Genomic DNA, 49,274 nt, shown 5'->3' on the forward strand with positions numbered 1-49,274 from the left:
GGCAGGCTTAGTCGGCTTGCTCGGCTTTTCGGACTCAGACTTAGACGGAGTTGTCGTCTCAGACGGCTCTTCCGGCTGTGTCGTCTCCGGCTGCTCGGACGGCTCATCCTCGCTCGGAGTTACCGGAACGGTGGACGTGGTCGGCTCAGTCGAGCTGGTCTCCGGTGCGGTCGTCTCCTCGGACGGAGTTTCGCTTTCCTCAGTCGGGGTGTCTTCCGGCTTCTCCGGAACCTCGCCAGTCACGGTCTGGTTTGCGTCGTTGATATCTGCGTGGTCAGCGATCTCATTGACCTGACCAGCGCTTTCTTTACCAGTCGAGTCAACCTCATCAGAGGTCAGGTGCTCGAATACGACAGCCTCAGCAACAGGAGTCTTAACAGAGTCAGACACCTCGAGAGTGACAGTCACCGTACCGCTTGCGGAAGTCGGCTTGAACGTCGCCTCGCCATGACCAATCACAGAGCCATCAGCCTTGTTAACCAGTTCACCGGACAGGGTGTAATTCTTACCAGGCACCAGACCCTCGAAATGTACGGTGTCGATGACCTTGGCATTGGCCTCAATGCGGTTGCCCTGAAGCTCGGCTACCGTGCGCAGCTCCGGCTCCAGCGGCGTATCAGCGGGCTCGCTCGGCTTAGACGGTTCGGTGGTCTCAGTCGGCTCGGTCGGCTCCGTGGTCTGCGACTCAGTGCTGTCAGTCGGCTCGGTCGGCTCCGTCGGGGCAGCCGGCTTCGTGGACTCGGAGGCGTTAGGAGTAGTCGTCGAAGAGCTCGGCTGCTCTTCGCTTTCCGACGTCGTCGGAGCCTCAGATTCGCTGGTCTCAGAGGTAGCGGTCTCGCTGGACGACGGCTCCGTTGTCTCCTCGGTTGTCTCCTCGCTCGTCGGAGTCTCTTCGGAGGTCGACGGCTGCTCTGGCTTTTCGCCGTGAACGGTCTGAGCTGCGTCGTTAATGTCCTCGTGGGAGGCGATTTCTACCGGCTGACCATCGGCGTTGTCCTGGCCATCGGCGGTGACCTCTGTCGAGGTCAGCTTTTCAAATGCAACAGCAGCGGAAACCGGCTCATCCACATCATCGGAGACGGTAATCATGACAGCCTGCTCACCCGAAGAAGTCTCTGGAGTGAATTCGACGCTGCCGGTACCCAAAATGCGATCAGCACTGGTCTTGTCCACCAGGGTGGCATCCAGACGGTAGTTCTTACCCGGAACCAGGTCAGTAAACCTCACAATGTCCTTAACCACAGCGCCCGCAACAATCTTGTTGCCGTTCAGACGAGCCTGAGTAGAGATCGACGGCTTAAGCGTGGTCGGCTTCTCCGGCTCGGACGGCTTGGTCGACTCGGACGGGGTCGTGGTCTCCGCAGGAGTGGTCGGAGTAGTTGGCTTCTCCGGTTCTGTTGGCTTTTCTGGCTCGGACGGCTTCTCCGGTTCAGACGGCTTCGTCGGCTCTGCCGGAACTTCACCTGAAGACGGCGTGACATTGTCAATCACAATGATGTCTTGTTTCTTACCATTGTTGAAAATGTAGCCAGTGCGGTTCGTACCGTCGACGGTGCCCTGACCGATGTTAGCCGGACCAGTGAGGTAGTCGTAGACAGCCTTCGTCGATGGGTTGTGAATGCCCTTGGAGAAGTCAATGTCATCGGAGAAGTGCCACAGAGCGAACTGAGTTGCGTTATTGGCATCCAGCACATTCAGACGTCCTTTAACTCCAGCTGCCTTCCCCAGTTCATCCAAACCAACAGCTGGCGAACCGTGGTGCGCAATCCAGTTGAGCTTCCGGTATCGGTCAAAGTCGTTCCGCAGCTTGTTATTGGTATCTGTACTGCGCGAGAACTGACTGAAGTTCTGCACACGACCGGTGTCATAAAGATCACCGCCGACGCTGGCCTCAATGCAGTAACCCATTTTGTGGCTACCATATGGAGTTGCAGCCTCGTCAAAGGCCGCAATAAGTGGCCCAAAATCACGGACATTTCCATTGGCTTCAACACCCTTAACTGTTCCAGGAACACTCAAAATCTTCTGGATCGTCAGGGTTTCGCCAGTGTCTTCTGCCTCCTGCGCATGCGCAATTATTGGAGATTTAGCGAAGAAAAGAGCGAGCACAGCCACGAAGCTAAAAAGCGCCAACCAGCGCTTCTCGTTTGTAAAACGACCGAACATGAGCCCTCCCCCTTCCTTCGATTTCAGTGCGTTATACACCTTTCGCTACCTTTCCAGCCTTCAATTAACAATCAATGACCACGCATAAGCGTCTCCAGCCCCCATCACAGGTAGCCCAGTTGACATCGCCTTCTAATTCTCATTTATAGCGTTGGCCGTCCCCGAATATAACAAATACATTTTATGTTTGTTGAGTCATTTAATTGGCACCCCTATTGTCTTTTATTTCAATGCCAATAATTGTTGTTTGCACATTTTTTCAGGGGTAGACGTTTGGATACTACACGCATGCCGAAGTTCCACTTTCCTCCATGACACCTAGCCATTCAACCCATAAAATCACCATTAACCTGCACATATGAAGATTTTTCAATAATTCCCCACGCATTAATTCGGGTTAGAATGTCTCTCATGTCACGATTTTCATAATTGTGAGTTACGGCACAGCCAACACCTCACCCCCACCTAATGAAAATGCGACCCAATAAATCTCTAAGAGCAAAAATGACGTCTCAAGACTATTCACAATAAGCCCTCCGGTCGCCATTTAATAAGTCACATAATTATGTGCTAATTGCGGCTGCATAAATAATCGCCTCTCCGCCCCAACCTCTCCATCCGCGGTCAATAGACCAAAGTGGGTCTGATTCACGGCACTCCAACAGATCACGTTATGTAAAACGCGACTGAATAGGGGACTGCAAATGTGAAACTGTGCGAGTTTATGACACTTTCAGGCCATTTTTCGGGCCATTTTTGACATAAACGCAGTCAGTAACTCGCATTGGCCCTCGGTCGCCGAACATAAACACAAAAAAGCGCCTCCCCACTCCACAAGGAGTGAGAAGGCGCTCGTACGCTTGCGTATTAACAACCGCAATAACCACAAACCGCAAACCGCAGTAGTCGCGCTAACCGCGCAAGGCAGTTATCGAGCCAGCTTAGATGGCTTTAGTTAGACGGCCTTAGACGGTTTTAGATAGCCTTTGCGCCAGTCAGGTCCAGGTCAACTGGCAGGTTGTCACCCGCACCGTCCTCGGCCAGCAGACCACCCTGGTTGTTGCCGCCGGTCTGGGCACCCTGCTCCTGGCCACCAGTCTGGAGGCCGCCCTGGTTCTTACCACCGGTCTGGAGGCCCTGCTCCTGACCACCAGTCTGGAGACCGTTCTGGTTCTTACCACCAGTCTGCAGACCCTGCTCCTGACCACCGTTCTGGAGGCCCTGGTCGCCACCGACGTTCTGCAGGCTCTGGTCCTGGCCGCCGGTCTGGAAACCGGACTGACGCTCACCAATCTGGCCCTTGTCGTTAACCTGGTCGCCGCCGACCTTGTCGCCCTTGTCCAGCTTGTCGCCACCAATCTGGTCGCCACCGTTCAGCTGGTCGCCGCCAGCGTTCTGGAGACCCTGGTTGCCGCCGACATTCTGCAGAGCGTTGTCCTGATCGCCGCCGACATTCTGCAGACCCAGGTTGCCGCCCTCAGTCAGAGAGTGGAAATTCGGGAACAGAGAGTCGACCTGAACCAGCGGGCCCTCCGGGAAGTTCACGTTGAACTCAGGAGCCGGCAGCGGAGCCGGTGCTGGCAAGGAGGAAATCAGTTCGCAGATATTGCACAGGTTATCCATGATGATCCTTTAGAAAAACGAAGTGTAGATAGATATGTGGCGCGATGCCCAGAGCTGAAGGTAAAGGGCTTCTCGCCTTCTCCTTTGCGGCCACTGCCGTGCTCACACGAAAACCGTACCGGTGTTAAAAAATGGTCACAATATAAAAATTCGATACACTTCAGCCAACAAATTAAAAACAGAAAACCGGCAAATTTTAACCTGCACTTATGCCCAAACGGTGCATGTCACACACCACATTGTTAGCCTTTTGGTCACCCCAGACCAGGCTCGCCTTTTCCAGCAGAAAAGCCCCGGCACCTAAGTGCCGAGGCTTAACTTTTTGCGCTCTCAAATACCGCGGTTAACTACTGGTCAGCGACCAACAACTCCGCAATCTGGATGGTATTCAGAGCAGCGCCCTTACGCAGATTATCGCCAGAGACAACCAGCACCAGGCCACGCCCCTCCGGAACCGACTGATCGACACGGATACGACCCACCAGAGACTCATCTACACCGGCGGCAGCGAGCGGATTCGGAACGTCGACGACCTTCACACCAGGCGCAGACTCCAGCAACTCAGTTGCCTTCTCCACCGACAGAGCATTCTCAAACTCAGCGTGGATTACCAGCGTGTGGCCAGTGAAAACCGGAACACGCACACAAGTACCAGCAACAGCCAGCTCAGGGATAGACAAAATCTTGCGGGACTCATTACGGAGCTTCTGCTCCTCATCGGTCTCCAGCGAACCGTCATCAACAAAGTTGCCGGCCATCGGCAACGCGTTGAAAGCAATCGGTGCGACGTACGGACCAAAGTCCTCCGCAACCAGAGCCGAACCATCAGTGGTCAGCTTCTCCAGATTGTCGATGTTCTCGCGCACTTGACCAGCCAAAGTATTCACACCAGCAAGGCCCGAACCCGAGACCGCCTGATAGGAGGACACACGCAGACGCTGCAACCCGGCCTCGTCGTGAAGCGGCTTGAGAACCGGCATCGCAGCCATCGTGGTGCAGTTCGGATTCGCGACAATGCCCTTCGGAATGTCCTGCAAAGCATCCGGGTTGACCTCGGAGACCACCAGCGGGACCTCCGGATCCTTACGCCACGCCGACGAGTTATCAACAACAACAGCGCCAGCAGCCGCAAAACGCGGAGCCTGCTCCTTCGACAGCGTACCGCCAGCGGAGAACACCGCGACATCAATGCCCTTCAGATCCTCATCCGAAGTAGCCGCGACATCCTCGACAACAATCTTCTCGCCGCGGAACTCCAACTCCTTGCCCGCACTACGAGCAGAAGCGAAGAAACGAACCTTATCTGCCGGGAAGTTACGCTCCGCCAGCAGAGTGCGCATCACACGGCCAACCTGGCCAGTGGCACCAACAACAGCAATCGTGGTCATAAGAACTCCTTAACGTCCCGTACCAGCGTAAACAACAGCCTCAGTGTCGCCACCGAGATTGAAAGCGTCGTGCAGAGCCTTCACAGACTTATCGACATCCTGGTCATTAACCAGCACCGAGATACGAATCTCAGAAGTGGAAATCAGGTCGATATTCACACCCTCATCAGCGAGCGCCTCACAGAACGTCGCAGTCACACCCGGGTGGGACTTCATGCCAGCACCGACCAAGGAGACCTTGCCCACGTGATCGTCGTAAAGCACGTCATTCCAGTCATTGTCAGCCTGCAGCTTCTTCAGCAACGCCATCGCCTTCGGAGCGTCCTCGCGCGGGCAGGTGAAAGTAATGTCAGTGCGGTTATCCGCGATGGTAGAGACGTTCTGCAGCACCATATCGATGTTGATCTCCGCATCCGCAACAGCACGGAACATCTTCGCCGCCTGGCCCGGATCATCCGGAATGCCCAGCACGGTCACCTTCGCCTCGGAGCGGTCATGCGCCACACCGGTCAACACTGCTTCTTCCATAGGGATATCCTCCATCGATCCATCAACAAGGGTGCCAAGTTCATTGCTATACGACGAACGCACACGCAACGGGACGTTAAACGCGCGGGCGTATTCGACACTTCGCAGCTGCAAAATCTTCGCGCCGACCGCGGCCATCTCCAGCATCTCCTCGAAGGAAATGTTGTCCAAACGCTGTGCATTCGGCACAATGCGCGGATCCGCTGTGTACACGCCATCCACATCGGAGTAAATCTCGCAGACGTCTGCCTCCAAAGCTGCCGCGAGAGCGACCGCAGTGGTATCCGAGCCACCACGACCCAGCGTAGTGACGTCCTTAGTCTCGCGGTTCACGCCCTGGAAACCGGCCACCAGACAAATATGGCCCTCATCGAGAGCCTCACGGACACGCCCCGGAGTGACCTCGACAATGCGGGCGTTACCGTGGCGTTCCGTAGTGATCACGCCGGCCTGCGAACCGGTAAAAGACCGAGCCGAGGCGCCGAAGCTCGCGATCGCCATAGCGACCAGCGCATTGGAAATACGCTCACCGGCTGTCAGGAGCATATCCATCTCGCGTCCCGGCGGGACCGGATTGACCTGCTCAGCGAGGTCCAGAAGCTCATCGGTGGTGTCGCCCATTGCCGAGCAGACAACCACGACGTCATTGCCCTGCTTTTTGGTTTCCACAATTCGTTCTGCAACACGACGAATGCGTTCGGCGCTCTCCAGGGATGAACCACCGTACTTCTGCACAACCAGTGCCATGGTCGGCAACCTCCAAAAACTAGGCAACTATATGCACGTAACTATTATTGACTCAATTTACTTGAGTTGCATTCGTAAATACATAGTGGGTTACCAAAACGTAGCTTGTGGGGGTTGCGTGGGGGTTTTGGGGCGGGTTGCGCGGGGTTTGTGGGGTGTTTGGGCGCGGGGTCGTGGTTGGGCGTGGGGTGAGCGCGGCTGCGCGTTGAGAGTGTGACGGCTGGGGTGTTTGGGGTGCTTGGGCTGTGGGTTGGGTGTGAATCGGGCGCGGCTGCGGACTGCCAGCGGGCTGCAAATGTGAAACTGATTGAGTTTATGACAAAAATAGGCCCTGAAACTTGTCAAAACTGACATAAACTAGGTCAGTAACTCTCGGTACTGTGCCAGGAACTCCGGGCTCAGTCAGTGTCACTCCCGAACTCCCGGTATCCGCCAGCATCTTGGCCGGGCCAGCTAATCCGCCAGCGACTCCCCACGGCGCTGCGGGCACCAAACACTGCCCCGCCCAACCCCTGCGAAGTGGACATGACAAGTGTTGCATGCCTAGCATTCCCTACGTGAACAATGACCTTCTCGCTGCGATACTGGCACTGCTGTCCGCGCTCAGCATCGCGTGGGGAACCGTCATCCGCCACAACCTCTCCGGAACACTGGAAGAGGGCACCAGCACACTTCGCGGAGTGGCGAAGACCCTGAAACTGCCGCGCTGGTGGTTGGGCTCGGGCCTGGCGATTGCCGGGTATGTATTTCAGGTCGCGGCGTTGGCATTTGGCACGTTGCTCCTGGTGCAGCCGTTGTTGGTCATGAAGCTGATGCTCACGCTCCCGCTGGCGGCGAAGGTCAATGGTCGGCGGATTTCGCGGTCAGAGATGATTTGGTCCGTGGCGCTTACTTTTGCGGTGGCGACGCTGGTGTTGCTCGGCAAGCCGACTGCGGGCTCCACCGATGTCCCCACCTACCTGTGGGGATGGGCTCTTGCCGCCGGTGGCGTGGTCACCTGCGGACTGTACGCCGCTGCAGTTCAGTGGCCCAATACCAACACAGGTAGCGGCTCCAACGCAGGTAGCGGCTCCAACACGAGTGACAGCCCAGCCATCGCAGACCGCTCCAGCACCGACACCGGCACGGGTAGCGCCTCAGACACGAAACAGCGCGGAGTGCTACGCCAGAACCCGAAGGCCCTGCTGCTCGGCACGGCAACCGGCTGGCTGTACGGCTTCGTCGCGCTGCTGTCTAAGTCGGTGGTCGATACCTATGTCAACGACGGACTCGTCCAGCTCCTGCTCTCCTGGGAACTCTGGCTGCTGGTGGCACTGGCAGTTATTGGCGTCGGCCTGCAGCAGGCGGCTTTTAACGCGGGACCGTTGCAGGCTTCGCTGCCAGCTATGACCGTCGTGGAGCCGATTGTTGCCTTCAGCTTGGGATACATCGTTCTTGGTGAACGCTTCCAGGCAGTTGGTGTGCAGTGGGTGGCGCTGTTTATCGCACTGGCGACCATGATTTCTGCCACTATTGCCCTGGCGGCTCGGCCGGCAGAAGCCACCGCCACAGCCTCCACAAGCGCCCCAAGCACCACAAAAGCCGATGCAAACACCGCAAACACCGACACCACAAGCACCGCAAACACCACCACAGATTCCACCGATGCCGCAGCGCAGTAAGTAGAGTTCAACTCTCCCGGGCCGCATCACCTACATTGGTATTTGCACTTATTAAGTCGTTAGCGATTTGTCGGCCTGGCTATCCCCTGCCCGGGAACTGTCCCTGGTGAGAAAGATCCCGTGGCCGCTATGCACAAGGTCACCAAAGGTAGGACTCGATGGGGCGTCATTCCCATTCCAAGCGGGCATCTAAACCGACTTCTAAGCGGAAGTCCGAACGCGCAAACGATACTAACGCCAGCGCCGCATCCAAAACCCGAGCAAAGCCCCAAAAGGGCAAGAAGCTCAACTCGAACACCATCATCGCCCTACTGCTAATCATTGGTGGTTTGGGAGTGCTGCTGTACCCGGTTGTCGCAACGCAGTGGAACAATTTCCTGCAAGCCCGCGCCGCAGATGAGTACTCCAAGTTGGAGAAATCCGCTCCTCCTGAGGTCTTGGACACCGCCTGGAACGAGGCCCACGAGTACAACGCCAGCCTCGGCGAGGTCAATCCGGGCGATGCCTGGACCACCTCCGATGACGAGTCTTCCCCGGAGTACCAGCACTATCGTCACTACCTCGACGTGCTTGGCGAGACCGACGCGCTCGGCCGCATCGTCATCCCGTCCATCAACTCTGACCTGCCCATTTTCCACGGCACTTCGGAAAAATCGCTTTCGCGCGGGGTCGGTCACCTCTACGGCACCGACTTCCCGGTCGGCGGCGTGGGCGAGGGTGAAGGTCGTCACGCGTCGCTGTCGGCGCATACGGGTCTACAAAATGCGACGCTGTGGGACAACCTCGACAAGGTCAAAAAGGGCGACGCGTTCTACATCGCAGTCGCGGGTCACAAGTTGAAGTATGAGGTCCACGACGTAGCCGTCGTAAAGCCGGATGAAACCGATGCTTTACGACGCGTCCCCGGAGAAGACCTGATCACCCTGATTACGTGCACGCCTTACGGCATTAATACGCACCGCCTGCTGGTGACGGGGCACCAGGTGCCGATGGATCCTGACGAGGAGTCTGTGTTCGACGGCAGCGGTTCGCAGTGGCAGTGGTGGATGTGGGCCATCCTGGCGGCAGCGGCGGTGATTATTGCGCTGCTGATTTGGTGGCTGCGGAAACTCTCGCGCGACGGCAAGAGCGAACCGGAGGCCGAGCGCGAGAACGACGAGGCGGAGGATTAGGCCCCCTTACGAGGTGGCCATCACCTTCGTCTCCCCGATTGCGTTCTTGATGTCGTTGATTCCCTTTTCAAAGATGCGCTGGAGGCCCAGCGCCAGAATCAGCGACGGGATGATGAACAACGCCAACATGAACATCAGCTTCCAGTAGTCGGCCTCGTAGATACCGGCGATGGAGCTGCGGAACATGTCAATCGCGTAGGTACCCGGCAGCCACGGGCTAATGTTCTGGACCCACTGTGGCACCAGAGGCAGCGGATACGCGCCACCTGCGGCCGAGACCTGCATCACCAGCAACAGCACGCAGATGGCCTTGCCGGCGTTGTCGAAGGTGAAGACGAACGAGAAGACGATCATCATGAACACCAGCGAGATCATCCAGCCGGCCAGCAGCATCAGGAATCGGTGTGCGGGATCGACGTCCACGTACACCTGGAGTCCCAACACCATCAGCGTGGCCTGAACCAAGCCAACGGTGGCGAAGGTGGCGAACCGGCCGAAGTACTTCTCGACGCGGGTGTAGTCATCGGTCTGGGCAGCGTTAATTTGCTGGTCGCTGGGCTCGACGGCCTCGGCGTCAGCATCATCGCCGACCTCAGCGGCTGCATCGCTCTGCGCCTCATCGACCGCGGCCTCGACCTCATCAGCACCGACCTCATCGCCGACCTTCTGAGCGCCGCGGCTACGCACCGTGGTGCGAATCAGCACCGACGACAGCAGCGCACCGATCCACAGTGCGAGCGTCGCATAGAACGGCGCCATGCCCGCACCGAAGCTCTTGACTGGGAAGACGGGGTCTTCCTCGACCTGCACCGGCGCGGCCAACTGCGCTGCCAGGGCACTGGGGTCGTCACCGATGGCCGCGGCAATGCGCGAGAGATCACCGGTGTCCTTCGCCTCTTCCAGCGCGTTGTGGATCTCGTCGAAACGAGCGGCCAGATCATCAAAGCGGTTGCTCAAGCCCATCGTGGCAGCGCTGGTCTTACGCAGCGTATCCACCGGCGAGCCAGAAAGCGTACCGCGGATGCCACGAATGTCCTCGCCAATGACCTCGATGTCATTGCTCAGTCGCGACACCGGCTCCGACAGCGCGTCGATTTGCGGACGCAGGTTCTGCTCGTAGGAGTTCTTGGCATTTTCCACAGCGGCAATCGCAGCCGTGAAAGCGTCCTTCGCCTGGCTTATCGACGATCCCGTATCCCGACCACCACGCAAATCCGCTGCCACGGCAGAGAAACTCTCCTGCAGCCCACGGGTGCGAGCGATCGAGGTGTTCAAGTCGGAGATTGCATGGTCATAGCCCGGCTTCGCGATACCCGGAACCACTGCCCCAACAGTGTCTTCCAGGTGGTCGCGCATCGCAGTCAGACCATCGGCCTGCTGGCCGAACTTGGCCGCCATCGCATCAAAGGTATCTGCGGTCGCGCCGCTGGTGGCCTGGGTGCCGTCGACAAGCTCTTTGACCCGGTCGCGCACGCCTTCATAGCTCGCCTGCGTTGCGTCGAGCGCCGTGCTAACCGAGCCGCGAACATTGCCGACCGCGGCCTCCAGATCGCCGGCGACGTTGCCGTCACCCGAACCGTTGCGCAGAATATCCATCCGCGCACCAGCGTTTTCCAAGATGGAATCCGCAGTCTCCACCAGTGGCACGGTGGTCTCCACCAGCGTGGACAGCGAACGAGCAGTCTGCGCGCCAGAACGCAGTCGCGCGGCGGTGTCATCAACGCGGTTTTGCACGCGCGTCAGCGCCTGCTTGGAGTCGGAGGTGTCCAGGTACTCATCCAGCGAGGTGATTGCGCCCAAACCAACGCTGGCGACGACCTGCGTGAAGTTCTTATCGATCTCCTGAATAACGCCACTCGCGCCCTTGCCCGTAATGATCGACGACAGCGCGTTCTTCTTCTCATTCGTATAGAGCGTCAGCTTCGGCGCCTTGGTACCGCGGACGTAGAAGGTCATCAGTTCGGTACTGAAGTTCTCCGGAAGCACGATTGCCGCGTAGTAGTCACCGGACTTGGTGCCATCGATGGCGTCATTGGAATCCGTAATCCGCCAGTCAATGTCGTGATTACGGCTCAGCTTCGACAGCACCTCATTGCCCAAGTTGAGGTCAATCGCACCGATATCCGTGCGATGACCACGGTCATTACTGGCGACCGCAATCTTCAGCTTTTCGGTGTTCTCAAACGGCTCCCAGCTGGCCAGCACGTTAAAGCAGGTGAACAGCAGCGGAATCAGCACCAGACCGAAAACCATGATGCCGGTCATCGTGTTCTGGCGGATCACCCGAAAGTCGTTCCGCACAATTTCAAGAACGTTTCTCATTAGGCTTCACCTTCTGGGGAAGTCTTCACGCTTGCCGACGACACCTTCGTCTGTGGCTCAAACGTATCGCCAGCATTTTCCAACGAGTACGCATGCGGATGGGAAGTCTGGTGCTCCATGTAGGCGCGCAGCTCTTCCTCCGACAGCTCGCTGAGCTCCTGGGCGTGAATCACAGACTGCTTGACGTACTCGCGCACCGCGATGTAAGCGAGGCAGAGCAGTACGAACAGGCAGGCTAGACCGAAGAACAGGGCCTTCTGATCCGGGTAGTTGCGGGCCAGAATACCCAGTATCACCAGGGCGACCACTGCGACACCAATGGCAATGCGCATGAACAGCGTGTAGCTGCCACGCAGGTTCTCCATCCGCTCATCGACTCGCGTCTGGTACTCCTCGCGGTTGCGCAGCGCGAAGACCAGGTCACTGAGCTTGTACCCACTACCGACCAGATGGACTTCTTCGTTGTTGACCAGACCGCCCTCTTCAAGCTGGTGGTTAACCAAGACGTTGACCGAGGACAAGCTGCGGCGCAGCCAGTAGCCGACCACGTAGGCGATCACTGCCATGACCATTAGGGTGAGCATGTTCTTCAGGTAGTAATTGGAGTAGAAACCACCAATTGTCTCGCGGAGAGCATCAATACCGTAGGTCAACGGCAAGAACGGATTCAGTGCCTGGAAGAAGTCCGGTGTCATCTCAATTGGATAGAGACCGGCGGCACCAGGGATTTGAATAAACGCGAGCACCACGGCGATACCGCGTCCCACGTGCCCAAATGCCGCCACCATACTGTAAATAATGGCGAGATAACACAACTCCACCACGACACAGGTGAGGACGAACGCAACCGCGCTGACATTCTGCACACCAATGACAATGTCACCGATGGAGACAATCAGCGCCTGGAAAATAGCGATGATGCCCAGCAGCAAGGTACGGCCCATGTACGCCTGGCCGACCGTGATTTCCTTGAAACCTTCCGCATCAACTTCCACGCGGAAAATCACAATCAGGATGAACGCGCCAATCCACAACGACAGGTTGGTAAACAGCGCCGCCATACCCGAGCCGTAGTGATCCACCGGGAACACGGCCTCAGTCTGGATCTCGGCCGGATCGCTCAGGAACTGCGAAATTCCCTCGGGGTCGAGGTCATTGACCATTTCCATAGCTTCGCGCTCTTCGGTGGTGCCCAGGGTAAGAACATCGAGACGCGCGGTTTCCAGGCCATCGCGTACGCCATCAAGGTCAGCCTTGAAACTCTCGAGGACCTGATTCGCGGCGGAAAGCTGCCCACTCGTAGCGTCGAGAAGCGCGGACGTTTCCCGGACGGTGTCCTTTTGCGCGCCGAGCGCCGCCGCGTACGAGCCCACGCGCGCGTTGAGCTGATTAAGCGCCCTGCTCAACTGCGGGAGCGCGTCCTGGGACGCCTCGCGGATCTGATCCGAGGCGGCCTTGCCGTCCTTGGTGGCCTGCGCCAATGCCTCGCTGGTGGCGTTGAGGGAGTCGAGAGTTCCCTGCGCCGAGCCGGAGACGTTCTTCAGGCCCTCCACCAGCTCTTTATTGGTGGCGTTGCTCTCGTCGAGCGCATCGATTGTGCGCTGGATTGCCTGTTTATCCGGGCCGTTGAGCGGGCTGGCATCCAACAGGGAATTCAGCCCACCAATGACCTGATCCGCCTGCTTGACGATGTCCTCCGCCGCAGCCGTCGCGGAATCCGAACGGGAAATTGCGCCCTGCAGATTGCCAGTCATCGCGCCGATCGCGGCGTTGGCATTGCCGGTGCCCTCTACCAGGGCGGTACTGCCCTGCAGGTAGGCATCGTTGAGATCCGCGGAGAAATTCAGGACCTCGTTGTTGAGCTCACCAGTAATCGCCTGCACCTGCGTCAACGCATCCTGGGCATCGTCGAGGGCCGTATCTACGCTGCCAAGAGTCTTCTTAATCTGCGCAATCGTCGGCTGCAGATCGCCAATCTGCTCCTGGATAGCGCCGACTTCATCGCGGCTATTGGCAACCGCATCAGCGACATCCTGGAAAGCATCAGCGGAATTAAGACGGGCCGCATCGAACCGACCTTGCAGCAGACCGCCAGCTTCCTTGACCTGCTCGGTGACCGCCTTCGCGATCTCCTTATTAAAGGAAGCGGAGATCTGACCATCAATGCCGGACGCGCCCTGCGCCGTGATGTGCGGCGAGATTGCGTTGATCTTCTGGTTAGCGCGGTAGGTCAGTTTTGCTGGATGCCCCTGCCCTTGGATTAGATCGACCATTTCCTGCGAGAAATTCGGCGGAATGGTGATTTCGGCATAGACCTTGCCGCGCTTTAGATCTCGGTCTGCCTTCTCGGCATCGGGGAACTGCCAGCCCAGTTCATGATTTTCTTTTAGTTGTTTGACCACCTGGTTACCGATATTGAGACTTCCGGTAACCGAGGAACTCGCGCCCTTGTCCTCATTCACAATTGCCACGCCGATGTTCTCGGTGTGCTCGTACGGATCCCAGAAGCCCGGGATGTTGAACCAGGAATACAAGGCAGGGGTAATCATCACGCCGATGATGATCACCCACACTCTTGGGCTATTGCGGAGACGGCGCAAGTCTCGCTTCAGAATAGACCAGCTAGTTTGCACCTTTAGGACGCTATCATCTTTACCCCGCTAAATACATTGGTACTAGTTTTAGAACTATCGCTGGGCGGGATGAGTTGAGTGGATGACTGAGCTGGGCGGGGTGAGTGGGCGCACTGGGTGGAGTGAGCAGGCGGACTGGGCGGGGTGGTTGACTGGGAGCCGTCGACAACGCCGTTCACCCCTTATGGCACGTAACTCTTACGGCACAGAAACCCGCGCATATTTCCCCCACTAAAACCCCCGAATGATGAAATTCATATAACCAACGGGGTAAGGTACATCACATGCAACGCGGACTACTGCTTCTATGCCGCGGCGGGGCTTGGGTTTAAGGCCGGCTCCCCGTCGCGGGGTTAGTTGTGCCGGCCTACAAGAAAAGTCCGAATTAGAAAGGCCCACAACATGTCTCCTTCCGACGCTTTTATTTCCGCTCCTTCTGTAATCTCCACTCCTGCTGGCAAGATTCCGGAAGGACAGCCTGCTTGGAATAAGCAGCGCAACTCCCAGATGGCAACCAACCGCTACCTGCCTTACGACCAGGAAGTTCAGGACTTCCAGCTGAAGGACCGCACCTGGCCGGACAAGCGCATTACTAAGGCACCGGTTTGGTGTGCCGTCGACCTGCGCGATGGTAACCAGGCGCTGATTGACCCAATGAGCCCGGAGCGCAAGCGCCGCATGTTCGAGCTGCTGGTCCAGATGGGCTACAAGGAAATTGAGGTCGGATTCCCGTCCGCTTCCCAGACCGACTACAACTTCGTGCGCGAGATCATTGAGAAGAACATGATCCCGGACGACGTCACCATCCAGGTTCTGGTTCAGGCTCGCGAGCACCTGATTCGCCGCACCTTCGAGGCATGTGCCGGCGCTAAGAACGTCATCGTTCACTTCTACAACTCCACCTCGATCCTGCAGCGCGATGTTGTGTTCCGTAAGGACAAAGACGCAATCAAGAAGATTGCCACCGACGCCGCAGAGCTGATTAAGACCATCGCGAAGGACTACCCGGACACCAACTGGCGTTGGGAGTACTCGCCGGAGTCCTACACCGGCACCGAGGTTGAGTACGCCAAGGAAGTTGTCGACGCCGTGGTTGATGTCATCGACCCGACACCGGAGAACCCAATCATCATCAACCTGCCGTCGACCGTGGAGATGATCACTCCGAACGTCTACGCAGACTCCATCGAGTGGATGCACCGCAACCTCAACCGCCGCGACTCCATCATTCTGTCGCTGCACCCGCACAACGACCGCGGTACCGGCATCGCCACCGCCGAGCTGGGCTACATGGCCGGCGCCGACCGCATCGAGGGCTGCCTCTTCGGCAACGGCGAGCGCACCGGTAACGTCTGCCTGGTCACCCTGGGCCTGAACATGCTGACCCAGGGGGTCGACCCGCAGATTGATTTCTCCGACATCGACCTGATCCGCCGCACCGTCGAGTACTGCAACCAGCTGCGCGTTCCGGAACGCCATCCGTACGGCGGCGACCTGGTCTTCACCGCTTTCTCCGGTTCCCACCAGGACGCCGTGAACAAGGGCCTCGACGCAATGGCAGACAAGGTCCGCCCGGGCGCTGCCGTCAAGGAGCTTTCCGACGAGGACCTGCGCGCGGTGACCTGGGAGGTTCCCTACCTGCCCATCGACCCGAAGGACGTTGGTCGTTCTTACGAGGCCGTTATTCGCGTGAACTCCCAGTCCGGTAAGGGCGGCGTGGCCTACATCATGAAGACGGACCACGGCATGAACCTGCCGCGCTCCATGCAGGTTGAGTTCTCCTCCGTCGTGCAGGCAGTCACCGACGCCGAGGGCGGCGAGGTCAACTCCAAGGCGATTTGGGACATCTTCGCAGGTGAGTACCTGGACCGCGAGGCTCCGCTCGAGCAGATCGCCCTGACTGTCGATGCCCCTCAGAACGAGTCGGATGCCACCAAGATCAAGGCTCACATCGTCTACGAGGGTAAAGAGCAGACCGTCGAGGGGGTCGGCAACGGCCCGCTGGCCGCTTACGCCAACGCCCTGGAGAAGCTCGGCATCAACGTCGACGTTCAGGAGTATGTCCAGCACGCTCGCACCGCAGGTGACGATGCCGAGGCTGCGGCCTACGTCCTCGCAGATGTCAACGGCACCAAGGTCTGGGGCTCCGGCATCGCTGGTTCCATCACCTACGCATCGCTGAAGGCAGTCACCAGCGCGGTCAACCGCGCACTGGCTTAAACTCCACATAGTTACTGACTAGGTTTATGACACTTTCGTGGCAAAATTTGTGCTCAAAGTGTCATAAACCTAGTCAGTTTCTTTTTGGGGCAAACTATCCAGCGGCCCCTCGGCCCCGCTACCCAATCAACGGGCCGGCATTGCGCACATCCGCACGAAAAGTCACCCCACCTGCGGCTACCACGCGTTCGCGCTCGATGAGGATTGAACGGAGCGTCGATAAGCGAACTGCGTGCAATTCCACCTCTTTCCACACCACCCGCGCGACATCCAGCCCCGTCGCGCGCAGCGAACGCTCGCGGTAAGTCTCCCGCGTGAGCAGCTCGGACTGAGCCTCGGGCGTCGGCGCGACCTCGCTCGCCGAATACTTGATGTGGCCATCGAACTCCACGACAAGCAGCAGGTCAGGGATATAAAAATCCACGCGGGCGAGAAAGTGCGGCGGATCGTGGCTGGTGCCGCAAGTCCAGATTTCGGCTTGCTCGTGGAATTTCAGGCCGAGTTCGAGAAGAGCGGCTTTAGTCAGCGCCTCACCGGGCGTTTCGCAACGACCATGACAGACCGCGAGCGCACGGTGAAACAGCTCTTGGCCCCGCACGCTGGGATAATGCACCGGGAGCTCCTCAAGCTGATCGCGCGTGGCGCCATGCCGCAGCGCCCCTTCGACAGCCAACACCGCCGCCCGCCACGACACGGACTCCGGCCCCTTCTGCCTGAACCGGACGCGACACTCATCGAAGGCCGCACGCGCGAGCACCGCGACCCGCCGGTCCGCGAGCCCCTGCGTGTGATCCAGATGGATCTCCGAGCGCAAGCGCATGCAATAGTCGATGCCGTGGAACTCCTGACTCCCGCCCACGACCACAATCTTCGCATCGCGCACCAGCACCCACGAACCGTGCAAGGCCAGCGCTGCAGCTCCCGAAATGACGCCTGACGACGTCTCGGAGACCACCGCCAAAGCAGTAATAGCCAGGCGTTTCTCGCGGTGGAGCCCCTCCCAGGCGTGCGCGACTACATAGTGACCTCGGCAAAGCCGCTCCAGATAACCAGCTCGCGCTTGCCTTGCGACCTCGCGGTATCCATTCCCCGGCTGGTCATCCGGCCTAATGATTCCAAACTGGTCCGCCACCAGTTGCTTGCGTTTCTTGTTGACCATTTCTCCCCCGCCCCGTGGTTGTTGTCCTGTGGCTGTTGCCCCGGGGTAGTTATTTCGTCCCTATTTTTGTGGCGCTGTTTTGTGGCTCTATTTCGTGGCCTTGGTTTGCGGCCCCTATTTAATAAGGCGCAGAAATCGCCCTCACGGTTCCATTACTTTTCGACTGAGCACCCCTCGGGGGAGAAGCTTTGGGACTTGTGTGTCTTGCGTAATCTATGAGACCCGTGTGACCGGCCCCGGTCCTTCTAAGCTTGATGCCGAGCTAGTGCCCAAGTTACTGACTAGGTTTATGACACTTTCGTGGCAAAACTTTTGCTCAAAGTGTCATAAGCCTAGTCACTTTCTCCGCGGGTGAGCGCACCCGCTAGTCTTGAGGCATGACTGAATCGGCGCGCGAGGAGCGCAGAGCGACTGGGGCCTCTTCTCAGACGAAGAGGCGGCGACGGAATCGTCGCCGTTCTCAACGCGCGTCGGAAGCGGGCGCCAAAACACCACCAACTGCACCGGCTTCCACCACAACGGACGCAGCCACGCCGGCCGCAGCCACCACCGACACGGCCACGACCAGCGCAACCGCAACCACACCGGCCACAGCCGAGACCGCCGCAACAAAGGCCGCTGACGAGCACAAACAGTTCTCGTCGGCGGAGGACGCTCCCTACGCAATCGTGTCCATCCAGGCCACGGGCATCCATCCCAAGACGTCTCGGCTGGTCAGCCTGGGAGTGTCCACCGCCGACAGCAGCGGCAACATCGTGGACACCTGGCATGTCGTCATCAATCCCACCGAAGATCCCGGCCCGACACACCTCCACGGCCTCGAGCCCGCGGACTTCGAGGGGGCGCCGAAGTTCGGGGTGATCCAGGCCAAGCTCGCGCACGCGCTCGATGGGCGCACGTTGGTTGCTCATAATGCACCGCTGGTCTGGGGTTTTATAGTCGCCGAGGCCAAGAGGGCCCGTCGTCAAGCGAATCGTGAGCGGTCCGCACGGAACAAGCGGGGGCGTCGTCGTACGCGTACTCGCGTCGCGCGGATTCCGGCGCCCGCGCGGATTGCCGATACGTTGGAAACGGCGCGTCGCCAGGGCAAACGGCTTGACGACGCTCGCCTGCGCGCCGTCGCGCGCGCCTACGGCCTCGATGTGCCTTCACCCGAGGCATCGATTGCCGGCATCTCGGTGCCAGAGCGGGTGCGGACGTTGGATGATGTCACCACTACGCTTGCGCTGTTCCGCGCACAGGGTGGATTGGACGAGGGCGCAACCCTGAACATGTACACGCCCGACCAGCTGCGCGAGGACATTGTGGGCCTGCAGCGCTCGGCAGTGCGTGTCGACGCGATGGAGGCGCCGCGCCCCGTGGAGAACCCCGGCCGCTATACACCAGGGCGGAAGCTCGCTGCGGGCATGGAGTTCGTCGTGGCACCAGAGGTGTCGCTGGACCCGGATGATTTGATTGCGGCGGGCGTGCGGGCTGGGCTGGCGTACTCGGAGAAGGTCACGCGAGAGTCGTCGGTGCTGGTGTGTAACCGGCCTGCGGATGTGACGCCGGATCAACTGACTGGCAAGGCCATGCATGCCCACCGGAAGGACATTCCGATTGTTTCCGATGAGGCATTTTTGCGGCTGGTCGGAGAGATGGAGAAGTAGGGCTAGGGCTTGTCGCCAGCGCATTCGTTCTACGAATTATTCACAGTAAAATACACAGTTATGAAAGAAGGCACTTCACATAACGGCGTAAGTGACCACCGTCGCGATCGCGCAAGCTCCCCGAGCCTGCGTGCTCGGTTTGCGACTGCCGCCGCCCACGCCGCCACCTGGGCCTCCCGGAAGTCCGGCCGCGGCGCGGGTGGGATGATTGGTGGCCTGATTGCGCAGAAGATTGACCCGCGCATTCTGGCTTCCCTCGGCAAGGGACGCCCGGCCGCGATCATCACTGGCACCAACGGCAAGTCCACCACCACCCGCATGTTCGCGGCCGCCATGCGCGCCGCTGGCCACAACGTGGCCACCAACGAAGGCGGCGACAACATGGACGCGGGCATCATCTCCGCGCTGCTCGCCACTCCCGATGCGGACAGCCTGGTCCTGGAAGTCGATGAGCTGCACGTCCCACACATCGCAGAGGATCTGAAACCGCAGATTCTGGTGCTGCTGAACCTTTCTCGCGACCAGCTCGACCGCGTCGGCGAGATCAACAAGATTGAGGCCACACTCCGCGCTGCGGTGGACGCTAACCCGCAGGCGACGGTCATCGCCAACTGCGACGACCCACTCATCGCATCGGCTGCGTGGGATGCCAAGAAGGTTATTTGGGTCTCCGCGGGCGGCGGCTGGACCAACGATGCCACCTCCTCCCCGCGCACCGGCGGCCCTATCATCCAGGACGGCCACGACTGGTATGCCGTGAAGCCACTCCCGGACGGCTCGGAGTTCAAGCGCCCTGAGCCGGACTACCGCATCACTGCGGAGGGAGTCATCACGCCTGCTGGCGACACCCTGCCGATGAACCTCACACTGCCGGGCAACGCCAACCGCGGCAACGCCACCTTGGCAATCGCGGGCGCTGTCGATATGGGCGCGGACCTGGAGAAATCCCTCCGGGCCACCGAGACCGTCGACAACGTTGCAGGCCGCTACTCCACCATGGTTGTGCGGGATGACAAGGGCGCCGAGAAGCACGTGCGCATGCTGCTGGCTAAGAACCCGGCCGGCTGGCAAGAGGCGCTGTCCATGGTCGACCGCACTGCGGATGCAGTGGTCATCGCGGTCAACGGTCACGTCGCTGACGGCGAGGACCTGTCCTGGCTGTGGGATGTCCGCTTCGAGGACTTCGACGGCATGGATGTGTTATCCGCGGGCGAACGCGGAACTGACCTCGCGGTGCGGTTGCTGTATGCGGGCATTGATGCGAGGTTGGTCGCAAATCCGCTGCAGGCGATCCGGTCGTGTGAGGCGCGGGGGTCGTCGTCAAGCGTCACCCGAGTTGAGGTGCTGGCGAACTACACCGCCTTCCGCGATCTGAAGCGCGACATCGAACGAGCACAGGAGGAAAAGTAAATGAGCGAGCTATCTATCGGTCTGATCCTCCCGGACGTGCTGGGCACCTACGGCGATGATGGAAATGCGCTGGTGCTGCGGCAACGCGCGCGGATGCGTGGGATTGACGCCGAGATAGTCCCGATTAAGCTGGGCGATTCCGTACCCACCAACCTGGACATTTACACCGTCGGTGGCGGCGAGGACGTCGCGCAGACCATCGCGGTGGAGCACCTGATTAACGACGGCGGCATCAAGAAGGCGGCCGATGCCGGCAAGCAAATCCTCGCGATTTGCGCGGGCTTCCAAATCTTCGGCAATTCCTTCCGCGCGGGCGGACGCGACGTCGCAGGTCTCGGCCTTGTCGACTGCACCACCGATTCGCTGCCCACGCGCGCAATCGGCGAAATCTGCACGCTCGTCGATCCCACGAACGGTTTGCTTGACGACGTCGATGCCAGCCCCCTGACCGGCTTCGAAAACCACATGGGTCGCACGGCCCTGGGAGCCGATGCGGAGCCGCTTGGTCGGGTTGTCCGTGGCGTGGGCAACTCCGGCCCGGAAGTGGAGCAGGCGGACTCCGGAATTGCTCCGGGAGTGGACGTTTCTGCACTTAACCCCGCCGGTGGCGCCGAGGGCGCGGTTCAGGGCTCGATTATCTGCACCTACCTGCACGGACCTGTGTTGGCCCGCAATCCGCAGCTGGCTGATCTGCTGCTGGCCCGCGCGACCGACCAGGACCTGTCGAGTTTGGCTCCGCTGGACATCGAGGTTGTGGATAAGCTGCGCGAAGAGCGCATCCTGTCCAAGCCGCGTCCGAAGAGCGAGCGCTAGTTTTTGTGGTTTCGCGCGACCGGCCGAGCTGACTGGTCAGCGGCCGGTTGGCGGGCCTAGACCTTCAGCCGGCCCGTCAGCGCGCGGGACAAGGTGAGTTCATCGACGAACTCCAAGTCACCGCCGAGCGGCATGCCGGAGGCCAACCGAGTGACCTCGAGATCCGGGAAGTCCCGGAGCAGCCGGGCCAAATAGGTCGCGGTTGCTTCGCCCTCGGTGTTGGGGTCAGTCGCGATGATGACCTCGTGGATTTCGGGGGGCTCGGTCTCGTCGACGTCGTCAAGCACGCCGGCGATACGTTGCAGCAGCGTGCGGATATTGAGCTCGTTCGGACCGATGCCGCCGAGCGGATCGAGCGCCCCGCCGAGCACGTGGTAGCGACCGTTGTACTCCCCCGTGCGCTCGATGGCCTGGATATCGCGCGCCTCTTCAACGACGCACACCAGACCACGGTCGCGGCGTGTGTCCGAGCAGTACTGGCACACGTCGCTTTCCGAGATGTTGCCGCAGACCCGGCAGAATTGCACACCCTCGCGCACCCGCCCCAGCGCGGATTGGAGTCGCCCGATGTCCTCCGGCTCCGCCTTCATCAAGTAGAAAGCGATACGCTGAGCTGACTTCGGGCCGATGCCCGGCAGGCGCGAGAACTCATCAATGAGATCTTGGAGTGGTCCCTCGAACAATGATAATTACCTACAATTACTGGTCTGAAAAGCTAATTTAGAAACCGAGGCCACCGAGACCGTCGAAGCCCTGGGACAGCGGGCCCATCTTCTGCTCTGCCAGCGACTGCACCTTAGCGGTAGCGTCCTGGAAAGCTGCGAGGACCAGGTCCTGCAGCCCGTCGACATCCTCCGGGTCTACGACCTTCGGATCAATGGCGATGTCCGTGACCTCGCCCGAGCCCTGCATAGTCACCTTGACCAGACCGCCACCGGCCTCACCGACGATGGTGGAGGCGACGATCTCCTGCTGTGCTGCCTGCAGCTGCGCCTGCATCTGCTGTGCCTGCTGCAGAATTGCGTTCATATCTGGCTGAGTCATAACTAACTTTCCTAACTATTGTGCTTTTTACGTGCTGATTTATAGTTACGCGCACGCTTAAAGGCTCATCGCCCTTGCTTTACGACGCGCATCGCCGCCCCATTCTAACGGCTCTAACGGTCATTGAGCGGTTTGGCTCCCAGCTCCTTTTCCAGCATCTCCATGACCACGTCCTTTAACGAACGGTGATCGAGCGACCCGACCTCGTTCGCGGCCTCGAAATACTCGGAGGTGTCCTCTTCGTAGTTGTTGTCCTGCGGGTTTTGGGAAACCGGGTTGTAGGTGGTGTTGGCGTTGGACGGGGTGTGCAAGCCGTAGCCCCCTGCGCCCTCTGCGCCCTCTGGTGGAGCGAACTCCTCCATCGGTTCTGGCGGCAGCGGGACGCCGCCGAAGCCCGAATCCTGATTGGCCTGAGCTTGGGCATTTGCCTGGGCGTTGGCCTGCGCCGCGCGCAGGAACGACTGCGGCTGCGGCTGGTTTGGCTGCTGTTGCGGCTGTTGATGGACCGAGTTCGGGTTCGGCTGAGTCGGTTGGCTTGGCTGAGCTGGTTGATTTGGCTGGCTTTGCTGATGTGGCTGCGCTGGCTGGTCGTGACCTGCCTGGTGCCCCATCGCAGCACGCTTGGCAGCCTCGATTTTTGCGCGGCGCTCAGCAACAGACGCGTAGGCCGACGATCGCTGCGGGCGCGGTGCTGGCTCTGACTGCGTCTGCTGTTCCCGCTGCTCAGATGTCTCTGGTTGCGCTGGCGCTGCTGGTGTCGGTGCAGGGGCGGTGTCGTTCGGCGAGGACGAACCTCTTGACGACGAATCATCCTCCCCAGCAACACCACTCGTAGCTGTTGACCGCGGTGCGCGCGGGCGCGTACCGACGACACAGTGCACCTGACCATTGAAGCCCGTCACCTGCTTCACGGCAGCGGACAGTGCCTGTGCGTAATCCGGTGTGTTTAGCCTGGTAGCGAGCGCTCCTGTGCTGTGCCCGATGATGAGCCTGTCATTTTCGACATCGAGTGGCACTGCCTGTTCAGCTAGCACGCGAATGGGGAACGCGTGCGGGCCGTCAACAGCTGCAAGGATGTCCTGCCAGCGCTCGCGGATTTGCTCGATACGAGCGGGTGCAGGTTCGGGCTCCGGCTGCGATTCTGGTTCCGGCTTGTGAACTGGCTGTTCAGGCTGCTCGGGCTGGGCGGCCTGAGTTGGCCGTGCCGACTCGGCTGATTGCTCGGGCTGGGTTGGCTGTTCAGACTGTGCGGCCTGAGTCGGCTGGGTTGGCTGTTCAGAGTGCGTTGGCGAGGAAGAGACAACTGGCTCCTCCTCGACAATCGACATCGAGCCGCCTTCACCCTCACGCTCACGAGTCTGCTGCTCACGCTCCTGTGCAAGCTGCGCCCGAGTCTGCTGCTCGCTAATCCGGGCATGCTCCGCCATCTTCCGACGGAACTCACGAATCTTCTCTGCCTGAGCCTCTTCCTCGGACAACGGCTGCTCAGCCGATTCCGGCTGCTGCAGTTGTTCGGTCTGCTGTGACTGCTCAACTGATTCGGCCGGCGTAGCCTGCGTAGGCTGCTCAGGCTGCTCAGCGGGCGCAGTAGGTGCTTCTGGTGCAGGCTTCGGCTCAGTTACCGACTCCTGCGACACCGCTGCCGCTGGCGCCGATTGCTGCTCAACGGGTTCCGACTGAACCTTAGGCTGCGGTTCCGGCTGGGGTTCTGGCTGTGCCTGGGACGGCACATGCGCTGCTTGCTCAGTACGTCCGCGCTGAGTGACCGAAACCGACTGCGCACCCTTCTTCCGCTGGGCATTCCGCTGACGCCATGCCTCCCGAGCCGACTGGCCAGACTGCATCGGCGACGCTTCAGCCGCACCCGCATCGGAAGACACCGGTGCCGCTGCGAGCGTTGCAGCCCCCGAACCGTCGGCAAGCGCGGGCCTGCCGTGCTCCAATGCTTCTACGCGCTGCAGCAGCGACTCCACGGAGTCTTCGGTGGCGGGCAGGAGCATGCGCGCACAGAGAACCTCGAGCAGCAAACGCGGCGACGTCACGCCGCGGAAGTGCCGCAGACCATCAGAGAGCACCTGCGTGAAGCGCGTCAGGGTAGCCGGAGGAATCTTTCCGGCCTGCTCCAGCACACCGTCGATTTGGCTCTCCGGAATCTCCACAAGACCCTGCTCCAGCGCATTCGGCACCGCCGAGAGCACCAGCAAATCACGCACCCGTCCAAGGAGATCCGAGGCAAACCGCGCCGGATCCTGACCCGACATAATCACACGCCCGACCACACTAAACATGGCCGCGCGATCACCAGCTGCCAGCGCCTCGATCGCATCCGTGATAATCACGCTGTCAGTGACACCGAGAATGGCCGCAGAAGTTTCATAATCCACGCCATCGGTGCCAGAGCCAGCGATCAACTGATCCATAATCGACAGCGAATCACGCGGCGAACCACCACCGGCCTGGATGACCAGCGGATACACGTCCGGGTCCACCTGCACGCCCTCGGCCGTCACCACACGTTCAAGCAACCCGCGCATATCCGGCGGAGTCAGCAACCGGAACGGGTAGTGATGCGTACGGGAGCGAATCGTCGGCAGCACACGCTCCGGCTCCGTGGTCGCAAAAATGAAGATGAGGTGCTCCGGCGGCTCCTCCACAATCTTCAACAGCGCATTGAAACCCGAGGCGGTAATCATATGCGCCTCATCAATAATGAAGATGCGGTAGCGCGACTCCGCCGGCTGGAAGATAGCCTTTTCCCGCAGCTCACGCATATCTTCCACACCATTGTGCGAAGCCGCGTCCAGCTCAATAACGTCCAAATTGCCCGGGCCACCCGGCGCCAACGCACGACACGACGCACACTGACCACACGGTGTGGCCGTCGGCCCCTCCGCACAGTTCAAACTGCGCGCCATAATGCGCGCCGACGAGGTCTTGCCACAGCCACGCGGCCCGGAAAACAAATACGCATGGTTAATGCGGTTGGGACGCCCCTGCGCATCCCGAGATTCCAACGCCGCCGACAGCGGGTCAGTTACGTGCCGCTGCCCCACCACTTCGGCGAACGATGCCGGACGATACTTCCTATACAGAGCCACGTGCTCAGCCTACCTTCCACCCCGGATCGGCTAGTTCGAACCCTCCTGGGAAACAACCGACTCACGGCACCAATCCCGCAGGTCAGCATCCACTTCGGCCAACTTCTGCATCAGCGCCTGCGGACCCTGCTGCTCATAAAACTCCAGCTCCGCATCCGTGATCGGCACCAGCTGCGTCATCGTGGTCATGCGCCCCTGCGGGGACTCCACATCGCCCTCATGCAGGCTGATTTTGCCCGGCATCTCGGACACATTCGGCACCCCGTCGCTCCACACGTACGGTACCGTGCACAGCACGTGCACCACGGTAAAGGCAGTGCTTGACGACGACTCCCCTACCTCGGCAACCCGATCGGACACCAGCCGCACCGCATTCGGGATGACACGGCCCGGAATTGGCGAGAGAAACTCCGGCTCTTCCTCCACCAGCGCTCCCGCGGCCGCGACCATGGTGGCCACGGGAAAGTCCGCGTAGGCGACGGCGAAAAGTTCCACACGGATATCGGTCTCCGCTGCGCCGGTCAGGCCACAGTAGTTGCGACCCAACTCCACCGTGGCGGCTGCCGTTTCCGGACGACGCTCGTTCGCTTGGCACTCCGGCTCGTCGTAAAGCGAGAACTCAGCGACCCGAAGCGGTGCCGAATCGTGTTCCTGCCCGTGCCGACCACTGGCCGGCAGCTCCGTCACATACTCGCCGACCTGAGGGTCTCCGGGGAAAAGCCCGGAGATCCAAAACTTCGTCTCTTCGAAGTTCATACAGTCCTATCCCGACCTACCTGGCTTGCTTGGCCTAGGCAGTCGCCTTCTCGGCGGCGGCGAGCAGCACACAGGTAGCGACGCCGTTCATAGCGACCTCGAGCTCCTCCATCGGAGGCAGCGACGGTGCCAGACGGATGTTGCGGTCATTCGGATCCTGCTTCAGCGGGAAGGAAGAACCAGAACCGGTTAGCGCAATACCGGCCTCCTTAGCCAGCTCCACCACGCGACGAGCGGTGCCATCAACCACGTCGAGGTTGATGAAGTAACCGCCGGTCGGCTTCGACCACTCTGCCACGCCGTACTCCGTCAGGCGCTCATCCAGAATCTGCAGAACCTTCTCAAACTTCGGAGCCAGCGACCCGGCATGACGGCGCATCTGCTCGCGCACACCCTCCGCGTCACCGAAGAACTTGGCGTGAGCCAGCTGGTTGACCTTGTTCGGGCCAATGCCGCGGATACCAGCGTGCTTGAGGTAATCCTCCAAGTTGGCATCCGAAGAAGCGTAGAAAGCAACGCCGGCACCAGCGAAGGTGATCTTCGAGGTCGAGCCGAATGCCCACACGCGGTTCGGATTGCCCGCCTCTTCCGCCCACTTAATGACGTTGTGAATCTCCGGGAACTCATCCGTCAGCGTGTGAACCATGTAGGCGTTATCCCACATCAGACGGAAATCCGGAGCAGCGGTTTCCATTTCAACCAGACGACGGCAGACCTCAGCGCTGTAGGTCACGCCCGTCGGGTTCGAGAACATCGGGACATTCCACATGCCCTTAATCTGCGGGTCAGAGGCAACCAGCTTCTCCACGACATCCATATCCGGACCGTCTTCGTTCAGCGGCACCTGGATCATCTCAATGCCGAAGTGCTGCGTAATGGAAAAGTGACGGTCATACCCCGGAACCGGGCACAGCCACTTAAGCACCGGCTCCTCGTTCCACGGGCGTTCCGAGTCGACGTTGCCGAACTGCATGGCCCACGAAATCAGGTCAAACTCGATGTTCAGGCTGGAAGCATCCTGTGCCAGGACGTTTTCCACCGGCAGATCCATCAGTTCCGCCCAGATAGCGCGGATATCAGTAATACCCTTGGCGTTGCCGTAATTGCGGACGTCCTCCCCAGAAACCGAAATGTAATCCGGCGCCGGGAGACCCAGCAGGGCATTCGCGAAATCAAGCTGCTCCGACGACGGCTTACCGCGAGTCAAATTCAGTGCGAGGTTACGGGACTTCAGTTCCTCATATGCCTTCGCAAACTCATCCTTGTGTGCCGCCAACTGCTGAACATCAAAGGAATCCACGGCCATGGTGTACGCACCCTCCCAGGTATCGGACATAAGTTAAAACCTGACAAACCTGGCACGGAAAACCTTTTCCCCGCGCCGCATCTGGCTTTGCAACTAAGTGTAAGGCATACTCCGGATTGGGATTTCTACAACTTCCCCGACAGAGCATCCAGACGCTGCTTACTCGGCCCCTCCAAGCCGATAATTTCCACCTCTTTGCCCCGGTCAGCAAACTTGACCCGCACCGAATCCAATGCCGCCACCGTGGAAGCATCCCAAATTTCGGCCTCCGACATGTCGATCACAATGCGCTGCGCAGGGTCGGTGTAGTCGAACTGGTACACCAGGTCGTTACTGGAGGCGAAGAACAGCTGACCCCGCACCTTGTACGTCCGGGAGTGGGCGCTGGGGTCGTCGTCAAGCACTTCGATCCTGACCAGGTGAGCGACACGGCGCGCGAACATCAGCGACGCCACGACCACACCCGAAACTACACCGATGGCGAGGTTATCCGTCGCCAGCGTGGCGATGACCGTCACCAGCATCACCACCGTCTCCGAACGCGGCATCAGGCGCAATGTCCGCGGGGAGATCGAGCGCCAATCGACCGTGTCCACCGACACCACAACCATCACCGCAACCAGCGCCGCCATCGGAATCTCACCGACTGCAGAACCGAGCAAAAGGACCAGAATGAGCAGGAAGACACCGGAAAATAGCGTCGTCAAGCGAGTGCGCCCCGACGATTCCTTCACGCCCACCATCGTCTGCCCAATCATCGCGCAGCCAGCGATACCGCCGAAGAAACCGCCCGCGATATTCGCGACGCCGAGCCCCCACGTCTCGCGGGTCTTGTCCGAATGCGTGTCGGTGATGTCGTCCACGAGCTTCGCCGTCATCAGCGATTCCATGATGCCGACAATCGCCACACCCACCGAATACGGCGCAATCAGCCGCAGAGTCTCCCAGGTCAGGGGCACATTCGGAATCAACAGCTGCGGGAGGGATTCCGGGAGCTCACCCATATCGCTCACGTTCGGCACGCGCCAATCCGCCAACACCGCAACAAGCGTGACGACGAGCACAGTTACCAGCGGAGCCGGAATCGCGGTGAACACGCGGGGCAGGAACACCATAATTGCAATACCCAGAGCGACCAGCGGATACACCAGCCACGGCACATCGATGAGATGCTCCAGCTGCGCGGTGAAAATGAGGATGCCCAGCGCGTTGACAAAGCCAATCATGACCGCACGCGGAATGAAACGCTGCAGCTTAGCGATCCCCAACGCCGCAAAAGCAATCTGCAACACGCCCGCGAGCAACACCGTCGGGATGAGGTAATCCATCCCGTACGTCCGCGACAACGGCGCGACGACGAGCGCAACCGAACCAGCGGCAGCGGTAATCATGGCCGGGCGACCACCCGTGAAGGCAATCACGATGGCCATAATCACCGAGCTAAACAGCCCCACCGCCGGGTCCACGCCCGCCAAGATGGAAAACGAAATGACCTCGGGGATCAGCGCGAACGACACCGCTGCGCCAGCCAGCAGCTCGGTGCGCAGGCGCTTCGGTGAAGAAACTGCGAACCGGAAGGAATCCCACACGCCCATTGGCGCTGGGACTTCTCGGGCCTGTGGCTGTTGTGGTTCTGGAGTTTCTAGCGGTTCTCGTGTTGCCTGCGGTGGCACTCGCATGTCGTTGGCATCGCTCATACACAGTATTCTTCCAGACCAGCGAACGCGAAACGCGACCACTTGTGGCCAAGGTATTCACCTATCGATGCGCTGCAGCGTGGCCATAAGTGAATAGCTCATCGATAGGTGAAATGGCCTGGCCAATATCGCGGGGATAAGTGCCGAAAAACATCGATAGGTCACAGGAAACCGTCGACAAGTGCCCGAAACCTTGCCACAAGTGCCAGAAGAACGCCGGGGATAAAAAAAAAGGGGACCCCACGCACCCGTCAGAGCTCGCTGACCCTTGCTGCATTCCTGCCCTGGGGGAGTTCACGAGATGGACGCCACATGGGATCCGTGAAGACAGCCTACTACAGCTACGTACAAAAAGTCACACCACTGCCAGGCCAACAGTTTTAGTCTTGGTTCTTAGCCTTCAACGCCAAGTTCTCACCTGACTCAGAATCAAAGACATTCAACTTGTCCGTGTTGATGGCCAACGTAATCTTCTGACCTCGACGCACATTCGACTCCGCATCGACTCGAGCCACCAACATGGCATGCGGGTTATCCGCCAGGCCAGCCTCCTCAGCTGCGGCATGACCCTTCAAATCAATTTCCGGGAGTGGGAAGTGGATGAACTGCTCGGAGCCCATCGCCTCCAGGACGGACACCTCGACCTCGACCGTTGGTGCATCGCAATTGTCGTCGGTCAGGGCGGCGTCTTCGAAAGCCTCTGGTCGTAAGCCGACGATAGCCTTCCGGCCCGGGGCAAATTTTTCCGGGAGTGGCAGGTGGCCCAGGGCGGTGTCGACGCTGTGGCCGTCGTCAAGCACAGTGGCAGGCAGGAAGTTCATGGCGGGCGAGCCGATGAAGCCGGCGACGAAGACGTTGACCGGTCGGTGGTAGAGCTCTTGCGGAGCGCCAATTTGCTGGATAACGCCCTTTTTCAGCACGACGACGCGGTCGCCCAACGTCATGGCCTCAGTTTGATCGTGGGTGACGTAGACAGTGGTGGTGCTGAGGCGTTCCTGCAGCTGGGCAATTTCGGTGCGCATCTGGACGCGGAGCTTGGCGTCCAGGTTTGAGAGCGGCTCGTCCATGAGGAAGACCTTCGGTCGGCGGACGATGGCGCGGCCCATCGCCACGCGCTGACGCTGACCACCCGAGAGATGCGCGGGCTTGCGGTCGAGGAACTCCGTCAGATCGAGAATTTCGGCGGCCTCGTTGACCTTCTTCTCGATCTCCTTCTTCGGCAGTTTTGCCAGCTTGAGCGGGAAAGCGATGTTCTCGCGGACGTTCATGTGCGGGTACAGCGCGTAGGACTGAAACACCATGGCGATATCACGGTCCTTCGGAGCGACATCGTTCATGCGCTCGCCGTCGATGAGCAGGTCACCTTCGGAGATGTCCTCCAGCCCTGCAATCATGTTCAGCATCGTCGACTTACCGCAACCGGAGGGGCCGACGAGGATGATGAACTCGCCGTCGTCGATTTTGAGATTCGCGTCTTCCACACCGATGTGACCATCAGGAAAGCGCTTGTACACGTGCTTTAGTTCAATTTCAGCCATTTTTAGCCCTAACCTTCTTTAGCCCTTCACTGCGCCGGAGGTAAGACCAGCGACAATTCGACGTTGGAAAATAACCACAAAGATGACAATCGGAATGGTGATGACAATCGCGGCCGCCGCGATGGAACCGGTCGGCTCCTCGAACTGCGACGAGCCGGTGAAGTTCGCCATCGCCGCCGGTGCCGTACGTGCCGCCTCCGTCGAGGTCAACGACACCGCCAACAGGAAGTCATTCCACGCGAAGATGAACACCAGAATTGCAGCGGTGACAATTCCCGGAATCGCCAGCGGCGCCACCACCAGGCGGAATGCCTGGAAAGGGGTCGCGCCGTCCATTTGCGCCGCCTTCTCCAGCTCCCAGGGAATCTCCCGGAAGAAGGAGGACAGAATAAAGATCGCCATCGGAAGTGCGAAAGTGATGTACGGCAGAATCAGGCCCGGCCAGGTGTCGAACAGACCGAGCTTGCGCTCGATGTCGAACAGTGGGCTGACCAGGGAGACCTGCGGGAACATGGCGATTAGCAGCGAGACTCCCAAAATCACCGACTTGCCTGGAAACTCCAGGCGAGCGATTGCGTAGGCCGCCATCGTGCCGACAATTACCGCCAGCAGCGTTGTGATCAGCCCAATACCAATCGAGTTGATCAGCGCGCGGGTAAATTCACTGGTCTGGAAGATGCCGCGGTAGTTATCCAACGTCCAATTGCGCGGGATGAAGTGGCCATCGTGCAGATCGGTTGTCGGCTTGAACGACAAGCTGGCGATCCACAGCACCGGCACCAGCGCGTAAATGACCACCAAGGCGATGCCGATTGTCCATGCGACGCGTTGCTTCGGTGTCTTATCCGTGTTGTGCACAGCAATCGCCTCCTAATTATCCTTGCCCGTGGCCGCGCCTGGCGACGAGGCCCCGAAGCCCTTGACGAACACAATTGCAATCAGCGCCACGCACACGAAGATCAACACCGAAATTGCTGAACCAATACCCAGGTTGAACGCCTTAAACAGGTTGTTGTAACCCAGAATCGACACCGAACCAGTGCCATTATTGCCCTTGGTCAGAATGTAGATGTTGTCGAACACTCGGAAAGCATCCAGAGTGCGGAACAGCAGAGCCACCACAATCGACGGTTTCATCAGCGGCAAGGTGATCTTGAAAAAGCGCTGCCAGAAACCCGCACCATCCAACTCGGCCGCCTTCAGCGCGTCATCAGGCACCAGCGCCAGACCCGCAAGAAGCAGCAGCGCCATGAATGGAGTCGTCTTCCAAATTTCAGCGCCGATGATGATAAATATCGACGGCCATTGCTCCGTCAGCGGCGCGGTGCCGTCGGGAAGCAAATTAGCGAGATACCCCGTCCCCGGCGTCCACGCGTAATTCCACGAGTACGCCGCCGCCACCGTGACGATGCCGTACGGAATCAACACCACCGTGCGAATCAGGCCGCGGCCGAAAATCGCGCGGTACATCACCATCGCGATAGCCATGCCAAGCACCAGTTCAACCGCTACCGAAACCAGCGTGATAAAGGCCGTCACACCCAGCGCTTCCCACCAATAACTGCTGGTCAACACGGATGCGTAGTTCTGCAGGCCGATAAACTCGCGGTCATCGGGGAAACGCAGGTCATAGCGCTGCAGCGACAGCCAAATCGCGTACCCAATGGGGTACGCCGTCACCGCCAGCATCAAAATCAGCGCAGGAGCCACCAACAGCAGACCGAGGCGACGCTCGGCGCGGCGCCCGTCGGAAAGCGCAGACTTAGTTTTCGTAGATTTATCAGACATTTACGGCACCAGGCCTTCCGAGTTCACGGCCGCCTGAAGTTCCTCATCAAGCGTGCCGACCAGCGACTTCGCATCAACATCCTCCGGTGGACTAATGCGCGACGCCATCAAAATCGACAACGACTGGTACGCAGGGGACTTCGGGCGCGTCACCACACCGGCCGTGCGTGGCGACGGTAACAGCGCCCGCTCCTCCTGCGACAGCTCAGCCGAATCGGCTTCCTCCAACGTGTTCAACTGCTCGTAGATCTCGCGGTAGAACGGGTATTCCTCCTTGAATTCATCCGTGGCCTGCGTGTAAAGCTTCGCCAACGTCGGCGGCAGACCACCCTTCAACGCGTTGTTGAGCTGGTTTTGCTCATTGCGCAGGCAGTCGATGGCCTCGAAAGCGAGCTCCGGGTGCTTCGACGTCGACGGCACCGCAAGGTTAAGGCCACCAATCGTGACCTGCGCCGGTGTGCCCTCATCCATCGCCGGGTAGGTGGTCCAGGCCATGTCTTCGAAGACCTCCTTGGCCACCTGATTTCCCGACTCCGCCTTCTCCTTCGCACCGGCATAAACAAATGGGTAATTCACCTGCGCAAATGCATCGCCGCGGTCGAATGCCAGACGAGCCTGGTTCTCATCCGACTGCGAAATCGACGGGTCATGCCCCTTCGCCGTGGCCACGCGATGCATGGTGCTCAAGGCGCGCTCCGCGGCATCGTTATCCGCAATTGTGACCGACTGCCCATCCGGCGCGACTAGCTGACCGCCCGCCGACGCTGTCATCGAATTGAGCCACACCACCGAGCCCTCAAACTGGGCAGCCTGGACGCCAATCATCGACGGCTTGCCCTCATCGGCGAGCCTCTCCCCCGTCGCGATTAAGTCATCCCACGTCTTCGGCGGGCCATCTACCAGCGACTTTCGATACCACAGGAGCTGCGTATTCGTATTCAACGGAGCACCATAGAGCTGATCCTGCCACGTCGCCGTATCCAACGGACCCGACAGGGTACCCTCCGTAACGCGCTCGGCCATATCTTCCGGGAGTGGGAGCGCCCAGCCCGCCTCCGCAAACTCCGGAGTCCACGTCACATCAAGGCCCATTATGTCGAACGAGGAATCTCCGCCCACAATGCGACGAGCCAACTGAAGACGCTGATCATCCGTCTGCTTCGCCGAAATGTCATACTCCAGGCGATACTTCCCGCCCGACGCATCCGAGCACTTCTGCGCCGCCTGCGCATACTGATCCGAACCATCCGCCGGACCCATAATCCGCAGTACCGGCGCCGAATCCTGCTGAGCCTCCGAACCACAACCCGCCGCCAGCGTGGCGAGCGATACAGCCGACACCGCCGCGATGGCAGCTCGTAATTTCCGGCCAGAACCTAAAGAGCCGAAAGGAGCACCTGTACGGTCTCGACCGGCTCTTCGGATTCTCGGGCGCTTATTAAACATAATGACCACTCCGTGCTTCGACGTACAAAACTAACTGTACTCCGGAGTGGCGTATATGGCTGAAAACATAAGAAAACCCCCGGCGATAACCGGGGGTTTTCAATCTGCGGAGGATGTGGGATTTGAACCCACGAGGGATGTGACTCCCGCACGCGTTCCAGGCGTGTGACATAGGCCGCTAGTCGAATCCTCCAACGTCGTTAAAGACTACCCAACAAATCCGATTTTCCCAAAACACGCCGACGAACAGGGGAAACGTAGAATTCAAGTGGCACTATCGACACCACCAGTGCAACCAACAACCGAAAGCAAAAGACGGCACCCGACCACCGACCGCTGACCGCCGTTTCGCTTCACGACGGCCACCCCACTCCCGGAATTTTTCCGGGAGTTACTTAGCCAGCCGAGCGATTGCCGCCGAGGCCTCCTCCAGCTTGGCATCCAACTCCTCCGGGCCGCCCTCAGCCGCATGCACCACGCAGTGATGAAGGTGAGCATCCAGAAGAGTCAACGCCAACGACTTCAACGCCGAATTCACCGCCGAAATCTGGGTCAAAACATCGATACAGTACTCTTCGTTCTCAATCATCCGACCAATGCCACGAACCTGCCCCTCAATGCGACGAATACGGGACTCATAACGCCGCTTCTCCGAGAGATAACCGGGATCAGTGGTGTCATGACAGCAAGAACCGTCGTCAAGCGAATGCAATTGCGACGAACAACAAGACTCACTCATGAGTTACTCCTTTTGATTATCTAGTTGACTCGGAGAAAAACCGCGCAGACGCAGACTGTTGCCGACCACAAAAACCGACGAAAACGCCATTGCAGCGCCAGCCAACATCGGATTCAACAACCCCAGTGCGGCGACAGGAATTGCCAAAACGTTGTAGAAAAACGCCCAAAAAAGATTTGACCGAATCGTGCGGAGCGTCCGGCGAGACAACCGCAGCGCATCCGCAGCCGCCAACAAATCACCACGCACCAGCGTGATATCCGCGGCCTCCATCGCCACATCGGTGCCCGTGCCCATCGCCATGCCCAAATCCGCCTGCGCAAGAGCCGCAGCATCATTAATGCCATCGCCGACCATCGCCACGGACGCGCCGCTGGCCTGCAACTTCTCAATCGTCGCGACCTTATCCTCCGGCATCACTCCCGAAATCACGTCCTCGCGAGCAATACCGACCTTATCCGCAACGCGAAACGCAGGGCCGGCGGCGTCGCCGGTCAGCAGAATCGGCCGCACCCCCCACTCCCGGAATTTCGCGACCGCAGCCGCCGACGTCGGCTTCACCGAATCCGACACCTCCAACGTGCCCAGGAGCTCGCCGTCGCGGCGCACCGCAACCACCGTCCCCCCACTCCCGGAATTTTCCCCGGAGCGGCCGACCTCGATGCGGTGGCCGTCTACGGTGCCCTCAACCCCCACTCCCGGAATATCCCGGAAATCAGAAACCGGGAGTAGGGAATCCGGATCCGCCGCACGCACAATTGCCTGCGCAATCGGGTGGTGCGACGCCGCTTCCACCGAAGCGGCAAGCGGCACCAGATTTTCGGGAGTGGGAGGAACCTCCGTCAACTCCATCACACCCGTAGTCACCGTGCCGGTCTTATCCAGCACAACCGTGTCGACCTTCCGCGCCGACTCCAGCACCTCTGGGCCGCGCAGCAACACACCCGCCTTGGCACCTTCACTCGTGCCGACCAGGAGCGCTGTGGGCGTCGCTAAGCCAAGCGCACACGGGCACGCGATAATAAGTACGGCGACCGCAGCCGTGACCGCCTCACTCGCGCCGTACCCCGTGAGCAACCACGCACCGAGCGTGACCACGGCGATCGCGATGACGGCGGGCACGAACACTCCCGAAACCCGGTCCGCTAGCCGCTGCACCGGTGCCTTGCCCGTCTGCGCCGCCTCGACCATCGCTGCCATCTGCGCCAACTGCGTCTCCGAGCCCACGCGCGTCGCCCGCACGAGCAACCGCCCAGACGTATTAATCGTCGCCCCTGTCACCTCATCGCCAGGGCCAACCTCGACAGGCATCGGCTCTCCGGTCAGCATCGACGCATCCACCGCCGACGCACCCTCCACGACAACGCCATCCGTCGCGATCTTCTCACCAGGCCTAACGACGAACACCACTCCCGGACGGAGCTGTTCCACGGGCAGCCGCTTCTCCACTCCCGAACTTTCGAGAACGGAGACATCCTTGGCGCCAAGCTTCATCAACTCCCGGAGTGCCTGACCGGCGTTGCGCTTGGAGCGCTTCTCGAAGTAACGACCAATCAGCACAAACATGATGATGCCGGCCATCGCCTCGAGGTAGATGTTCATATCGGCATCACCAGGAGTGACCGTGAAGTGGAACTCGTGCTTGAGCCCCGGCAGCCCGGCACGCCCGAAGAACAACGCCCACACACTCCAGAGGAACGAAGCGGTCGTCCCCATAGTGATCAGCGTGTCCATGGTGACCTCGCCATGACGCAGATTCTTCAGTGTCGCGCGGTGGAACGGCCAGCCGGCCCACACAAAGACCGGCGCCGAGAGCGTGAGACACAGCCACTGCCAATTAGTGAACTGGAGGGCAGGGATCATCGACATTGCGATGACGGGAGCGGTGAGGATGACAGCGCCGATGACTCGGTTGCGCAGGTCTTCCAGCTCCCGGTCTTTCCCTTCGGGAGCAGCACCCGGTTCCTGTTCGGGCTCCTCCTGCGGAAGCTCAGCGGTGTACCCCGCTGCCACGATTGTGTCGATCAGTTGCTGCGGGTTGATGTCCGCCGGCGCCTCCACATGCGCCTTCTCGGTCGCATAGTTCACGCTCGCGTTAACGCCATCAAGTTTGTTCAGCTTGCGTTGGATACGGTTTGCGCACGACGCACACGTCATCCCGCCGACGGGGATATCAAGGGTGAGAAGTTGCTGCTCAGACATCCGCTTTCCTCTTTGGGGGTTTAGTTTGCGACCGCCTTGTAGCCAGCTTCATCCACTGCTGCGATTACGGCAGCGGTGTCAATGTCTGCATTCGAGGTCACGGAAAGGAAATTCCGGGAGCGGTCAACCTGGACATCAGTGATTCCCGGGAGTTCAGAGACTTCCCCCCGCACCGATGCCTCGCAGTGTCCGCATGTCATGCCAGTAACAGTAAAAGTTTGATTAGCCATACCCCAATATATACCCCCTATGGGTATATCTGTAAAGCTATTCGCGCTGACGGTAGCCCGAGTAGGCCCGCCCCGCGAGAGCTGTCGGGAAGGCAAGGTTGAATTCGGGCGGCGCGTGCGGAGACGGCGGGTGGCGGTAGACCGCGCCGGAGCCGTCGTCACGCTCGAGGTGCCCGTTGAGGCCTTGCCTGTCGTCATCGTTGGCGGCGTTGTGTTCTTTGCAGGTCATGACCATGTTTTCCATAGTCGTGGCGCCGCCGTTTTTCCTGGCGACCAGGTGATGGGCCTGCCCAGCGTGGGCGGGGCGCGGGCACCCGGGCCACGCGCAGATGGGGTTGTCGAGGATCATCGCGATGCGCTGTTCCTCCGTCGCCAGGCGCGGGTTGTGTATCGGGAGTAGGTCGGTCGGCGTGTTGTGCTCGTCGTAGACCAGCACCCAGCCGGTGTCCGCGAGCAATGCCTCGACGAATTGTCCGGGAGTGAGGACGGAGCCGTTGGAGGTCGCCGCAAACCGCGGGCTGTACTCCACGATGTCTTGCGCGGTTACGATGAGCGCGGGCTGGTAACGGAGCTTGTCGACGTCGTCAAGCGGCCCCTCCGACCCGTGTGCCAAGCGTTCTGCCAGCGCCTGACCGACACACCGATCCCGGGTGTAATCCTCGTGCGCTTTGGCGATTTCAGCTGCGCGCACGGTCAGCGGCGCGACCAGGTCGTCAATCATGTTCGCCGGACCGGTGACCTGCAGATGCTTCATCCCGCGGATGTCCGGATTCCGGGAGACGTGGGCGCGCAGGTGCTGCGGCGGCTCGTCGGTGCGGTTGAGCTCCTTGACCTTGGTGCGCATGTAGGTGTCGAGGCCCTCGAAGTCGTATGCTGCGGCGGCGCGGGTGAAGTCCAGGCGGTAGTACTCCCGGATTTCGACGTTGTTGAGTTGCCCGGAGCGCTTGTCGATCTGCATGACCGTGTCCAGCGACAGCTTCAGCTCCCGGGCGATCGCGACGGCCTTGTCGCGGGATTCGACGTCAACATCGCCCTCGACGGTGCCGAACAGCCGCTCGGCACAGCGCAGCAGGCGCTTGAGGCGGAAGGGGTCGAAGCCGATGCTGGCCGCCAACTCCCGGTGCCCGGTGGATTTTTCCGGGAGTGCGGCGCGCAGGTCGGCGAGCACGTCAATACCCCGTGTCGCCAGCGCGCTGAGCAGTCCCAATGTCGTCATGGGGCTAAGGCTAGTTTCCGGGAGTGGGCGGCTTCAATCGCTTTTTGGCGTTGTCCACAGCCGTCGTAAAGCATGCACAATCTGCACAAACGGGCTTGACGACGCACTCCCGAAAGTGCCCTACCGGAACGCGACCTCTCCCACCGGCCGTCGCAACTTCCGGGAGTGGAGGGTGTCGGGAGCGGCGGCCATGTCCTCGCACGCGCGCACAGCGGCCATGAGGTGCTCTTCCTTGGAGGACTGGTAGAACTCGCGGGCGGATTTCGGGAGTTTGGGTTTGTCGTGCAGCGGCATGTCGGAGACGCTGAGCAGCGCGCCGTAGGGCACGCGGAAGCGGTAGCCGTTGGCGGCGATGGTGGCGGATTCCATTTCGACGCCGATGGCGGTGGATTTCTGCAGCTCCCGGTAGAGGTCGGTCTGGGAGCGCCACTCCCAGTTGCGATCGGAGGTCGACAGCACGGTGCCGGTGCGCAGGCGCTTTTTCAGTTCGTCGCCGGAAAGCCCGGAGACGCGGGCGAGCGCGTTGGTGACGGCGAGCTGAATTTCCGCAATCGGCGGGATGGGCTTTTCCAGGGGCACGTAGTTATCGAGGACTCCGTCAGCGCGGTCGTAACCGTTGGCGAGAATCATGTCGCCGATGCGCATGCGGCCGTCGAGGCCGGCGCAGTGTCCGACCATCATCCAGCAGTGCGGGCGCGTGACGGCGAGGCAGTCGGTGATGGTTTTGGCATTGGAGGGGCCGACACCGATGTCGATGATGGTGATGCCGCATTTGTCGTCGCGAAGCAGGTGGTACGCCGGCATCTGCGAGGCGTGCGCGTGCTCACGGCAAATTCCGGGAGTGGGGATGGCGCCGATGTCGTAGCGCTTCCCACCCGGGCACACCAGCGCCGTGTACCCGTGCGGATTTCCGGGAGTGAGGGTGGCGGCATATTCGAGGAACACGTCGGTGTGCAGCTGGTAGTTGGTGAACAGTACGAAGCGCTGGATGTTTGCGGCGTGCGACCCGGTGTAGTGCTCAAGGCGCTGGAGGGCGAGGTCGATGCGCTGGGCGGTAAAGAGGCTCAAGGGTTTGACGAGAAGGCCCAGGTAATCGGCTTCACCGTCGGCGATGGTGTCGTCGATGCAGGCGGAGTCGATGGGGGTAAACGTTTTCTCCACTGCCGCCAACATGCTTGCCGACGCCCCTTCCCTCCTCGCCGCTTCCTCGGCGGCCGCATCGAAGCCGCGGCACATCCGGAGTGGGATGGGCTGGTCGGAGACGCGCACCTCAACTTCGCCGCCGTGGTTGGTGAGCAGGTCGGTGATTTGCTCTATGAGGTAGGTGCGGAACATCACCGGGCGAGTGATGGTGGTGGCGTACACTCCCGGGCGGTCGACGAAGCCGTGTGACAGGGAGGGGTCGACATCCTCGACGGCGCTGCCGGCTGGGACGGTGAAGCGTAGTTCGGGGTAGTAGGCGCGCACCGGCCCACTCCCGGAATTTCCGTTAGTGGCGGCGGTGTACTGCTCGATTAGGTAGGCCATTCCCGCTCGGTGGATTTCGGTGAGCCGGTCGACGGCTGCGGCGGCGTCGGTGTAGAAATCGCCTTCGCCTTCGGTGGGCCAGAACGGGGGTGTTGCGGAGTCTCGTACCTGCATATCCCAAGGCTAGGCGGAGAGTTTCCCGCTCGCATCCGCGCCGCGCTCATCACCACGCTCATGCACGCGCCGCGCTCATCCACGCAATGCCGCATCCATCACGCGAAGCTCACTGCACCAAGCTCAGTGCCGACTCCACACTCCCTCACGGCTGCGGCGGACTTCAAAGACCTGGTGCACGTGGTAGCCGCCGATGATGGGGATGGTGAGGAAGTGGCGGCCGTCGTCAAGCTCGTGCCAGAGGATGCGACCGTAGCGCACGCCGTCGCGGACGTGGGCGCTGAGGTAGTCGGCGCGTTGTTGGCCGCGGAGGGTGGCGTAGAAGGCGGGGTCGACGGGGAGTTGGACGAGATTCCGGGAGTGGGGGGCGATGTCGGCTTCTTGCAGCCGGATGGCGACGGGTCGGCCGTCGACGAGGAGGTCAGCAGTGTGACGGCTGAGGCAGATGATGTGGACGTCGCTTATTGTGGTGTGCATTTTGCGCTCCTATTCGCTCTTCCCCGCAGGCGGTCTGTGGGGCTGATCTTCCTTTGGGGCACCGGGTCCGCGAATCGGGCGGTTGCCTATCGACGCTGTCAAAGGCCATTTCTCGTCGATATCTTGTGATCGTGTCGCCCACCCTAACACCAACTAGACAGCTTTGTCTACCATCTCCCGCACGCTTTACGACGAAGCCCCCACCTTCCACTCCCGAAAGCTACCGCCTTCCACCTCGCCCGCTGACTACCCCTTCCCCATCAGCACCAGAACCACCAGCGCCACGTTGAGCGCGATGATGAGTCCGCAGATAACCCACGCGACCCGGCGCAGTAGCGGGGTGTTGGCCCAGATACCCATCTCGGCATGCGAGGAGGTCATGCGCACCAGCGGAACCAGCGCAAACGGGATACCAATCGACAGCACCACCTGGCTGAGCACCAGCGCCCACGTCGGCTCCACGCCGCTGGCGATAATGAGCAGCGCCGGAATGATGGTGACTATGCGGCGCACCAGCATCGGCACGTGCACCTTCAGTAGGTCGCGCATAATCAGGTCGCCGGCGTAGCAGCCGACGGAGGACGACGCCAGCCCGGAGGCCAACAACCCAACCGCAAAAAGCACGCCCACTACAGGGCCGAGCGCGCTGGTCACGGCGGCGTGCGCGCCTTCGATGGAGTCGGTCCCCTCCACTCCCGGAAGTGCTTCGGCTGCGAGACACAGCATGCCAATATTCACCGACCCAGCCAGCACGAGCGCACCGAATACATCGATACGCGTGGCACGCAGGTGTTGGCGCAGCGAGGCATCATCTTCCACCTTGTACTCGCGGTCGCGCACCAGCCCGGAGTGCAGGTAGACCGCATGCGGCATCACGGTCGCACCCAACATGGACGCCGCCAGTACCACGGTGTGCGCACCCTGGAAGCGTGGCAGAATTCCGCTGGCCATCTCCCCGAGACTCAAGCCCGTGACAAACAGCCCGGCCAGGAACCCCACCGTAATGACCAGCAGGAACGCCACAATCACGCCTTCAAAAGTGCGTTGCGAACGCCCACCCTGCAGCAGCAACAGCCCCAGCGAGACCACGCCGACAATGACGCCGCCAAGCAGCATCGGCGTTCCGAAAAGCAGATACAGCGCCGTGGCACCACCAATAATTTCCGCCACATCCGTCGCTGCCGCCACAATCTCGGCCTGCACCCAGTACGCCAGTCGCCCCGGCCGGTTCGAACCAAAGCGGTCGGCAACGCCTGCGGTCAGCGACCGCCCCGTCACCAGGCCGTACTTCGCCGACAGGTACTGCACAACCATCGCCATGAGGTTGGACACCACCAGCACCCACAGCAGCAGATACCCGTAGCTAGCCCCCGCAGACAGGTTCGCAGCCACATTTCCGGGGTCCACGTAGGCAATCGCCGCCACAAACGCAGGCCCCAGCAGACTCATCATGGGCTTGCTTGACGACGTCACTTGCGACCCCTGTGTCCCTGAATCATTCATGGGACCATTATTTCACAACATTGATACCAATTGTTCAATCAACCCAAGATTTGTGCAGCCATGGTGCCACCGAGATTTACCAGGCGGTCGGAGATGTCGTCGTCAAGCGAACCGACAAACACGACGGGTTCGGCCGCAAGCTCCCACTTGTAGCCGGTCGTGATGGTTTTCATGGCATTTTCCGCGCCGGTGGTGTCGAAACCGCCGCGGATCCAGTAGGAAAATGGCAGCCCCTTAGTGGCTTCCTGCGCCTCCCGGAAGGTGGTGTCGAAGAAGTGCTTCAGCGCGCCGGAGATGTAACCGAAGTTGGCGGAGGTGCCGAGCAGAATGGCGTCAGCACTGGTCAGGTCGTCGATGGTGGCATCGAGAGCCTCGACGACCTTGACATCCACGCCCTCTAGCGCGGGATCGTTGGCGCCCTCGAGCACGTGGCTTAAGACTTCCTGCAGGAGCGGGGTTGGGGAATGGTGGACGACAAGAAGAGTAGGCATATCCCCGAGGGTAACGAAGTAGTAGGGTAAGCATAGGTTTCAGCAACAATCCAATGTGTATCAATTCGAGTAGTCGTGGCATCCAACAAGAAAGCCTCAAATTCGTACTGAACTAGGCGGAATTCGAAGAACGGAAAATTAGATGGAACCATACATCGGAATTGCAGTTTTTGAGTTAATAAAGCAAAGAGATTCAACCTCAGTGAATGGGAGCTTCTTCCGTGAGGACTTATACATTGTTTATGCCGATTCTGATAGTGCCGCATACGCACAGGTCGAAGCACTAGCCCGCGAAAATGAATTAACCCCAGAAGAGTCTTCCCACTCGGGCGGATCTGTCACGTTGCGCCACATCGTAGATGTCGCCCCCGCTCTTTACGGTCGCGTCGATACAGACATCGACATCTATTCTCGCCACTTCGCTTCCCTCGAGGATTACAAGCGCTTCGAAATGAAATTAGGCGGCAAAGATCCTCTAGCAGAGCCCTAGGCCCCGCATCATGAATCGCTACCGAAACTTCGCCGCTGCCGCACTCTTCCTAGCCTTGGCTTGCTACATTGGACTGTTTTTCGTCAGCACTGCACTCTCCAATTTCTGGACAATACCCCTCGCTGCCGGAGTCTTCGGATTCGGTCTGGTTAGCTTTCTTGCAGCACTGAAGGCCCGATCAAACGGTTTGACAATCGTGGCGGCACTAGTTGCTTTCGCACTCTTGCCGATAACGTATGCGCTAGCGGTAGTTCTCGGCGGCCCCTAGAAAATCACCTGTTCGCGAGGAATTTTCATGCCCGCGCGTAGGGCTTCCGGGAGGTCAGCGATGGAGTCGATCTCTGTATTACCGCCACCATCGCTACCAACACCGCCACCGAGCGAATCCAGAATCCACCGCTGCGCTGCATCCACGGGCACCTCGCCGAGAGTCACGTCGCCATCACGCTTGGACAACCGGCGCCCCTCCGAGTTCACCACCAGTGGTACGTGCACGAACGAAGGCGCCGCATACCCCAAAAGACCAGCCAAGTAAGCCTGCCGCGGAGCCGAGGACATCAGGTCATCACCACGCACGACTTCAGTGACACCCTGCTCGGCATCATCGACGACGACCGCAAGGTTGTAGGCCCACATGCCATCGGCACGCTGAAGGACAAAGTCATCGATCGGGGCGGTAATCCCGCCATGCAGCTCATCAGTCGCAGTCCCCTCACGCACCTGCGATTTCAGGCGTATCGACGGCCTTCTCCCCGCCGCCGCAAATTCGGCTTTTTTCGCGGCGAGGTGCTCGTCGTCAAGCGAACGGCACGTACCGGGATACTGACCTGGCACGCCATGGGGCGCGGAGGAGGCGGCGAGGATTTCGCGGCGCGTGCAGAAGCAGGGATAAGTCAGGCCGCGTTGCGTGAGGTCGGCGAGCGCGGATTCATACAGGTCAGAGCGTTCTGACTGGCGGACCGGGGTGCCATCCCAGTTGATGCCAATGGCCTCCAGATCGGCGAGCTGCTGCGCCTCATACTCGGGGCGGGAGCGCTGGCGGTCGATATCTTCGATACGCACGATGAAGCGGCCACCCTGCGCACGGGCGTGCGCCCAGGCCAACACTGCGGTGCGCAGGTTTCCCAGGTGCAGCCGACCGGTCGGCGAAGGGGCGTAGCGGCCGGTGATTAGATTAGACGACATGACTACAACGGTAGTTAATGTCGCGCGCTCTACGTAGCTGCCGTAGTTTCCGTAGCCGCCGTGGCTTTCGCAGCTTGCCGACTACCCGCGACTGCAACCGCAACGGATAGCACTGCGAATGCGATACACACAATTCCAACCACCGCGCTACTTCCGCCACTCAGACCCGCCGCGAGCGGGCCAACTGCCGTTCCCACATAGCCCACGATGTAGTAGCTGGAAACGGTCGCAGCAAGGTCCTTTCCACGTGCCGCTTCCGAAACCCGCAGCAGCGAATACTTGAAAGAGATCCCTTGGCCAACACCACAGATAACGGTTGCGATAATCAGCAAAACAGCATTTGAGCTAAGCAAACTCACTGTTGCGCCACCCAGCCCGAGCGCGAGAATCACCAAGCCCACCGGATACGAGACCCGCTGCGCCCTCCGCCCGAGCATCACCTGAGTCACTGCCGATACTCCAAGCATCAAAGCTGTAATCGACGCAATCTTTAGCTGCGTATCGAAGCCCATATCCTTCGCAGCCAGCGGGACTACGGACTGGAAGAGACCGTTGACTCCATACGCACAACCAATCGCTAACGCTCCCGGAATGAAAACTCGAATCACATCCCGAGCCACACCAAACTGCGGCCGCCAGCTCACCGAATTTCTCTCGCAGCTACGCTCCCGCACGCGGGCGACACCAACCATCGAAACCACAGTCAATGCTGCGTAAATCCAGTACGGCATCTGCAGTGGCGACGATGAAAACTGTGCCACCACAGCCGAGTACAACGGACCTAAAGCTAATGCCCCAGAGACCGCCACCGTACTTGTGAGCGCGCCGATATGCGTGAGCAATTTCTCCTGCAACAAGGCAGTAAATGATCCCGTTGCGAGACCGACTGAGAATCCTGAAATCACTCGAGCGGCATATAGAACCATTTCATGTGAATCGACTAACCCCGCCGCCAGAAACATCAGGGTTGATGCCAATGACAGCGCCATACTGACTAGTGCGATTGGCTTTCGCCCCAGCGAGTCTGACAAATGTCCGTATGTGAGCGTGACCACTACACCCACCGCATAGCATGCAAAGACAACTACCGTTTTGTTGGCGCTCAAACCCCAATCATGCTGGTATAAGGCATATAGTCCGGAAGGCATCGTGCTGCCGATCACTACGATGACCAGCCCCAGCGCGAGCGCTGCTCCGTCTCGGACGTCGGCGGTTTTTGTAGCGCCCGCAGCCTTCATAGCGTTCGCTCGAGTATCAGCAGCATCTGCCGTACTCGCAGCCTTCGCGTCAGCGCCACCTGCCATTTCTGCCATCTCCACCCCTCCAACCAATTCATACTTTCTGGTTATGGAAAGCATGTTTTCACAAAACAGTTTGGATGACTAGACTTTCGACAGAACTAACTCGCAGCACCTTACGTCGTCACACCCAAACGAACCCCATAAAGCCAGTTCAGCCCACCATTTCGCGCGCCACCACTTGCTTCGAACATCACAAAGTGATTCGCTAACACCATGAAACAGCGCACGTACTTCGAGCAGGCAGCCGCAATCGCTGCGGAATGCTCGTCTCCCGTGCGCCTGGCAATCCTGGAGTACCTTCTCAAAAATGGCCCCACTCGCGTGCGCAGCCTCGCCGAGTCCACCAACATCGCCGAATCGACGCTGTCCAACAATCTCCGGCGCCTCCGCGAAGCCAAAATCGTCGATGTCGAACGACAGGGAAAAAGCGCGACCTACTCCATCGCTAACCCCTCAATACGCCAGGTAATTGCCAATCTTTTCCAGGCTGCCGGCGCCGACACTGCCGCACCCATCCCAGAGCACCAACCAGCAATTACCTTCGCTCGATCTTGCTACGACCACCTGGCAGGATCTCTCGGAGTACAACTCACTCGGGCCCTTTTCGCCAAAGAAGCACTCATCACCGACGCCGGGGACGTCACCTTTGGCCCCAACGCCGAGAAATGCTTCGCCTACCTCGGCACTGGCCTATCCAGCCTCGACGCAAGCAGGAAGACAGCGTTCCTCTGCAAGGACTGGACACACGCCGACTCTCACCTGGCCGGATCGCTCGGCGCCGCGCTCCTGCGTGGCCTCATTTCAAAGGGTTGGTTGACCCCAATCCCCAATTCCCGCGGACTCGAACTCACGGCAGAAGGCAAAGTCGGCCTCGAAGACTTCATCGGCGCTCGCTTGGAGCCCTAGCCGGCAGGTAACATTCCCTCCCGTGACAAATAACGAAAACCTGCCCAAGTCTGGGCCGGGCAACGCCGAGGCTGCCGCTGTGAGCACCTCGCACGCGCCCGAGAACGCAACCAAGTCCGAATCCGCAGCAACCACGCCACGCCACATCCCGGTACCGAAATCGCTGTACCCGATGTTCACGGCCATTTTCATTGGCGTGCTGATTGTCTCCAACATCACCGCCACCAAGGGCGTGGAAATCTTCGGCCTGGCCACCGACGGTGCCTTCTTCCTCTTCCCCTTGAGCTACGTCATCGGCGACGTGCTTTCCGAGTGCTACGGCTACAAAGCCACCCGCCGCACCGTGTGGACCGGGTTTGCCATCCTCGCCGGCGCAATGCTCTGCTTCTTTGCCGCCATCAAGCTCCCGGCGGCACCGTGGTACGAAAACCAGGAAGCATTCGCCACCGTCCTTGGCACCGTCCCGCAGCTTGTCCTCGCAGGTCTGGCCGGTTATGTCGTCGGTCAGCTGCTCAACGCCTGGTCGCTCAACGCAATTAAGAAGCGCACTGGGGAAAAGGCTCTCTGGGCGCGCCTGATGGGCTCGACTGTGGTTGGTGAGTTCGTCGATACGCTCATCTTCTGCTCCATCGCCGCCACCGCCATCGGCATCGACACCTGGGGCACCTTCGTCAACTACGTCATCGTCGGCTTCATTTGGAAGACCGCCGTCGAGATCGTAGTCATGCCAATCACCTACGCCGTCATCGCGTGGGTCAAGCGCCGCGAAGGCTACTACGACACTCACGTTCCCGCTTAACGACGAAAAAAGTGCCGCGACCTCGCCTGAGATGCGAGTAGTCGCGGCACTTTTTGTTTTTCTACTTCACATCCCGTTTGGCATTGGCCCAATGAGCAACGCCAACAGCCACAACAATCCAGGCCACCAACACCACGATGTTGAACCACATCGGCTGCGTCATCCCGGCTTCAAAGCCAGTACGTGGATTCTCCGGGTTTGCCATCAGACCGCCCAGCTGCGTTGACAACTGCTGAATGCGCGCCCCCGGCGTGACCAGCCACAGTGGCCGGAAAATCGCATACGCGAGCGCCGCGAACTCCAGCATGCTTTCCACCACCAGGATCCACACCAGCGGGATGGCGACCGCGGCCACACGCGAGCGCGTCAACACTCCCAGCGACATCGCGATCAGCCCAAACACGACAAAGCCAAGCACTCCGGCGAGCATGTCCGTGGCAGCGTCACCGCCCTCGAACTCCACGCGCGGCGAAACTGTCACTGCCAACCAGGCAATAGCTACACCGATGACCCAACAGGCAGCAATCAACACAAGCGTCAGCGTCATCCGCGCGGCCAGCCACAAACTCCTTCGATCCTGCGTCAAGAACGCATGCGCATTCATCTGATCGTTGTACTCACCCGCCAGGGTGGAGCCGCCAAAGGCAATCACGATCATGTTGAAGATCACCGTCCCCAACAGCAGCAATTCCCAATCAGCTGTCGCACCAACGTCGGCCGCCATGCTGAAAGCCACCATCGGCCCAGCTATCGAGCCGACCAACAGCACCACATACACCCACGTACCGCGCAGGCTGGCTAGCTTCGTCCATTCCGACCGCAAAGCATTTCCAAAACTCATCTCAGTCACTCCCCTACTGCCCAATCGCCTGCGCGCGGTACTCCTGCGATTCCTGGGTCGCAGCCAGGAACTTTTCCTCTAGGTTGTCGCGCTTCGTGTTCAACCGCGTCACCAGCAGCCCCTCACGCAGGGCAGCGGCTGCGATGTCGCGGCGGAGTTGCTGCTCGCTGATGCCGTCGTAAAGCGGAATGCGCAATTGCTTATCGACGTCAACCCCACGCGCCACCGGCCCCAACGCCTGCAGCAGCCGAGCCGGATCATCGACCTCAACTTCGACGACCGTGCCGTCGGCGAGGAATTCGTCCATGGTGTACTCGCCGATCATGCGGCCGCGACCGATGACGACAATGCGGTCGGCGGTGAGCTGCATCTCGGAAAGGAGGTGCGACGACACGAGAACAGCGCAGCCCTGTGCTGCCAGGGCCTTGATGGTGTGGCGCATCCACGAGACGCCTTCCGGGTCCAAGCCGTTGACCGGCTCATCCAAGATCAGATGCTGCGGCTTGCCGAGCAGAGCCGCCGCCACTCCCAGACGCTGCTTCATACCCAGCGAATAGCCGCCGACCTTGTCCTTCGCCGCCTCGGTCATACCGACCTGCTCGAGGCACTCCTCCACACGGGTGTCGGGGATGCCGGCGCCGCGGGCGAGGGCCCGCAGATGAGCACGACCCGAACGAGCCTTGTTGTGCCACGTCGCATCCAGGATTGCGCCCGCGACGCTGGGCTTATTCTTCAGCGTGGAAAAGGGCTGGTTGCTGTAGGTGTTGCCCTGTGAATCCGTCCCGGTGAACAAGGCCTGGCCCGTGGTCGGGGCATCGAGGCCCAGCATGCAGCGCATGGTGGTGGACTTGCCGGAGCCGTTTGGGCCGAGAAAACCTGTCACTACACCGTCGGGAACGGTGAAGGACAGGTCATCGACGGCTAATTTCGAGCCGTACTTCTTGCTGAGTCGTTCAACCGTGATCATGCCCTCCATGATGCCGGTTGAGACTGCCTCGCGCAGTAGAGCTAGGTCTAGTTTTGAGGTCCCCGGGCCCAAGTTCCACTTCACGACACGGGTGTCACCTCATGCCACCTCCACAGCTGGCA

Annotated in this window: 38 protein-coding genes, 1 tRNA gene, 1 other RNA gene and 1 riboswitch; of the genes, 9 read left to right on the forward strand and 31 right to left on the reverse strand. The window is 60.0% G+C overall.

All coding sequences use genetic code 11. The annotated features are described in order from the left end of the window. From HMPREF2860_RS11365 to HMPREF2860_RS07255, 4 genes are all read right to left on the reverse strand, one after another. A partial coding sequence (locus tag HMPREF2860_RS11365; protein ID WP_168164997.1) for a VaFE repeat-containing surface-anchored protein occupies positions 1–2,166 on the reverse strand: 2,166 nt, incomplete at its 3' end. A gap of 975 nt (positions 2,167–3,141) precedes the next feature. Continuing rightward, positions 3,142–3,789 carry a hypothetical protein gene (locus HMPREF2860_RS07245; RefSeq protein WP_038627374.1) on the reverse strand — a complete coding sequence of 216 codons (648 nt, stop codon included), beginning with the start codon at positions 3,787–3,789 and terminating at the stop codon, positions 3,142–3,144. Positions 3,790–4,136: 347 nt separating this feature from the next. Continuing rightward, positions 4,137–5,177, reverse strand: coding sequence for an aspartate-semialdehyde dehydrogenase (locus tag HMPREF2860_RS07250; RefSeq protein ID WP_038627372.1), 1,041 nt, complete (start codon positions 5,175–5,177; stop codon positions 4,137–4,139). Between the two features lie 9 nt (positions 5,178–5,186). Then, positions 5,187–6,452 (reverse strand): aspartate kinase, encoded by a 1,266-nt coding sequence (locus HMPREF2860_RS07255; RefSeq protein WP_038627371.1) that lies wholly within the window; start codon positions 6,450–6,452, stop codon positions 5,187–5,189. Between the two features lie 557 nt (positions 6,453–7,009). Between HMPREF2860_RS07255 and HMPREF2860_RS07260 the strand changes: the two genes are divergently transcribed. After that, a complete protein-coding gene (locus HMPREF2860_RS07260) occupies positions 7,010–8,113 on the forward strand; it encodes a DMT family transporter (protein ID WP_239392959.1) in 1,104 nt (367 codons plus the stop codon). Between the two features lie 158 nt (positions 8,114–8,271). Beyond that, on the forward strand, positions 8,272–9,285 hold the full coding sequence (locus HMPREF2860_RS07265; protein ID WP_070628709.1) for a class C sortase: 1,014 nt from the start codon (positions 8,272–8,274) through the stop codon (positions 9,283–9,285). Positions 9,286–9,291: 6 nt separating this feature from the next. Here HMPREF2860_RS07265 and HMPREF2860_RS07270 read toward each other — a convergent pair whose 3' ends face one another. Further along, the gene (locus HMPREF2860_RS07270; protein WP_070628710.1) at positions 9,292–11,607 is read right to left on the reverse strand and encodes a YhgE/Pip domain-containing protein; all 2,316 of its coding nucleotides are present in this window, start codon (positions 11,605–11,607) and stop codon (positions 9,292–9,294) included. Beyond that, positions 11,607–14,240: a YhgE/Pip domain-containing protein gene (locus tag HMPREF2860_RS07275; protein ID WP_070628711.1), complete on the reverse strand. Its 2,634-nt coding sequence runs from the start codon at positions 14,238–14,240 to the stop codon at positions 11,607–11,609. The genes HMPREF2860_RS07270 and HMPREF2860_RS07275 overlap by 1 nt, the downstream gene beginning before the upstream one ends. 402 nt (positions 14,241–14,642) lie before the next feature. On the opposite strand from HMPREF2860_RS07275, the gene leuA reads away from it, so the two are divergent. Further along, entirely contained in the window at positions 14,643–16,460 is a 1,818-nt protein-coding gene (gene leuA / locus HMPREF2860_RS07280; protein WP_049181438.1) for a 2-isopropylmalate synthase, read from the forward strand. 118 nt (positions 16,461–16,578) lie between these two features. Here the strand turns inward: leuA and HMPREF2860_RS07285 are convergent, their stop codons facing one another. Continuing rightward, complete coding sequence (locus HMPREF2860_RS07285) at positions 16,579–17,619, reverse strand: hypothetical protein (protein ID WP_070559702.1); 1,041 nt, start codon at positions 17,617–17,619, stop codon at positions 16,579–16,581. Between the two features lie 377 nt (positions 17,620–17,996). Between HMPREF2860_RS07285 and HMPREF2860_RS07290 the strand changes: the two genes are divergently transcribed. From HMPREF2860_RS07290 to HMPREF2860_RS07300, 3 genes are read left to right on the forward strand one after another with little or no spacing between them, the layout of a single operon-like run. Further along, complete coding sequence (locus HMPREF2860_RS07290) at positions 17,997–19,268, forward strand: exonuclease domain-containing protein (RefSeq protein ID WP_083309512.1); 1,272 nt, start codon at positions 17,997–17,999, stop codon at positions 19,266–19,268. Positions 19,269–19,328: 60 nt separating this feature from the next. Further along, the gene (locus HMPREF2860_RS07295; RefSeq protein WP_070628712.1) at positions 19,329–20,678 is read left to right on the forward strand and encodes a MurT ligase domain-containing protein; all 1,350 of its coding nucleotides are present in this window, start codon (positions 19,329–19,331) and stop codon (positions 20,676–20,678) included. After that, the gene (locus HMPREF2860_RS07300; protein WP_070628713.1) at positions 20,679–21,491 is read left to right on the forward strand and encodes a type 1 glutamine amidotransferase; all 813 of its coding nucleotides are present in this window, start codon (positions 20,679–20,681) and stop codon (positions 21,489–21,491) included. 56 nt (positions 21,492–21,547) lie between these two features. Here HMPREF2860_RS07300 and recR read toward each other — a convergent pair whose 3' ends face one another. The 20 genes from recR to HMPREF2860_RS07400 all read right to left on the reverse strand — a co-directional run bounded on the left by recR (position 21,548) and on the right by HMPREF2860_RS07400 (position 42,663). Further along, positions 21,548–22,174, reverse strand: a complete 627-nt coding sequence (recR, locus tag HMPREF2860_RS07305) for a recombination mediator RecR (RefSeq protein WP_038627355.1) — start codon at positions 22,172–22,174, stop codon at positions 21,548–21,550. Between the two features lie 37 nt (positions 22,175–22,211). Continuing rightward, positions 22,212–22,535 carry a YbaB/EbfC family nucleoid-associated protein gene (locus HMPREF2860_RS07310; RefSeq protein ID WP_005511884.1) on the reverse strand — a complete coding sequence of 108 codons (324 nt, stop codon included), beginning with the start codon at positions 22,533–22,535 and terminating at the stop codon, positions 22,212–22,214. Between the two features lie 113 nt (positions 22,536–22,648). Continuing rightward, positions 22,649–25,633, reverse strand: coding sequence for a DNA polymerase III subunit gamma and tau (locus HMPREF2860_RS07315; RefSeq protein WP_070628714.1), 2,985 nt, complete (start codon positions 25,631–25,633; stop codon positions 22,649–22,651). A 30-nt stretch (positions 25,634–25,663) separates the two neighbouring features. Then, positions 25,664–26,389, reverse strand: coding sequence for a suppressor of fused domain protein (locus HMPREF2860_RS07320; RefSeq protein WP_038627351.1), 726 nt, complete (start codon positions 26,387–26,389; stop codon positions 25,664–25,666). 34 nt (positions 26,390–26,423) lie between these two features. Next, positions 26,424–27,695, reverse strand: coding sequence for an aspartate aminotransferase type Ic (locus HMPREF2860_RS07325; RefSeq protein WP_187402557.1), 1,272 nt, complete (start codon positions 27,693–27,695; stop codon positions 26,424–26,426). A gap of 125 nt (positions 27,696–27,820) precedes the next feature. Next, positions 27,821–29,290 carry a SulP family inorganic anion transporter gene (locus HMPREF2860_RS07330; RefSeq protein WP_070628715.1) on the reverse strand — a complete coding sequence of 490 codons (1,470 nt, stop codon included), beginning with the start codon at positions 29,288–29,290 and terminating at the stop codon, positions 27,821–27,823. A gap of 331 nt (positions 29,291–29,621) precedes the next feature. Further along, positions 29,622–29,716: signal recognition particle sRNA small type (ffs, locus tag HMPREF2860_RS07335), an RNA gene on the reverse strand. A gap of 56 nt (positions 29,717–29,772) precedes the next feature. Continuing rightward, entirely contained in the window at positions 29,773–30,930 is a 1,158-nt protein-coding gene (locus HMPREF2860_RS07340) for an ABC transporter ATP-binding protein (protein ID WP_038627345.1), read from the reverse strand. A gap of 18 nt (positions 30,931–30,948) precedes the next feature. Then, the gene (locus tag HMPREF2860_RS07345) at positions 30,949–31,788 is read right to left on the reverse strand and encodes a carbohydrate ABC transporter permease (protein ID WP_167836000.1); all 840 of its coding nucleotides are present in this window, start codon (positions 31,786–31,788) and stop codon (positions 30,949–30,951) included. Positions 31,789–31,800: 12 nt separating this feature from the next. Further along, positions 31,801–32,718: a carbohydrate ABC transporter permease gene (locus HMPREF2860_RS07350; protein ID WP_070559682.1), complete on the reverse strand. Its 918-nt coding sequence runs from the start codon at positions 32,716–32,718 to the stop codon at positions 31,801–31,803. Continuing rightward, the gene (locus HMPREF2860_RS07355; RefSeq protein WP_235191223.1) at positions 32,719–34,059 is read right to left on the reverse strand and encodes an extracellular solute-binding protein; all 1,341 of its coding nucleotides are present in this window, start codon (positions 34,057–34,059) and stop codon (positions 32,719–32,721) included. A 212-nt stretch (positions 34,060–34,271) separates the two neighbouring features. Beyond that, positions 34,272–34,357 (reverse strand) — tRNA-Ser (locus HMPREF2860_RS07360). A gap of 198 nt (positions 34,358–34,555) precedes the next feature. Next, positions 34,556–34,903, reverse strand: a complete 348-nt coding sequence (locus tag HMPREF2860_RS07365; protein WP_070628716.1) for a metal-sensitive transcriptional regulator — start codon at positions 34,901–34,903, stop codon at positions 34,556–34,558. Between the two features lie 3 nt (positions 34,904–34,906). After that, positions 34,907–37,105, reverse strand: coding sequence for a heavy metal translocating P-type ATPase (locus tag HMPREF2860_RS07370; RefSeq protein ID WP_070628717.1), 2,199 nt, complete (start codon positions 37,103–37,105; stop codon positions 34,907–34,909). Between the two features lie 20 nt (positions 37,106–37,125). Beyond that, complete coding sequence (locus HMPREF2860_RS07375; RefSeq protein WP_070628718.1) at positions 37,126–37,335, reverse strand: heavy-metal-associated domain-containing protein; 210 nt, start codon at positions 37,333–37,335, stop codon at positions 37,126–37,128. Between the two features lie 37 nt (positions 37,336–37,372). Further along, entirely contained in the window at positions 37,373–38,551 is a 1,179-nt protein-coding gene (locus HMPREF2860_RS07380) for an HNH endonuclease signature motif containing protein (RefSeq protein WP_048733216.1), read from the reverse strand. Between the two features lie 120 nt (positions 38,552–38,671). Then, positions 38,672–40,192 carry an AMP nucleosidase gene (locus HMPREF2860_RS07385; RefSeq protein WP_070628719.1) on the reverse strand — a complete coding sequence of 507 codons (1,521 nt, stop codon included), beginning with the start codon at positions 40,190–40,192 and terminating at the stop codon, positions 38,672–38,674. Between the two features lie 123 nt (positions 40,193–40,315). Continuing rightward, positions 40,316–40,669, reverse strand: a complete 354-nt coding sequence (locus tag HMPREF2860_RS07390; RefSeq protein ID WP_070559674.1) for a hypothetical protein — start codon at positions 40,667–40,669, stop codon at positions 40,316–40,318. A 10-nt stretch (positions 40,670–40,679) separates the two neighbouring features. Then, positions 40,680–40,800: riboswitch (SAM riboswitch) on the reverse strand. Between the two features lie 115 nt (positions 40,801–40,915). Then, the gene (locus tag HMPREF2860_RS07395; protein ID WP_049181409.1) at positions 40,916–42,172 is read right to left on the reverse strand and encodes an Nramp family divalent metal transporter; all 1,257 of its coding nucleotides are present in this window, start codon (positions 42,170–42,172) and stop codon (positions 40,916–40,918) included. A 38-nt stretch (positions 42,173–42,210) separates the two neighbouring features. After that, the gene (locus HMPREF2860_RS07400) at positions 42,211–42,663 is read right to left on the reverse strand and encodes a flavodoxin family protein (RefSeq protein ID WP_049181406.1); all 453 of its coding nucleotides are present in this window, start codon (positions 42,661–42,663) and stop codon (positions 42,211–42,213) included. Between the two features lie 142 nt (positions 42,664–42,805). Here HMPREF2860_RS07400 and HMPREF2860_RS07405 point away from each other — a divergent pair, with 142 nt between their 5' ends. Continuing rightward, positions 42,806–43,153 (forward strand): DUF4288 domain-containing protein, encoded by a 348-nt coding sequence (locus tag HMPREF2860_RS07405; protein ID WP_070628720.1) that lies wholly within the window; start codon positions 42,806–42,808, stop codon positions 43,151–43,153. A 264-nt stretch (positions 43,154–43,417) separates the two neighbouring features. Here the strand turns inward: HMPREF2860_RS07405 and gluQRS are convergent, their stop codons facing one another. Both gluQRS and HMPREF2860_RS10910 read right to left on the reverse strand, forming a co-directional pair. Continuing rightward, positions 43,418–44,338, reverse strand: a complete 921-nt coding sequence (gluQRS, locus tag HMPREF2860_RS07415; RefSeq protein WP_070628721.1) for a tRNA glutamyl-Q(34) synthetase GluQRS — start codon at positions 44,336–44,338, stop codon at positions 43,418–43,420. A 29-nt stretch (positions 44,339–44,367) separates the two neighbouring features. Continuing rightward, entirely contained in the window at positions 44,368–45,651 is a 1,284-nt protein-coding gene (locus HMPREF2860_RS10910) for an MFS transporter (protein WP_168164998.1), read from the reverse strand. 201 nt (positions 45,652–45,852) lie between these two features. Between HMPREF2860_RS10910 and HMPREF2860_RS07425 the strand changes: the two genes are divergently transcribed. Together HMPREF2860_RS07425 and HMPREF2860_RS07430 are read left to right on the forward strand one after the other, a co-directional pair. Further along, entirely contained in the window at positions 45,853–46,545 is a 693-nt protein-coding gene (locus HMPREF2860_RS07425) for an ArsR/SmtB family transcription factor (RefSeq protein ID WP_070628722.1), read from the forward strand. A gap of 22 nt (positions 46,546–46,567) precedes the next feature. Continuing rightward, positions 46,568–47,344: a queuosine precursor transporter gene (locus HMPREF2860_RS07430; protein ID WP_048759186.1), complete on the forward strand. Its 777-nt coding sequence runs from the start codon at positions 46,568–46,570 to the stop codon at positions 47,342–47,344. 61 nt (positions 47,345–47,405) lie between these two features. On the opposite strand, the gene HMPREF2860_RS07435 is transcribed toward HMPREF2860_RS07430, so the two are convergent. After that, a complete protein-coding gene (locus tag HMPREF2860_RS07435; RefSeq protein WP_070560019.1) occupies positions 47,406–48,185 on the reverse strand; it encodes an ABC transporter permease in 780 nt (259 codons plus the stop codon). Positions 48,186–48,198: 13 nt separating this feature from the next. After that, the gene (locus tag HMPREF2860_RS07440; RefSeq protein WP_187402556.1) at positions 48,199–49,161 is read right to left on the reverse strand and encodes an ABC transporter ATP-binding protein; all 963 of its coding nucleotides are present in this window, start codon (positions 49,159–49,161) and stop codon (positions 48,199–48,201) included. Positions 49,162–49,274: the final 113 nt, after the last annotated feature.

This window comes from Corynebacterium sp. HMSC064E10 (assembly GCF_001812505.1).
In the GTDB taxonomy this organism is placed as follows: Bacteria; Actinomycetota; Actinomycetes; order Mycobacteriales; family Mycobacteriaceae; genus Corynebacterium; species Corynebacterium amycolatum.

Excerpts from the sequence above, each read along its gene's own strand:
- HMPREF2860_RS07250 (WP_038627372.1), bottom strand. The coding sequence starts at position 5,177 with ATGACCACGATTGCTGTTGTTGGTGCCACTGGCCAGGTTGGCCGTGTG.
- HMPREF2860_RS07310 (WP_005511884.1), bottom strand. The coding sequence starts at position 22,535 with ATGACTCAGCCAGATATGAACGCAATTCTGCAGCAGGCACAGCAGATG.
- HMPREF2860_RS07320 (WP_038627351.1), bottom strand. The coding sequence starts at position 26,389 with ATGAACTTCGAAGAGACGAAGTTTTGGATCTCCGGGCTTTTCCCCGGA.
- HMPREF2860_RS10910 (WP_168164998.1), bottom strand. The coding sequence starts at position 45,651 with ATGGCAGAAATGGCAGGTGGCGCTGACGCGAAGGCTGCGAGTACGGCA.
- HMPREF2860_RS07385 (WP_070628719.1), bottom strand. The coding sequence starts at position 40,192 with ATGCAGGTACGAGACTCCGCAACACCCCCGTTCTGGCCCACCGAAGGC.
- HMPREF2860_RS07255 (WP_038627371.1), bottom strand. The coding sequence starts at position 6,452 with ATGGCACTGGTTGTGCAGAAGTACGGTGGTTCATCCCTGGAGAGCGCC.
- HMPREF2860_RS07285 (WP_070559702.1), bottom strand. The coding sequence starts at position 17,619 with ATGGTCAACAAGAAACGCAAGCAACTGGTGGCGGACCAGTTTGGAATC.
- HMPREF2860_RS07400 (WP_049181406.1), bottom strand. The coding sequence starts at position 42,663 with ATGCCTACTCTTCTTGTCGTCCACCATTCCCCAACCCCGCTCCTGCAG.
- HMPREF2860_RS07375 (WP_070628718.1), bottom strand. The coding sequence starts at position 37,335 with ATGGCTAATCAAACTTTTACTGTTACTGGCATGACATGCGGACACTGC.
- leuA (WP_049181438.1), top strand. The coding sequence starts at position 14,643 with ATGTCTCCTTCCGACGCTTTTATTTCCGCTCCTTCTGTAATCTCCACT.
- HMPREF2860_RS07425 (WP_070628722.1), top strand. The coding sequence starts at position 45,853 with ATGAAACAGCGCACGTACTTCGAGCAGGCAGCCGCAATCGCTGCGGAA.
- HMPREF2860_RS07380 (WP_048733216.1), bottom strand. The coding sequence starts at position 38,551 with ATGACGACATTGGGACTGCTCAGCGCGCTGGCGACACGGGGTATTGAC.
- gluQRS (WP_070628721.1), bottom strand. The coding sequence starts at position 44,338 with ATGTCGTCTAATCTAATCACCGGCCGCTACGCCCCTTCGCCGACCGGT.
- HMPREF2860_RS07325 (WP_187402557.1), bottom strand. The coding sequence starts at position 27,695 with ATGGCCGTGGATTCCTTTGATGTTCAGCAGTTGGCGGCACACAAGGAT.
- HMPREF2860_RS07395 (WP_049181409.1), bottom strand. The coding sequence starts at position 42,172 with ATGAATGATTCAGGGACACAGGGGTCGCAAGTGACGTCGTCAAGCAAG.
- HMPREF2860_RS07350 (WP_070559682.1), bottom strand. The coding sequence starts at position 32,718 with ATGTCTGATAAATCTACGAAAACTAAGTCTGCGCTTTCCGACGGGCGC.
- HMPREF2860_RS07340 (WP_038627345.1), bottom strand. The coding sequence starts at position 30,930 with ATGGCTGAAATTGAACTAAAGCACGTGTACAAGCGCTTTCCTGATGGT.
- HMPREF2860_RS07290 (WP_083309512.1), top strand. The coding sequence starts at position 17,997 with ATGACTGAATCGGCGCGCGAGGAGCGCAGAGCGACTGGGGCCTCTTCT.
- HMPREF2860_RS07330 (WP_070628715.1), bottom strand. The coding sequence starts at position 29,290 with ATGGGCGTGTGGGATTCCTTCCGGTTCGCAGTTTCTTCACCGAAGCGC.
- HMPREF2860_RS07370 (WP_070628717.1), bottom strand. The coding sequence starts at position 37,105 with ATGTCTGAGCAGCAACTTCTCACCCTTGATATCCCCGTCGGCGGGATG.
- HMPREF2860_RS07435 (WP_070560019.1), bottom strand. The coding sequence starts at position 48,185 with ATGAGTTTTGGAAATGCTTTGCGGTCGGAATGGACGAAGCTAGCCAGC.
- HMPREF2860_RS07405 (WP_070628720.1), top strand. The coding sequence starts at position 42,806 with ATGGAACCATACATCGGAATTGCAGTTTTTGAGTTAATAAAGCAAAGA.
- HMPREF2860_RS07390 (WP_070559674.1), bottom strand. The coding sequence starts at position 40,669 with ATGCACACCACAATAAGCGACGTCCACATCATCTGCCTCAGCCGTCAC.
- HMPREF2860_RS07300 (WP_070628713.1), top strand. The coding sequence starts at position 20,679 with ATGAGCGAGCTATCTATCGGTCTGATCCTCCCGGACGTGCTGGGCACC.
- HMPREF2860_RS07270 (WP_070628710.1), bottom strand. The coding sequence starts at position 11,607 with ATGAGAAACGTTCTTGAAATTGTGCGGAACGACTTTCGGGTGATCCGC.
- HMPREF2860_RS07295 (WP_070628712.1), top strand. The coding sequence starts at position 19,329 with ATGAAAGAAGGCACTTCACATAACGGCGTAAGTGACCACCGTCGCGAT.
- HMPREF2860_RS07245 (WP_038627374.1), bottom strand. The coding sequence starts at position 3,789 with ATGGATAACCTGTGCAATATCTGCGAACTGATTTCCTCCTTGCCAGCA.
- HMPREF2860_RS07265 (WP_070628709.1), top strand. The coding sequence starts at position 8,272 with ATGGGGCGTCATTCCCATTCCAAGCGGGCATCTAAACCGACTTCTAAG.
- HMPREF2860_RS07440 (WP_187402556.1), bottom strand. The coding sequence starts at position 49,161 with ATGGAGGGCATGATCACGGTTGAACGACTCAGCAAGAAGTACGGCTCG.
- HMPREF2860_RS07365 (WP_070628716.1), bottom strand. The coding sequence starts at position 34,903 with ATGAGTGAGTCTTGTTGTTCGTCGCAATTGCATTCGCTTGACGACGGT.